At 59.9% G+C, this 57671-nt stretch carries 43 protein-coding genes and 1 tRNA gene (1 of these 44 running past the window's edge); 18 read left to right on the top strand and 26 right to left on the bottom strand.

The genetic code is table 11. The annotated features are described in order from the left end of the window. Window positions 1-888 carry the 3' portion of an asparagine synthase B gene (gene asnB / locus AACW87_RS21195; protein ID WP_241326084.1) on the top strand. 777 nt of this gene lie to the left of the window's left edge, so the window shows 888 of its 1665 coding nt (coding positions 778-1665); its start codon lies off the left edge, out of view; the stop codon is at window positions 886-888. 123 nt (window positions 889-1011) lie between these two features. Here asnB and AACW87_RS21190 read toward each other — a convergent pair whose 3' ends face one another. Beyond that, complete coding sequence (locus AACW87_RS21190) at window positions 1012-2508, bottom strand: C69 family dipeptidase (RefSeq protein ID WP_241326083.1); 1497 nt, start codon at window positions 2506-2508, stop codon at window positions 1012-1014. 835 nt (window positions 2509-3343) lie between these two features. Between AACW87_RS21190 and AACW87_RS21185 the strand changes: the two genes are divergently transcribed. Together AACW87_RS21185 and AACW87_RS21180 are read left to right on the top strand one after the other, a co-directional pair. Continuing rightward, window positions 3344-3844, top strand: a complete 501-nt coding sequence (locus tag AACW87_RS21185) for a thioredoxin family protein (RefSeq protein WP_241326082.1) — start codon at window positions 3344-3346, stop codon at window positions 3842-3844. Between the two features lie 61 nt (window positions 3845-3905). Next, window positions 3906-4529 carry a glutathione S-transferase family protein gene (locus AACW87_RS21180; protein WP_241326081.1) on the top strand — a complete coding sequence of 208 codons (624 nt, stop codon included), beginning with the start codon at window positions 3906-3908 and terminating at the stop codon, window positions 4527-4529. A gap of 83 nt (window positions 4530-4612) precedes the next feature. On the opposite strand, the gene maiA is transcribed toward AACW87_RS21180, so the two are convergent. From maiA to AACW87_RS21150, 6 genes are all read right to left on the bottom strand, one after another. Further along, on the bottom strand, window positions 4613-5251 hold the full coding sequence (gene maiA, locus AACW87_RS21175; protein WP_052159089.1) for a maleylacetoacetate isomerase: 639 nt from the start codon (window positions 5249-5251) through the stop codon (window positions 4613-4615). A 73-nt stretch (window positions 5252-5324) separates the two neighbouring features. Next, entirely contained in the window at window positions 5325-6323 is a 999-nt protein-coding gene (locus AACW87_RS21170; protein WP_241326080.1) for a fumarylacetoacetate hydrolase family protein, read from the bottom strand. Between the two features lie 8 nt (window positions 6324-6331). Then, on the bottom strand, window positions 6332-7489 hold the full coding sequence (locus tag AACW87_RS21165; RefSeq protein ID WP_241326079.1) for a homogentisate 1,2-dioxygenase: 1158 nt from the start codon (window positions 7487-7489) through the stop codon (window positions 6332-6334). 50 nt (window positions 7490-7539) lie between these two features. Continuing rightward, entirely contained in the window at window positions 7540-8649 is a 1110-nt protein-coding gene (gene hppD / locus AACW87_RS21160) for a 4-hydroxyphenylpyruvate dioxygenase (protein ID WP_241326078.1), read from the bottom strand. 260 nt (window positions 8650-8909) lie between these two features. Beyond that, window positions 8910-9578, bottom strand: a complete 669-nt coding sequence (locus tag AACW87_RS21155; protein ID WP_241326077.1) for an HAD family hydrolase — start codon at window positions 9576-9578, stop codon at window positions 8910-8912. Beyond that, window positions 9575-10234 carry a TIGR01621 family pseudouridine synthase gene (locus AACW87_RS21150; protein ID WP_241326076.1) on the bottom strand — a complete coding sequence of 220 codons (660 nt, stop codon included), beginning with the start codon at window positions 10232-10234 and terminating at the stop codon, window positions 9575-9577. The genes AACW87_RS21155 and AACW87_RS21150 overlap by 4 nt, the downstream gene beginning before the upstream one ends. 89 nt (window positions 10235-10323) lie before the next feature. Between AACW87_RS21150 and AACW87_RS21145 the strand changes: the two genes are divergently transcribed. Beyond that, on the top strand, window positions 10324-11928 hold the full coding sequence (locus tag AACW87_RS21145; RefSeq protein ID WP_241326075.1) for a GGDEF domain-containing protein: 1605 nt from the start codon (window positions 10324-10326) through the stop codon (window positions 11926-11928). 44 nt (window positions 11929-11972) lie between these two features. On the opposite strand, the gene AACW87_RS21140 is transcribed toward AACW87_RS21145, so the two are convergent. From AACW87_RS21140 to AACW87_RS21125, 4 genes are all read right to left on the bottom strand, one after another. Then, window positions 11973-13526, bottom strand: a complete 1554-nt coding sequence (locus AACW87_RS21140; protein ID WP_241326074.1) for a methyl-accepting chemotaxis protein — start codon at window positions 13524-13526, stop codon at window positions 11973-11975. Window positions 13527-13682: 156 nt separating this feature from the next. Then, window positions 13683-14369 carry a virulence factor gene (locus AACW87_RS21135; RefSeq protein WP_241326073.1) on the bottom strand — a complete coding sequence of 229 codons (687 nt, stop codon included), beginning with the start codon at window positions 14367-14369 and terminating at the stop codon, window positions 13683-13685. A gap of 9 nt (window positions 14370-14378) precedes the next feature. Beyond that, complete coding sequence (mprF, locus tag AACW87_RS21130) at window positions 14379-16928, bottom strand: bifunctional lysylphosphatidylglycerol flippase/synthetase MprF (RefSeq protein WP_241326072.1); 2550 nt, start codon at window positions 16926-16928, stop codon at window positions 14379-14381. Between the two features lie 447 nt (window positions 16929-17375). Beyond that, on the bottom strand, window positions 17376-19001 hold the full coding sequence (locus tag AACW87_RS21125; RefSeq protein WP_241326071.1) for an MCR-3-related phosphoethanolamine--lipid A transferase: 1626 nt from the start codon (window positions 18999-19001) through the stop codon (window positions 17376-17378). A 403-nt stretch (window positions 19002-19404) separates the two neighbouring features. Between AACW87_RS21125 and AACW87_RS21120 the strand changes: the two genes are divergently transcribed. Next, entirely contained in the window at window positions 19405-20184 is a 780-nt protein-coding gene (locus tag AACW87_RS21120; protein WP_098983732.1) for a COG4705 family protein, read from the top strand. Window positions 20185-20325: 141 nt separating this feature from the next. After that, window positions 20326-21531 carry an MFS transporter gene (locus AACW87_RS21115; RefSeq protein ID WP_241326070.1) on the top strand — a complete coding sequence of 402 codons (1206 nt, stop codon included), beginning with the start codon at window positions 20326-20328 and terminating at the stop codon, window positions 21529-21531. A gap of 63 nt (window positions 21532-21594) precedes the next feature. Here AACW87_RS21115 and AACW87_RS21110 read toward each other — a convergent pair. Further along, a tRNA-Ser gene (locus AACW87_RS21110) sits at window positions 21595-21682 on the bottom strand. Window positions 21683-21866: 184 nt separating this feature from the next. Here AACW87_RS21110 and AACW87_RS21105 point away from each other — a divergent pair. From AACW87_RS21105 to AACW87_RS21095, 3 genes are all read left to right on the top strand, one after another. Further along, on the top strand, window positions 21867-22523 hold the full coding sequence (locus AACW87_RS21105; RefSeq protein WP_042652487.1) for a Bax inhibitor-1/YccA family protein: 657 nt from the start codon (window positions 21867-21869) through the stop codon (window positions 22521-22523). A gap of 334 nt (window positions 22524-22857) precedes the next feature. Next, window positions 22858-25011, top strand: coding sequence for a YccS family putative transporter (gene yccS, locus AACW87_RS21100; protein WP_241326069.1), 2154 nt, complete (start codon window positions 22858-22860; stop codon window positions 25009-25011). 24 nt (window positions 25012-25035) lie between these two features. After that, a complete protein-coding gene (locus tag AACW87_RS21095; protein ID WP_043139376.1) occupies window positions 25036-25380 on the top strand; it encodes a TusE/DsrC/DsvC family sulfur relay protein in 345 nt (114 codons plus the stop codon). Between the two features lie 98 nt (window positions 25381-25478). Here the strand turns inward: AACW87_RS21095 and dedD are convergent, their stop codons facing one another. From dedD to AACW87_RS21060, 7 genes are all read right to left on the bottom strand, one after another. After that, a complete protein-coding gene (dedD, locus tag AACW87_RS21090; RefSeq protein ID WP_241326068.1) occupies window positions 25479-26258 on the bottom strand; it encodes a cell division protein DedD in 780 nt (259 codons plus the stop codon). 99 nt (window positions 26259-26357) lie between these two features. Then, complete coding sequence (gene folC, locus AACW87_RS21085) at window positions 26358-27617, bottom strand: bifunctional tetrahydrofolate synthase/dihydrofolate synthase (protein ID WP_241326067.1); 1260 nt, start codon at window positions 27615-27617, stop codon at window positions 26358-26360. A 2-nt stretch (window positions 27618-27619) separates the two neighbouring features. Then, entirely contained in the window at window positions 27620-28483 is an 864-nt protein-coding gene (gene accD, locus AACW87_RS21080) for an acetyl-CoA carboxylase, carboxyltransferase subunit beta (protein WP_042866098.1), read from the bottom strand. A 119-nt stretch (window positions 28484-28602) separates the two neighbouring features. Continuing rightward, on the bottom strand, window positions 28603-29412 hold the full coding sequence (truA, locus tag AACW87_RS21075; protein ID WP_103470482.1) for a tRNA pseudouridine(38-40) synthase TruA: 810 nt from the start codon (window positions 29410-29412) through the stop codon (window positions 28603-28605). A 167-nt stretch (window positions 29413-29579) separates the two neighbouring features. Next, entirely contained in the window at window positions 29580-31748 is a 2169-nt protein-coding gene (locus AACW87_RS21070) for a FimV/HubP family polar landmark protein (protein ID WP_241326066.1), read from the bottom strand. Between the two features lie 278 nt (window positions 31749-32026). Further along, complete coding sequence (locus AACW87_RS21065) at window positions 32027-33043, bottom strand: aspartate-semialdehyde dehydrogenase (protein ID WP_241326065.1); 1017 nt, start codon at window positions 33041-33043, stop codon at window positions 32027-32029. Window positions 33044-33248: 205 nt separating this feature from the next. Then, window positions 33249-34382 carry a 4-phosphoerythronate dehydrogenase gene (locus tag AACW87_RS21060; RefSeq protein ID WP_241326064.1) on the bottom strand — a complete coding sequence of 378 codons (1134 nt, stop codon included), beginning with the start codon at window positions 34380-34382 and terminating at the stop codon, window positions 33249-33251. Window positions 34383-34752: 370 nt separating this feature from the next. On the opposite strand from AACW87_RS21060, the gene AACW87_RS21055 reads away from it, so the two are divergent. Beyond that, the gene (locus tag AACW87_RS21055) at window positions 34753-35475 is read left to right on the top strand and encodes a phosphatase PAP2 family protein (RefSeq protein ID WP_241326063.1); all 723 of its coding nucleotides are present in this window, start codon (window positions 34753-34755) and stop codon (window positions 35473-35475) included. 84 nt (window positions 35476-35559) lie between these two features. Here the strand turns inward: AACW87_RS21055 and AACW87_RS21050 are convergent, their stop codons facing one another. Continuing rightward, window positions 35560-36390, bottom strand: a complete 831-nt coding sequence (locus AACW87_RS21050) for a MetQ/NlpA family ABC transporter substrate-binding protein (RefSeq protein ID WP_098983691.1) — start codon at window positions 36388-36390, stop codon at window positions 35560-35562. Between the two features lie 454 nt (window positions 36391-36844). On the opposite strand from AACW87_RS21050, the gene AACW87_RS21045 reads away from it, so the two are divergent. The 6 genes from AACW87_RS21045 to AACW87_RS21020 all read left to right on the top strand — a co-directional run bounded on the left by AACW87_RS21045 (window position 36845) and on the right by AACW87_RS21020 (window position 45175). Beyond that, window positions 36845-38392 carry a hypothetical protein gene (locus tag AACW87_RS21045; RefSeq protein WP_241326062.1) on the top strand — a complete coding sequence of 516 codons (1548 nt, stop codon included), beginning with the start codon at window positions 36845-36847 and terminating at the stop codon, window positions 38390-38392. 228 nt (window positions 38393-38620) lie between these two features. Then, complete coding sequence (locus AACW87_RS21040; protein WP_043556494.1) at window positions 38621-38989, top strand: hypothetical protein; 369 nt, start codon at window positions 38621-38623, stop codon at window positions 38987-38989. 19 nt (window positions 38990-39008) lie between these two features. Continuing rightward, entirely contained in the window at window positions 39009-39548 is a 540-nt protein-coding gene (locus tag AACW87_RS21035; RefSeq protein ID WP_241326061.1) for a hydrolase, read from the top strand. Between the two features lie 432 nt (window positions 39549-39980). Beyond that, on the top strand, window positions 39981-41858 hold the full coding sequence (gene asp / locus AACW87_RS21030; protein WP_043139345.1) for a serine protease Asp: 1878 nt from the start codon (window positions 39981-39983) through the stop codon (window positions 41856-41858). Between the two features lie 18 nt (window positions 41859-41876). Continuing rightward, window positions 41877-42338, top strand: coding sequence for a serine protease chaperone (locus AACW87_RS21025; RefSeq protein WP_043139342.1), 462 nt, complete (start codon window positions 41877-41879; stop codon window positions 42336-42338). Window positions 42339-42793: 455 nt separating this feature from the next. Beyond that, a complete protein-coding gene (locus AACW87_RS21020) occupies window positions 42794-45175 on the top strand; it encodes a beta-glucosidase family protein (protein ID WP_241326060.1) in 2382 nt (793 codons plus the stop codon). 102 nt (window positions 45176-45277) lie between these two features. Here AACW87_RS21020 and AACW87_RS21015 read toward each other — a convergent pair whose 3' ends face one another. Beyond that, entirely contained in the window at window positions 45278-46255 is a 978-nt protein-coding gene (locus AACW87_RS21015; protein WP_241326059.1) for a helix-turn-helix transcriptional regulator, read from the bottom strand. Window positions 46256-46609: 354 nt separating this feature from the next. Next, entirely contained in the window at window positions 46610-48988 is a 2379-nt protein-coding gene (gene ppsA, locus AACW87_RS21010; protein WP_241326058.1) for a phosphoenolpyruvate synthase, read from the bottom strand. Between the two features lie 320 nt (window positions 48989-49308). Between ppsA and ppsR the strand changes: the two genes are divergently transcribed. Further along, on the top strand, window positions 49309-50121 hold the full coding sequence (ppsR, locus tag AACW87_RS21005; RefSeq protein WP_080741146.1) for a posphoenolpyruvate synthetase regulatory kinase/phosphorylase PpsR: 813 nt from the start codon (window positions 49309-49311) through the stop codon (window positions 50119-50121). Between the two features lie 112 nt (window positions 50122-50233). Here the strand turns inward: ppsR and AACW87_RS21000 are convergent, their stop codons facing one another. Continuing rightward, window positions 50234-50527 carry a hypothetical protein gene (locus AACW87_RS21000; RefSeq protein WP_043139329.1) on the bottom strand — a complete coding sequence of 98 codons (294 nt, stop codon included), beginning with the start codon at window positions 50525-50527 and terminating at the stop codon, window positions 50234-50236. 361 nt (window positions 50528-50888) lie between these two features. Here AACW87_RS21000 and AACW87_RS20995 point away from each other — a divergent pair, with 361 nt between their 5' ends. Continuing rightward, on the top strand, window positions 50889-52265 hold the full coding sequence (locus AACW87_RS20995; RefSeq protein ID WP_042866081.1) for an amino acid permease: 1377 nt from the start codon (window positions 50889-50891) through the stop codon (window positions 52263-52265). Window positions 52266-52535: 270 nt separating this feature from the next. Here AACW87_RS20995 and AACW87_RS20990 read toward each other — a convergent pair whose 3' ends face one another. The 3 genes from AACW87_RS20990 to AACW87_RS20980 all read right to left on the bottom strand — a co-directional run bounded on the left by AACW87_RS20990 (window position 52536) and on the right by AACW87_RS20980 (window position 57630). Next, entirely contained in the window at window positions 52536-53243 is a 708-nt protein-coding gene (locus AACW87_RS20990) for an SIMPL domain-containing protein (RefSeq protein WP_042866080.1), read from the bottom strand. A 56-nt stretch (window positions 53244-53299) separates the two neighbouring features. Next, a complete protein-coding gene (locus tag AACW87_RS20985; protein WP_241326057.1) occupies window positions 53300-53857 on the bottom strand; it encodes a hypothetical protein in 558 nt (185 codons plus the stop codon). Window positions 53858-53943: 86 nt separating this feature from the next. After that, a complete protein-coding gene (locus AACW87_RS20980; RefSeq protein ID WP_339385750.1) occupies window positions 53944-57630 on the bottom strand; it encodes a T1SS-143 repeat domain-containing protein in 3687 nt (1228 codons plus the stop codon). Between the last annotated feature and the right edge of the window lie 41 nt (window positions 57631-57671).

Here is a 57671-nt window from a genome sequence, read left to right as displayed (position 1 = left end):
AAGAGCGAAGCCTGGTGGCCCCAGCTGCACTCCTTCGCAGTCGGCCTGGAAGGCTCGCCGGATCTCGCCGCCGCCCGCAAAGTGGCCGATCACCTCGGCACCATCCACCACCAGATCCACTTCACAGTGCAAGAGGGGCTGGATGCCCTGCGCGACGTCATCTATCACCTCGAGACCTATGACGTCACCACCATCCGCGCCTCCACCCCCATGTACCTGATGGCGCGCTACATCAAGGCGATGGGCATCAAGATGGTGCTGTCGGGCGAGGGCTCGGACGAGCTGTTCGGCGGTTACCTCTACTTCCACAAGGCGCCGAACGCCAAAGAGTTCCACGAGGAGAACGTGCGCAAGCTCGCCTCCCTGCACCTCTATGACTGCCTGCGGGCCAACAAGTCCATGGCCGCCTGGGGCGTGGAGGGTCGCGTGCCCTTCCTCGACAAGGAGTTCATGGACGTGGCGATGCGCCTCAACCCTGCCGACAAGATGTGCGGCAACGGCAAGATCGAGAAACACATACTGCGCGAAGCCTTCGAGGAGCTGTTGCCCCACGAAGTGGCCTGGCGCCAGAAGGAGCAGTTCTCCGACGGCGTGGGCTACTCCTGGATTGACAGCCTCAAGGCCATGGTCGAGACCGAAGTGACGGATCAGATGTTTGAGGCGGCGGCGTTCCGCTTCCCCGTCAACACCCCACTCACCAAGGAGGCCTACTACTACCGCGCCATCTTCGACGAGCACTTCCCGCTGGAGTCCGCCGCCCGTACCGTGCCCTACGGCAAGTCGGTCGCCTGCTCTACCCCGACCGCCTTGGAGTGGGATGCCAAGTTCAAGGAAATGGCCGACCCGTCCGGTCGCGCCGTGATGGACGTCCACCAGCAGAGTTACTGATCCGCTGACGGATATCCTGGCCAACCAGCCAACAACAAAGCCCCTCGCGAGGGGCTTTTATTTTTTGGTCATGGCGATGGCGCTCGTCAGCTCAGCTGGCCGATGTTGCCGCGTTGAGCGGCATCAATCCTTTTTCGCCTTGTTGGCAAAGAAGATATCGGCCTGAATATCCTGAGTTCGCACCGTGAAGACCTGGTTGGTCAGATCGTCGGTCAGTGCTTCCGCATCCTTCATCACCCGCAGATTGAAGTCGTTGAGCATACGGTTGGCGGCGGCCTTGTCTGTTTTGACCGTTTTCAGATAGCTGGCTTCCATCTCTTTCTGCTCGTTGGCGATCTTCGCCTCCCAGCTCTGGTAAGCCTGCTTCACCATGGGCGCCAACTTGGGGTAATCCGTCATCACCAGGGTCTGCAGTTTGCGATATTTCCAGTAGATGGAGTCGCTGTCCGCCTTGTCGCTGCCCAGGGCATAGTGGGCCGGATAGGCCTCCAGACCGCTGTAATAGGGAACGAAGGCGGTCAAGTCTGCCATGCCGAGGCCCACATAGGTCACCTCCCCCACCTCTCTCGGCATCCAGGGGCGCACTTGCATCACATGGGCCTCGTAGGTGCGAAACACGCTGATGGGGCGCCACGGCTCCTGGCCGTTCAACCCTTTGCCGTAAGGGTCGTGCTCGGTGCCGTCATAGTGATTGCGCAGCACCGCCTTGACCTCATCCAGGGTCATCTTCTTCTCGGGTATCAGGGTGACAGGGAATTGGCGACCGGCCTCCACCGCCTGCTTGAGCGAGGGGTTGAACATCTGCTGTATGGTCCAGACCCGGGGATCGTTATAGGTACGATCCCGCTCGTCGTCGCGGGTATAGGCCTGCGAGAAATTGAACGTCCCATCCTTTTGTGGCTGGTAGAGCCCCTTCTCGGTGGCAAACTCGACCAGATTTTTCGAGCCCATCATGTCGGCACTGGCAGAATCGTAGTGCTGCAGGCGACCCTGATTGCCAGAAGCAAAATACTGGTCCTTGGGCAGACGCTGCGCCATCCAGTGGTGACCTGTGGCTGTCTCCAGATACCAGAGCTCGTTGTCATCCACCACGGCGACGCCAAACCCCTCCCCCGCCCCCAGGGTCTCTATGATGTTGCCCAGCAGGGCGACCGCCTCGCGGGCCGAGGTGGCGCGCGAAAGCAGCACATCGGGAATGTCGTCCTCGGTGATCCCCTTGTCCTCGACATAGGGATCGAAGGCGAGCGCCTCGGGTGAGGCGAAAATGGATTCGGTGCCGCTGACCCCGACGCCTTTCTCGTTGAAGCCTGTGGCGCCGTGCAGCTGGGTCTTCCAGTTCGGCACAGTGGTGTAACGCAGGGAGTTTTTCGGCAAGGGGTAGCTGAAATCATTGGCGCCGTTGTGGGCTTTGGAACTGTGCACGCCGCTCTGGCCCTGTTTCGCCGGATGGATCACGAAATGCTGGGCTTTCAGCGCATCGCTGTCGGCACTGCGGGCCACCATCATGGAGCCATCGGCGCTGGCCTCGCTGCCGACCAGCAAGGTGGTGCAGGCGAACGCCGACGAGAAGAGGGCAAGGTTGATGGAGAGTGCGACGACGCACTTCTTGAAGGAATGCATGATATCTCCTTGTTGCAAAATTAACGTGAAATACCCCTTCCCATCTAGCGATGGATATAGCTGACAGGGTGACACGCTTGATAAACCTGAATGCCATGAGCCATGTCGACGGGTTATCAATGCCGCTAACTGTTTATGCCCATGACAATTTTCAAAGGCAGGTTAATTCTCGATACGCAACCGGTTCGCATCTATTATGGGTGCGACGATGTTAGGTTTTATCGACTATCACAAACGTGATAACAGGCTCAAAACACCAAAAATATATTAAATATCAATTTAAAGTATCGATATGCACAACCAACACAGCGCAAGCATGACGCTTCCCGGCGCTCGCCAAGGAGTGAGCTGAACCACAGCTGTATCACCAACACAGATGAAACCTCAGCAAAACAATATTTTATATATGGGTTCGGTCAAATATACAGAGATATGAAATCCACCTTTATCGCCAGCGTGACGGGTATTATGTTCCATGGCGCTGAATACCAGCGAGCACATGACGGCCGCTTATTATTCGCCATTTTCCCGCATCAATATCCCAAGGGACAGGCTCTGTATTCCACTCTCCTCATTTCATTCCCTGAAGCAGCCGGCAGATGACTCGCCGCCGGCCAACGGGATATAGATCTGCGGCAGACCCAAGTTAAGGCCCTTGGCTGTCTCGCCAATCCATCCGGGCGGCCAACACGGCCACACCGACAAAGGCACCTTTCTGACCCATCATTCCCATTTTTCGCATATGCCCTGCCACTCTTGCCGCTTGGCGAAGGGGTTCGCTCGTGTCACATTGTTGCGGCTTGGAAGCAACGAACAACAACACAAGGAGAAGAGGATGAAGCGACTGCTATTGCCGCTGCTGCTTGGCACGGCCCTGTTCCATGGCGAGGCGTACAGCGCCGGCCATCTCTGGACCAGCACACTGCCCGATTACAGTCAGGGGTATGACGAGCGGCGGGATCCGGCGCAGGATCTGGCCGCCGCAACCACCAAAGCCAGTGCCGAGGGCAAGAAGGTCCTGCTGCTGGTGGGCGGTGAGTGGTGCAGCTGGTGCCAGGAGATGAACCACTTCCTGGACCGGGAGCCAGCCCTTGCCAGCCAGTTCAACCAGACCTTCGTGGTGGTCAAGGTGAACGTCAGCAAGGCGAACAAGAACGAGCCCTTCCTAAAACGCTACCCCGAGTATCTTGGGGTGCCCCACTTCTACGTGCTGGATGCCAAAGGCAAGTTGCTGGAGTCTTTCAACACAGGGCTGCTGGAGAAGGGAAAGAGCTACGACGAGGCGAAATTCGGCAAGTTTATCGCCTTCTTCCAGCCCAAGACGGCCCGCAGCTGACCCGCCAATCGATGAAACCCTGTCATGGATAAGCCCCGACTCACCACACAAGGACGAAGAGATGATACGGATATTGGGCAAGGCCTCGTCAATCAATGTGCGCAAGGTGCTGTGGACCTGCGCCGAGACGGGTCTCCCTTTCGAGCTGGATGAGTGGGGAGCGGGCTTCAAGCCGACGGATACCCCTGAATTCCTGGCAATGAACCCGAACGCCATGGTGCCTGTCATTCAGGACGGCGACTTCACACTGTGGGAATCAAATACCATCATCCGCTACCTGGCGGCGCGCTATGGTGAAGCCACTCTCTATCCAGTCGAGGCACGCGCGAGGGCCATGGTCGATCAATGGATCGATTGGCAAGCATCGGATTTGAACGCCGCCTGGCGCTACACATTCCTGTCGCTGGTCAGGCATTCGCCCTTGCATCAGGACAGCCGGGCACTCAGCGCGGGATGTGCGGATTGGTCCAGATACATGCAGATCCTGGATCGACATCTCCAGGCAACCGGTGCTTATGTGGCTGGGAGCCGCTTCTCGCTCGCGGATATTCCCATCGGCCTGTCGGTCAACCGCTGGCTGGAAACGCCGTTTGACCGGCCACCACTGCTGGCCGTGAATGACTACTACCAGCGATTGAGTGAACGGCCCGGCTTTTGCCTGTATGGATGCAACGGGACGCCATGAGGTGAATCGAGCGGGAGGGGGACAACAGCGTTGAGCAGTGCGGGTTGGGCCTGTGTCATGCAGCCCAACCCGCATGCACAATATCAGACCTGCGCATCCGGCTGCTGCTCTGGCGCGGCCTTGATAAAGGCCTGCAGCTGCTCGCAGTTGGCGACGATGCGGGCGATGGTGGGATACTCATCCAGGGTCATGTCATAGCGGCGGGCGTTGTAGACCTGGGGCACCAGCATGCAGTCGGCCAGAGTCACCTCGTTGCCGACGCAATAGACGCCTGCCGTGGTCATCAACAAGGGTTCGAGTACCCTGAAGGTCTCGTCGATCCAGTGGCGATACCAGGCATCACGCTGTGCCTTGCCCAGTCCCAGCTCCTGCTCCAGATAGTTGAGCACCCGCAGGTTGTCGAGCGGGTGCGTGTCGCAGGCGATCATGTTGACTATCTGGCGCACCCTGGCTCGCGCCTGGGCGGCCGAGGGCATCAGCGGATAGGCGGGATAGGTCTCGTCGAGGTACTCCATGATGGCAACCGACTGACCGAACTGCACATCCCCGTCGATGAGAAAGGGCACCAGCCCCTGGGGGTTGATGCGATGATAGGCCTTCTCGCGCTGCTCGCCCTGCCGCAGGTTGACTGGGTGATGCTCGTAATCGAGCCCCTTGAGCTGCATCACGATCCGCACCCGATAGCTTGCCGATGAACGCCAATATCCAAACAACTGCAACATAATCTGTCCCTGTGTTGGCAGGTGCAAGGGCACCTGCCGTTCACCAGTCGGCTCTGTGCCCGCACTGGCTCCTTCACGTGATCTGGCTGACATCCTGTTGCGTGACTTTTTGCAAAATGGTGCCAAACAGACTCATCCCGTTGCGATCCTGCATCGCGATGGACACTGTATCACCAAAGCGCAGAAAGGGTGTAGTGGCTTGACCTGACTCGATAATTTCCAACATGCGCAGCTCGGCGAGGCAGGAGGATCCGGCACTGCGGTCATAGTTGGAGACTGTCCCTGAGCCTATGATACAGCCCGCCCCGAGCGGTCGGGTTTTGGCGGCGTGGGCGACCAGCTCATGGAAGTTGAAGGTCATGTCCACCCCGGCATTGGGGGCACCGAACAGGGCGCCGTTGAGATAAGTTTCCAACGGCAGATGCACCTTGCCCTCCTGCCAGTCGCTCCCCAGCTCGTCCGGGGTGATGGCCACCGGCGAGAAGGCGCTCGACGGTTTGGACTGGAAGAAGCCAAAGCCCTTGGCAAGCTCGCCCGGGATCAGGTTGCGCAGGCTCACGTCGTTCACCAGCATCAGCAGCTTGACATGGGCGGCCGCCGCCTGCGGGCTCGTCCCCATGGGCACGTCGTCCGTGATGATGGCCACCTCCGACTCGAAATCGATACCCCACTCCTCGGAACCCATGACGATTGGGCCGCGGGGGGCCAGGAAGCAATCCGAGCCGCCCTGGTAGATCAGGGGATCGTGCCAGAAGCTTTCCGGCATCTCGGCGCCGCGGGCCTTGCGCACCAGTTCCACATGGTTGACGTAGGCGCTGCCGTCGGCCCACTGGTAGGCACGGGGCAAGGGCGAGAGACACTCACTCTCATCAAACGGGAAGGCATCGGCACAGGTGCCATCGTTGAGGGTCTGATAGACGGCGGCCAGCTTGGGCTCGGTCTCGGCCCACTCATCGAGGGCCGCCTGCAGGGTGGGGGCGATGGACGCCACCCGCACCGCACGGCTCAAATCCCGACTGACCACTACCAGGGCGCCATCGCGCTTGCCATTGTTCAAGGTTGCAAGTTTCATAAAAATCCTTATTTGCCGGTGGCAGTCATGAGGTCCGGGCGCTGCCAGCTGCTGACGTAGCGCGGGTTCTCCACCCCTTCGCACAAGCCGCCAACATTGAGCGCATCGCGGGTATCCAGCATCACGGCCACCTCGTCGGTGAACTTCTTGGCATAGGCCTGCCCCGCCGCAAACGCCTTGGGATGGGGGCCGTGGGTGAAACCTGCGGGGTGGAAGGTGACCATGCCCCGCTCGATATTGTCCCGGCTGAAGAAGTCCCCGGCGTGGTAGAAGAGCACCTCGTCGTAGTCGTCATTGCTGTGATAGAAGGGCACCTTGAGGGCGCCGGGGTCGCTCTCTATGGGGCGCGGCACGAAGGTGCAGACGACGAACCGGCTCGCCACGAAGGTGGAGTGAGCCGAGGGCGGCAAGTGGTAGCGGTGGCTCATCAGCGGGCGAATGTCGCGCCAGTTGAGGCGCACCACGCACAAGTCCCCGTGCCAGCCCAGCGCATCCAGCGGGTTGAAGGGCCAGGTGATGACGGAGACCTGGTTGTGACGCTTGACCTGCAGCGACCAGGGATTTTCATCCTGCTGGGCCAAAAAGGCCGGGTCTATGGCGGGTACATCCAGCGCCGCCGGATCGAAGATGGCGTGATTGCCCACCAGCCCCTTGTCCGGCAGCTGATAGCTGTCGTTGGTCGCCTCTATCATCAGGATGAACAGGGGCGCCGTGGGTTCGATACGCCACATGGTGCCACGGGGGATCACCACATAGTCGCCGTCCCGCAAGGTCAGGTGGCCGTAGTCGCAGTAGAACTCCCCGCTCCCCTCGTGGATGAACAGCAGCTCGTCGCCGTCGGCGTTGCGCACCAGAAACGGCATCGCCTCCTGCAGGCGCCACATCCGGTAGCGACAGTGGGCATTGTGCAGAATATCCGGCATCACCCAGGGAGAGAGGGAGCTCACCTCCTCCTGCAGACCGTTCAAGTCAAACGCCCTCGGCCGCAGCGGCCCCTCCCAGTTGGTCCAGTCGGTGGGGGCGTGCTTGTGGTGCATGTGAGTGGCGGGGCCGAAGAAACCGGCTCGCCCCAGTTCGCGCTCATAGATGGCCTGCTCGGGCAGATCGGCATGAGCCTGGCGGGAGTGGGTCCCCTCCCGATGGGGAAAGCTTATCCAGTTACGCATCGCCAAATACCTCGCATGAGTGGAGCACGGTTCGATGAAGTCGGATCCCGTTACGCATCGCTGGGCTCTCCGCTCAAGACGCCACGGCGGATCTGATCCAGTTCAATGGATTCGAACAGTGCCTGGAAGTTGCCCTCGCCAAACCCCTCGTTGCCCTTGCGCTGGATGATCTCGAAGAACACCGGGCCTATGACGGTGTCGGTGAAGATCTGCAACAGGATGCCATCTTTCGTCGGCGAGCCGTCGATCAGGATCCGCAGCGCTTTGAGCGCCTCCAGATCCTCCTGATGGCCCTCGACCCGGCTGTTGACCTTCTCGTAATAGGTGTCCGGCGTCGGCATAAAACCGGTACCGCGGCCACGCAGGGTACGTATGGTCTGGTAGATGTCGCTGGAGGCCAGGGCTATGTGCTGGATCCCCTCTCCCTTGTACTGGCGCAGGTACTCCTCGATCTGGGACTTGTCGTCGGAGGATTCGTTGATGGGGATCCGAATTTTGCCACAGGGGGCCGTCATGGCACGGGAATGCAGACCGGTCAGCTTGCCTTCGATGTCGAAGTAGCGAATTTCGCGAAAGTTGCCGATCCGCTCATAGAAGTTCGACCAGACATCCATGTTGCCGCGCTGGACGTTGTGGGTCAGGTGATCTATCTCGTAAAGCCCGGCATCCACCTCGGCCATGCGCGCCTGCCAGTCCGGGTAGAAGACGAAATCCACGTCATAGATGGAGCCCTTGTCGCCGTAGCGGTCGACAAACGACAGCGTGCTCTCGCCTATGCCGTAGATAGCGGGGATGTTGAGCTCCATGGGCCCTATCTTGCCGACGAAGGGCTTGGCGCCCTTGGTGATGGCAAATTGCTGGGCCTTGCCCGCATCCGCCACCCGAAACGCCATGCCGCAGACGCTCGGCCCGTGCAGGCTGGCGAACTGCTCCGCCTGGGAGTGGGGCTCGGCGTTGACCACGAAGTTGATGTCGCCCTGACGGTAGAGCCAGCACTGCTTGTGCTTGTGTTGTGCCACCTCGGCAAAGCCCAGCGAGACAAACAACGCCTTGAGGGCGGCTATGCCTTTGGCATCCGGCGCCGTGTACTCGACGAATTCGAAACCATCGGTGCCGAGGGGATTGATGGTATGGGAACGGGAAGAGGAAGTGGTCGTCATGATGCGCTCCTTGCAATGTGCTGATGACTGAAAGTGGTTAAAGCGGGTTGACGCAGCGGCGCACTGTCAGGCCGGCCACTGCGTCAATCGGTCCATTGTTAACAACTTGTTTCATTAGAAGCAGGTGCGCGGCAGAAGAGAAGAGGCGGGTTTCAGATAGTTTCCCCGCCCCCTCGCCAAAAGATGTAAATAGATTGTGACGTTGAGGCTGCAGCCTTGCGGATCGCCCCACGGCGACCCGGCAGGCTGTCAGCTTTCCCTTACAGCCGCCACTGTTTGGGCACTATGCGGGGCAAGCGCGCCTGCGCTTTTTGCAGGCGACTCGGGGTGGGGTTGATGAGCCAGGCCTGTGCCCCCAGCGCCAGCAACGGCAGATCGTGCAGGCTGTCGCTCAAGCTGAGTACCGCGGCGAGGGCGCGGATCTCGGGCAGGATCTTGTGGCGGCCGTGGCAGTAAAAAAGCGGCATCAGACCGCCGCAGCGGTAGTGCATCCGCGAGCCCAGGGTGCAATGGGGCAACGTGCCGGGCAGTTGTTGATAGAGCTGGGCGCGTACCAGGGCGCGGGGGCTGGCGGAGATCACCCAGCAGCGCTCGTGCACGTCCGCCAGCAAGGCGCGCGCCTCGCGAAACAGGCCGGGCCGGGTGCGGCAGTAAGCCCGCACCAGTTTGCGCCAGCCCAGGGGCGAGAGCCCCAGGGTGATGGCCCACCAGATCAGCGAAATCCCCCGTCTGCGCTGGCTGGGTACAAGGTACACTAGGCCACCCAGCGCGATCACCGGCAGCAGCAACAACGGCCAGAGGCGGCGACGCAATATGTAACGCAGCAGGCCGGCGTGGCTGTCGCCCGGGGCCAGGGTGTCGTCAAAATCCGCCAGGATCCAGCCGCTGGCGGGCACCGGATTCTCCGGCAGCGCCTGAGCGCCGCTCATTCGCTCAATCCCGCGATGGCGGCATCGAGCGAGGGGGCGAGAAACATCTCACCCTCATCGGGGGGACAGATAAAATCGAATGCTTCGTCTGCCAGGGTGAAACTTAGGCGCCAGGCGTGCAGGTAGCCGCGATCGGCCGCCGTGCCGCCGTAGCGCTCATCCCCCAGAATGGGCGCCCCTATGCTTTTGAGGGCGACCCGGATCTGGTGGGTCTTGCCGGTCTGGGGCTTGATGCGGTAGAGGCGCAAGCCCTCGCGCACCGGCACAGAGTCGAACCAGCTGATGGCGGGGTTGTCCAGGCTGCGCGCCAGCATCCAGCTGCCGCCACGCCCTTTTTGCATGTCCCCCTTGACCCAGCCCTGCTTCTTCTTGGGCTTGCGATCGGAGAGGGCCAGATACTGCTTGCGCACCTGCCGGTCCGCAAACGCCATGCTGAGCGCCCGGTTCGCCGTCGTGGTACACGCCAGCAACACCAGCCCGGAGGTCATTTTATCGAGCCGATGGACGGGATAGAGAACGAGCCCTGTGTCGGCCTTGACCCGACTGACCAGGCCCGGATTGACCAGACCGGACTCGTCGGTCTCGTCGTGCATGCCAAGGCCGGGCCCCTTGTTGATCACCATGAAATCTTTGTGCTGCGCTAGTATCCGGTACATCAATAACCCTTTAGAATCTGTTTCATTACAAGAATATGACCCTCTCAAGGGGTCGCACCCCATGAACACTCAGAACAAGACTCGCACGGATGAAGAGATGCTTGCTTTGGTTGCTGCTGATTGGCGCCAGTCACGCCATGCCCCTACGGGCCAGCGAATCCCCGCTTGAAGCGCCGGAACATGTGGTGCTCCAGCTGCGCTGGCTGCACCAGCCCCAGTTCGTTGGCTATCACATGGCCAAGGCCAAGGGCTTCTATGCCATGGCCGGACTGGACGTGGAGATAAGGCCGGGTGGCAAGGGCATAAGCCCGGTGGAGGAGGTGCAAAGCGGTCGCGCCGACTTTGGCGTGGGCAACACAGAGGTGCTGACCGCCTATGCCAAGGGCACGCCCTTGCTGGCGCTCGCCTGCGTCTTTCAGCACTCCCCGTCCATCTTCCTGGCCCGCCGTGACAGCGGCATTCTCACCGTTGATGGCATGCGTGGCAAACGGATCATGATGTTTTCCGCCCATCAGGACGCCGAGTTGCTGGCCACCCTTTACTATCAGGGCCTCAATGAGCACCAGCTCACCCCGATCCAGACCTCGGTCAATATCGAGGATCTCATCGAGGGCCGGGTCGATATCTTCAACGCCTACCTCAGCAACGAGCCCTTCTATCTGGAAGAGCGCGGCATCCCCGTCTCCGTCATCAACCCGCGCAATTACGGCATCGACTTCTACAGCGACATACTGTTCACCACCCAGGCGCAGGAGCAGGCCCACCCGGACCGGGTGGCGCGTTTTCGCGCCGCCAGTCTCGAGGGGTGGCGCTATGCCCTCGCCCACCCCCAGGAGGCCATCGCCCTGCTGCGCAAGGCGTACGGCGTCAACCGCAGTCAGGCCCACATGGAGTACGAGCTGCAGGTGAGCAAGGAGATGATCCAGCCGCTCTATGTGGAGATCGGGTATATGAACCCGGATCGCGTCACCCACATCATGCAGCAGCTGGCCGAGATCGGCCTCATTCCCAAGCCGGTGCCGCTGACCGGCTTTCTCTATCAGGCCCCCTCCGAGCAATGGGTCTTCTGGCGCCCCTGGTTTTTGCTGAGTCTGACGGCTTGCGCGCTGATCCTGCTGCTGGCTGTCTACCTGCTGGTATGCAACAAGCGCCTCAATCGCGAGATCGCCCTGCGCCAGCAGCGGGAAGAGGAGATATTGCAGCTGGCACGGCGAGATCCCCTCACCGGCCTGCCCAACCGCCTGAGCCTGATGGAGCGGCTGGAGGCGCAGATCATGAGCCCCAGCCCAGGTTGTCTGCTGTTTTGCGATCTCAACAACTTCAAGCAGGTCAACGACGGCTTTGGCCACAGCTACGGGGATGCCATCCTCTGCCAGCTGGCGGAGCGGATCACCCGCAGCCTCAACCACCAGCGCTTCTTCGCCAGGCTGGCCGGTGACGAGTTCGTGCTCTTGCTGCCCGATCAGGATCTGGGCGAAGCCGAGACCATAGCCGAGGTGATCCGGATGGCCATGGCCCAGCCTTTTCAGGTCAACGAGCATCTGCTGGCGGTCGGCATCAGCGTCGGCATCAGTCAATACCAGCCTGGGTGGCGCGCCGAGCAGTGGCTGATCCACGCCGATCGCGCCATGTACAACGACAAGGGGATCGAGCTGGCCCCCGCCAATGCCGGCCAGGGGGCGAGCTCAGCCTGACTGATGACGTCAGACCCGCTCCAACACCAAGGGCGCAGGCAGGCTTAGCCGAAGGTCTGCCCCAGAGATTTGAGCTGTCTGGCCTTGGTCAGCAGGATCTCGCTCGACTCGTCCACATCCTGCATCTTGTTGCTGTTGGCGTGGGAGTGCTGGGAGATGAGGTTGACGTTCTGGCTGATGTCCTCGACCACCGCCTGTTGCTGCTCCGCCGCCGCCGAGATCTGGGCCGAGAAGTCCATCACCAGCTCGATTTCGGCCAGCACCTGATGCAGGCTGCCGGAGCCCTGCCGGGTCATCTCCACACAGGCCTGGGTCTGTTGCAGGTTGTTCTGCATCATCCCCTTCCAGCCATTCAGGGTGCGCTGGATCTGGCTGATGCTGCTCTGGATCTGCTCGGTCGCCTTGTGGGTACGGGTCGACAGGGTGCGCACCTCGTCCGCCACCACAGCGAAGCCCCGCCCCTGCTCACCCGCCCTGGCCGCCTCGATGGCGGCATTGAGCGCCAGCAGGTTGGTCTGATCGGCTATGCCCTGGATCTCCCCCATCAGCACCCCGATGCGATCCGATTCGCTGGCCAGCGCCACCGCCGAGGCAAAGGCATGCTCCGCCTCCGTCGCCAGCTCGGTGATCTTGCGTTCCGTGTCGATGAGCTGGCGATCCGTGTGCTGGCAATGGGTCTTGGCCTGGGCTATCTGGCTGTTGGTGTCCTGGATGTTGCGGGCTATCTCCTGCGCCGTGCTCGCCATCTGCGTGATGGCGGCCGCCATCTGCTGGGTCTGGGCATCCTGCTCGGCAATGTCCGAGCTGGCCTCGCTGGAGGCGCTCTTCAGGTGCACCGCCAGATCCTGCAGGGCGTGGGTGGCATCATCCACCCGCCCCAGCACGGTCCGGATGCGGGCCTGCAGCAGCTTGATGTGAAAATCGGCGATGGCACTCGGCTCCTGCCCCGAATAGATGAGCCGGGTCAGGCTGTCATACTCCTCAGCCAGTTGCTGCAAGTAGCGCGGGGTGGTGATGAGCTCGTGGCGATAGAGCAGTCCCAGCAGCACCAGCGGCAGCGCCATATAGAGTGGCGCCCAGGAGCCAAGCTGCACGGCCCCCAGCCAGGCCAGCGCCAGCAGCCCAGCCCCGGCGACCCCGTGGCGCAGCCGTGACAGGGAGAGACGGGGCTGGCGACCCCCTTGTTCGGCGGCGCGCAAGCGGGCATAGGTGCGGGCGGCAATGGCCTTCATCTGCGGATCGGCGCGGCAGCGCACCGACTGGTAACCGTTGACCTTGCCCTGCTCGAAGATGGGGGTGACATAGGCATCCACCCAGTAGTAGCGGCCATCCTGGCAGCGGTTCTTCACCATGCCGCGCCACGGCTGGCCCTGCTTGAGCTTGCCCCACAGATCGGCAAACGCCGCCTTGGGCATGTCGGGGTGGCGCACCATGTTGTGGTGCTGGCCCACCAGTTCGGCGCGGCTGTACCCGGCCACCCGGCAGAAATGATCGTTGGCGTAGGTGATCACACCCTGCAGATCCGTGGTGGAGACCAGCTGTTCATCGGCAGGGAAATCCACTTCCTGATCAACAAGATGGGTCTTTTGTTCACGCATGTCGCACTCCCTTCTGAGCCATTGCTCAACAAAGTGTTGGGAAGTGGTCAGACCCTGTAAAGGGCGGCATGAGCAGAGTGTGACAAGGGATACCGAAACAACATTTAGCAGGAAGAGTGGCCGAACATGAGCTAGCGCACCCGTCAGGTCAGACCATTACTGCCAGGAGAGGTGACTGGTGATGGCCTTGAACAGCACCGGATAATCGTCCTTGAAATGATGTGAACCGGGCAGGGTCACAGTGGTCACGTTGGGCTGCTGCAACCGGGGGCAGAGCCGCACGGAGGAGTCGTCATCCGCCCCCTGCATGCAGAGCATGGGCAGAGAGTGGATGGCATTGACCTCGGGCTGGGTGGGGTAACTGCCTGCCTTGTCGTGGGTCACCATGTCGCTGACATGGATCTCGAAATCGGAGGCAGTCGAGGGGGAGAGCATCACGGCCCCCACCAGGCTCTTGCGATAGGGCTCGGGCAGCCGGTTGATGACGAAGGGCACTATCTCGGCCCCGAAGGAGAAGCCCACCAGCAGCCAGCGCTGGCGCCCCCAGCGGGACTGGTAATCCGCCAGCACGCGCACCAGATCGGCGGTAACCTGCTGCGGATCCTTCTTCTTCCAGTAGTAGGTGAGCGAGCTCCAGCCCACCACCGGCATGCCGTGCTGCTGAAACTGGGCACTCAGCCCCTTGTCGAGCGCCGCCCAGCCACCATCCCCGCTGAGAAACACCACCATGGGTGCCGCCGAGGCTTGCGCCACCGGCAGCTCCACCAGACCCAGATCCTCTTTCACCGACGCGGCAAAGAGCGGAAATGCACAGCACACCAACAGCAATAACAGGGCTCTCATGGCCGACTCCTATTTCTTTATCAGCCCGAACGGGCCTCGGCTTATCAGGGAAATCAAGTTGGTCAGGGTTCTGGGCAGCACCAGCTTGCCGGTGCAGAGCAGATAACGGGGTTCCCAGCGCGGGGAGAACTTCTCCTTGTAGCGTCTGAGCCCCTGGAAATTGTAGAAACGGCTGCCACGGGTAAAGATGGTGTTGCCAAGCCGGGTCCAGTAACCGCTCAAGGGGTGGTCGTTGAAGCCGGACATGGGCGCCATGCCGAGGTTGAAGCTGGCATAGCCCTCGGCCTTGCCCCACAGCAGCAGCTCGACGAACAGAAAGTCCATGATGGGCGCCGTGCCCGTGTCCAGGCTGTAGCGCATCAGATCGATGGAGAGGCTCTCCTTGTTGTCGCTGACCCAGAGGTTGGCGAAACCGACTATCTGCCCGCTGTGCCGCACCAGCGCCGCCGGGCTCAGGCTGAGGTAGTCGGGTTCGAAACTGCCGACCGAGAAGCCCTTCTCCTTGCCCTGCTTGCTCTGCAGCCAGGTATCGGAGACCTCCTTCAACCTGGACAGCAGCGCCGGTAGCTGATCTGCCGCCACCACCTCGAACGACAGCCCCTCCCGCTTGCCCTTGGCATGGCTCTGGCGCAGGTTGCGCAGCCGGCTGCCGGCCAGATCGAAGCCCGGCAGAGCGACGATGGCCTCCTCCCCCAGCTTGAACGGGATCAACCCCAGTTCGAGATAGAACGGCAGGTAGCGGGCCGACACCTGATAGAACACCGGGCTGGCATCGTGCTGATCGCACAACTCCCGAAACTGCCACAGCAGCTCCTCGATAAGCTCGGGCTGTCCGATGGGATCCCCCATCACGATCCAGCCATTCCCCTCGACGCCATACATGAGAAACGCCTCGCCACCGGGGTGAAACAGCAGCGACTTGTCACCAAGCTGGGCCAGGTAGCCATGACAGCCCCCTTCGCGCACCACCAGCGCCTGGGCCTGGGCCAGCTCCTCCGGCTCCGGCTTGCGACCCGAGACCCGCAGCGGCGCCAGCAGTTGCGCCACCCCGACCACGGCCAGCACGGCCACCACGCTGCCCATGGCCCGCAGGCCGCGGGAGGCGGCGCCATGGGGCGAGAAGTGGAACCAGAGGGCGTGGTCATACTCCACCTGTCGGTAGGAGAAGAGCAGCAGCCAGAGCGCCCCCAGCAGCACGGCCCCCACCGAGATGAGCCAGCCCGGGGTGAACTGGGCGTGGAGCAGGGAGCCCTTGCGATAGAACAGGACGCGACAGGGGGTGATGATGAGCAAAAACAGCCCGAGCAGCAGGGCCGATTCCCAGTCAAACCCCTTGAGCAGGGAGAAGATCATCCCCAGCGCCAGCAGCAACTGGGTGATGCGAAACGCGGCATCGTGGCGCCGGTAGAGGCTACGCGCCAGCAGGATCAACAGCGCGCCGCTGACGCTGCCGAGCACGTGGGAGAGCTCCAGCAGGTGCAGCGGCAATACCTGCAAGAGGATCTCGATGCGTCCGCGCATGGTGGGGATCATGCCCGAACAGAGCAGCAGGCTGCCCGCCGCAAAGGCGCCCAGGCTGATCAGCGCCGGCAGGAACTCGCGCACCGCCGCCATTATGCCCTGCAGACGGCTCCAGCGGGCCCGCTGTTGCAACAGCTCCTGGCTGGTAAACAGCAGCAGGGCACAGAGGAAGGGCAGCACGTAATAGATGCAGCGATAGAGCAGCAGGGAGGCCAGCAGCTTGTCCACCGGCAGATACTTGGCGAGCAGCAGGCTCATGCTCGCCTCGAACACCCCGATCCCGCCGGGCACATGGGCCAGCACCCCGAGAAAACTGGCCAGCACGAATGCGCTGAGCAACACCGGATAGGGGACGCTGTCCGTCGGCAGCAGCACATAGAGCACGGCGGCCGCCGCCATCCAGTCCAGCAGCGCCACCAGCAGTTGCAGCAGCCGCGTCCTGAATACAGGCAGCACCAGTTGGTGGCCACGCCAGGTCAGCGCCGGTTTTGGCCAGAACAGGTAGGCCAGCACGGCCAGCAGCGCCATTCCTCCCGCCAGATTGAGCAACCGATCGGCCCACAGCGGCCAGCTCGGCAACAGGGTGGAGGCCTGCCCCACCAGCAGGGCGCTGCCCCCCCAGGCCAGCAGGCCGAGGAAGAAGGTGACTGAGCAGAAGACGATGACCCGGGCCACTTCCCCGGTGCCGAGCCCGAGCGAAGAGTAGATGCGATAGCGCACCGACGAGCCGGTCAGCAGGGCAAACCCCAGGGTATTGGAGAAGGTGTAGGCGATGAAGGAGGTGACCCCCACCTGCTGCCAGGGCAGGCGCTTGCCGAGGGCATGCACCGCCAGCATGTCATAGCAGCAGAGACAGGCATAGCTGAGCAGCGTCAGCAACAGGGCCCCGCCCAGAAGCGGTATCGGCAAGGACCAGATGGCCAGCCGGATATCGTGCCAGTGCCAGAGATGAGTCAGACGATAGAGGACGGCCAGTGCCGCCCCCAACAACAACAAGCTACATAACGGGCCTAACCAGGTGAACAGATGACGCCGCATTGCCAATTCCTACCGACGCGGATCATGGCTGCCCGCATCATGTTGCTGAAAACAGCCACCAGCGACGGGGAATGCCCCGTGCCTTGACCTTTGATTGACCATGTTGCGAGCCCGCGACCGGCATATGGCACATGCAATATGTACCCTGCCCCGTCACCCGAACCCGGCTTGCCATGGCATCCCACTTTATATCGACTTTTTTGGAAAAGACGAGCCTTGGCAGAAGAATAAATTACTCAGTCGCAGGCAGATTAATTCGCCTGCAATAAAGTGGCTTGCTCCCCGTGAATCACACTGCCTTCACTGGCGAATAAATAGCCAGCAGGCTCATCATACACGCGGTCCAACAAACGACCAGCAGGAACACGCATCAACCAGACAACAGCCATGGCCCGGCAACCCCCAAATAAAACGGGGAGCCAGGCTCCCCTTTTTATCATTGGCTCATTATTGAACCGTTCGACACTGGCTGAACATATCCAGCTGCTTGTCATATACCGCCGTATCGACATCCCATATGCCCAGCACGGACGAGAATAAATTGTCATGAGAGTAGCGAGTGCTGGCCGCATGTTGCTGCAGGCAATCGAGATTGACCCCCTTGTCCCGGGAGAAACCGGGCGACATCCACACCTGCATGGGCACCCGGGTCTGATCGTCCGGAGCAAATTTGTAGGGCGTGCCGTGCAGATAGAGACCCAGGGCTCCCAATGATTCCCCATGGTCCGAAATATAGACCAGCACAGTATTGTACTTGTCTTCGTATTTCTTCAGCTTGTCGATCATGCTGGCGACCACGTAATCGGTATAACGTATGGTGTTGTCGTAGGTATTTTCCAGCTCCTGATCGGTGCAATTCTCGATATCGCTGCGCTGGCAGTCCGGCAGGAAATGGCGATGGGAACCCGGATAGCGTTTGTAATAGGTAGGCCCATGGCTGCCAATCAGATGGAAACCCACCAGCTTGTCCCCTTTCATGGCGGCCAGTTCATCGTCCAGCCCCTCCAGCACCACTTCGTCATAGCAGGTGTTCTTGTCACAGAATTTGGGGTGATCCTGCGGCTTCACCACCATGTTCGGCACCCGATCACAGACCCCCTTGCAACCGCCGTCATTCTCCTTCCAGAAGATGGAGATGCCGCTCTTTTGCAGCACATCCAGCAAGCCTTCGCTGTTGCGCGCCACATTGCCATCAAACTCGTTGCGCCCCATGTTGGAGAACATGCAGGGCACAGAGACCGCCGTCGCTGTGCCGCAGGAGCGCACATCCTTGAAGGAGATGATCCCCGCCTGCTTGCTGGTGAAGGGATTGGTCTCCTTGTGATAGCCGTTCATGGAGAAGTTCTTGCCGCGGGCCGTCTCCCCCACCACCAGGAACATCATGGTCGGCTTGTCGGCCTTGCTCACCCGTTTGGCATCATCCCCCATGCGCTTGAAGGGGATGGGTTCGGCCAGATAGCGCTTGTAGAGGTATTTGGTGGTGCTGTACATGTAGTTAGCCGGGACTATCTCCCGATTCAGGGTCTGGTTGTTGCGACCGACCGAGGCGTAATCCTGATAATAAGCCGCGGCTATCAGCCCCAATACCAGCAGGGATGCCAGCATGGAGAGTCCCCGTTGCAGCAGACCCTGATACCACTTCGCCGGATACTCAATCTTGATGAAAAACAGCAGCACGGCGGGCAAGACCCCGGCCAGCAGCACCCAGCTGACGAGAGGCATGCTCAGGTAGGAGTGAGCCTCGCTCTGGTTGGTTTCAAAGATGTTCTGGATCATGTCGCCATCAAACAGCACCCGATATTTCATCATGGTGTAGCTGGCGATGGCCCCCGAGATAAACAGGAAGGCAAAGAAAGGCTTGATGAAATAACGTACGGAAAAGGGCATGAATACAAAGTTCAGGGCCGCAACCAATACGATGGGAATGGAAATGGCAAACCCGAGCTTGACGTGTTCAAGTTGGGTCAATATTTCATAGAAATGCAGCAAAACTGACCAGTTGAGCAGAAAGGCAAAGAGGAATGCCAACAGAAAAACAAATGGAACAATTCTTATTTTGAGAAAAGAAGGCATGTATATCTCCCTATTACACTTCTTTATTACACCGTTAAAATACTTATTCATGTTGGTGTTTAAATATTTGGCGCCGGATGGTAGCAGAGCCATGAAGACACCGGGCAGGATATTTTCAGACGCCCCTGATAATGTGAGTCATGTCAATAAACACCAAGAAAGATGCAGGCTAACCCACAATACTTAAGGAAAAATTAAGCAGCCCATGATAAATAACCGCTCAAAAAAAGAGCGGCTCACCGCCATGGAGATGCCAAAAGGCCCCCGGCCATCAGTGAGGGCTGCGCCGCGCGCAATAAAAATAGTGATGCGCTCCCTGCCTCTTAACACTTGCTTAAGACTTCTCGGCAACGCTGTGCCCTGACGAGTCCTCGTCGAACGGCATCAGCGAGAGAGGGTTAACATGCATAGCAACAGCAACGCAGCAATCAGCAAGGTGCCAGAGATCACCCTGGCATTCTGGGTCATCAAAATTCTGGCAACCACGCTGGGAGAAACCGGTGGCGACGCCGTCTCCATGTCGATGGATCTCGGTTATCTGGTAGGAACGGCGATCTTTGCCGTCATTTTCTTTGTATCGGTCAGCGCCCAAATCGCGGCGACCTCCTATAAACCCCTGCTTTACTGGACCACCATCATAGCCACCACCACGGTCGGCACCACGCTCGCAGACTTTGCCGATCGCTCGCTTGGGCTCGGTTATGCTGGCGGCTCCACCCTGCTGTTCCTGTTGCTGATGGGTTCCTTCTTCACCTGGTACAAGTTTCAGGGCAACATCTCCACCGGCAGCGTCACCACGCCCGGTACCGAGATGTTCTACTGGATCACCATCATGTTCTCCCAAACTCTGGGGACGGCACTGGGTGACTGGACCGCGGATGAAGCCGGCTTTGGCTATGCAGGCAGTGCCGTGCTGTTTGGCGGCATGCTGGTGGCCATAGTGGCAACCTACTACCTGACCCGGGTATCGCGTACCCTGCTGTTCTGGGCCGCGTTCATCCTGACCAGGCCGCTGGGCGCAGTAGTAGGCGACTTCCTGGACAAGCCGCTGAGCAAGGGAGGGCTGGAGCTGAGCCGTTATTCCGCCTCCTTTACCCTGCTGGCCGCCATCGCCGTACTGGTGCTGATCTCGACCATCCAGCACAGACGCCTGGCCAATGCCGAGCTCGATATAGAGCAATAACCCCTGCCACCGGGACAGGCTGCTGCGCCAGCCTGTCCCATTTGCCTGCGCTCCTGATCAGACGGTGCAGCCCTCAACCTTCGGCGGGCAGCGCGGCTGACTATGCTCTGAGAGAGCCGCTTCCGTGCAAGGCAAATCACCATGATCCCGCACTCGTCCCGTCACACACCCCTAACCCAGATCCCGCGCGGTGTCTGGGTATTGGGCTTCGTCAGCATGCTGATGGATATCTCGTCCGAGATGATCCACAGCCTGTTGCCACTCTTCATGGTGACAGTGCTCGGCAGCAACGCCCTCACAGTCGGCCTCATCGAAGGGGCGGCGGAAGCCACGGCGCTGATGGTCAAGGTCTTCTCCGGCACCCTGAGCGACTATCTGGGGCGACGCAAGGGGCTGGCCCTGCTGGGTTACGGGCTGGGGGCCCTCACCAAGCCGCTGTTTGCCATGGCATCCGGCAGCGGACTCGTACTCGCGGCGCGACTGCTGGACCGAGTCGGCAAGGGCATTCGGGGCGCACCCCGCGATGCGCTGGTGGCCGACCTCACCCCGGCGGCGCTGCGCGGCGCCGCCTTCGGCCTGCGCCAATCCCTCGACACGGTCGGCGCCTTGCTCGGCCCCCTGCTGGCGGTGGGATTGATGCTGCTCTGGCACGACGATTTTCGCGCCATCTTCTGGCTGGCCGTCATACCCGGGCTGGCTTCGGTCACCCTGCTCGCCATCGGCCTGCGCGAACCCGCACAGCCCGGGCCAGCCGTACGCAGCAATCCCTTGCGGCGCGACAATGTGCGCCGGCTGGGAGTGGGATACGTGTGGGTCGTCGTCATCGGCGCCCTGTTCACCCTGGCCCGCTTCAGCGAAGCTTTTTTGGTGCTGCGCGCCCAGCAGACCGGCGTACCGCTGGCCCTGGTGCCGCTGGTCATGGTGGCGATGAACCTGGTCTATGCCCTCAGCGCCTACCCGTTCGGCCGCCTCTCGGATCGCCTGCCTCACACCTGGCTGCTGATATGGGGAGTGCTGGTGTTGATCGCAGCCGACCTGACCCTGGCCGCGAGTACCCACTGGGCCGTCATGCTGGCTGGGGTGGCACTGTGGGGTGTGCACATGGGGATGACCCAGGGGCTGCTGGCCGCCATGGTGGCCGCCACGGCGCCCGCTGATCTGCGCGGCACCGCCTATGGTCTCTTCAATCTGGTCAGCGGCCTCGCCATGCTGCTGGCCAGCCTGGTGGCGGGCTGGATGTGGGATAGCCTGGGCCCGGCCTTTACCTTCTACACGGGCGCGGCCTTCTGCCTGCTCACCCTGCTGGTACTGCTCTGGCGAACAGGCTCAACCCCTGACAACGGATGAAAAGCCCAATCACAGGCAGCAAAAAGCCCCAGACAACGAGGTTGTCTGGGGCTTCTCTGAAGCTGGCGGAGGAGGTGGGATTTGAACCCACGGATGGTCGCCCATCGCCGGTTTTCAAGACCGGTGCATTCAGCCGCTCTGCCACCCCTCCGAACGGCGTGCATACTACGTCAAGCCCTTGTTCATATGCAATACATATTTGTTCTGGGATAGTAGGGGGCAACAGGCTGGGGTAGCGCTTGAAATCAGCGCTCGTCATCCCCACATTCAGTGCATACAATGCGATAACGAAGCGGAATCTGCCGCCTCAACCGGAAATCAAGAGGACACCCAAGATGGATACCCGTTCTATCTACACTGGCACCCAGAGTGCCGCGCGCGATACCAACAAGGTGCTGCGCAACACCTATATGCTGCTCTCCCTCACTCTTGGCTTCTCTGCCGTTGTGGCCGGGGTCGCCACCGTGATGAACATGCCGCCCCTGCACTGGGCCGTGTTCCTTATCGGTGTGTATGGTCTGATGTTCCTGACTCAGAAGAACCGCGAAAACGGCATGGGGCTGGTGTTCACCTTCGCCCTGACCGGCCTGCTCGGCTACAGCCTGGGCCCCATCATCAACATGTACATGAACAATGGTGGTGGCGAGATAGTGATGACTGCCCTGGGCGGCACAGCGCTGACCTTCTTCGGTCTGTCGGCCTATGCCCTGACCACCAAGCGTGACCTCTCCTTCATCGGCGGCATGCTGTTCGTCGGTTTCTGGGTGCTGCTGGTGGCCATGGTCGCCAACATCTTCCTGCAGATGAGCGCCCTGAGCCTGGCCCTGTCCGCCATGTTCATGCTGTTCTCCTCCGGTGCCATACTGCTGACCACCCAGCAGATCATCCGGGGCGGCGAGACCAACTACATCTCCGCCACCGTGACCCTGTATGTCTCCATCTACAACATCTTCCTGAGTCTGCTGAGCCTGCTTGGCGGCAACCGCAACTGATGAACAACCCCGCTTCGGCGGGGTTTTTATTGATGCCTGTTTCTGTCAGGATAAGTTGTAAATCAAGGATATGAAGCCAAGTGGCCCTGATCCAAATCAGGGCCGCTTCGCGCTTGGCGGGTTAGTATTCCGTTCTCGTTTCGTTCAAGGGTTGCTCTTGTCTCATGCCGATGGATTTCTCTGGCCTGCTGCGCCGACTGTTGACTGACAGTCACATCGATTTTGCTTCGCTCAAGGGTGGTGCCTAGCATGCCCATGGACTTCTCTGGTTTGTTACGCCGACTGCTGACTGACAGCCATATCAATTTTGCTTCGCTCAAGGGTGGTGCCTAGCATGCCCATGGACTTCTCTGGTTTGTTACGCCGACTGCTGACTGACAGTCATATCTACTTCGCCCTCAAGGTGTTGCTGGCCATGGTGGGGCTGCTGGCCTTCACCCTGGCGACGGGCGACATCCAGCTCACCGTACTGCTCTCCCTCGGGGTGGTGGCCGGCGCCATCGCCGAAACCGACGACAGCCTGTGGGGCCGGGTCAAGAACCTCGGTATGACGCTGCTCTGCTTCCTGTTTGCCTCGCTCTGTGTGCAGTACCTCTTCCCGACGCCCTGGCTGTTTGCCCTGGGGCTGGCGGGATCGACCTTCATCTTCGTGATGGTGGGGGCGCTGGGCCAGCGCTACGCCACCATCAGCTTCGGCTCCCTGCTCATCGCCATCTACACCATGCTGGGGGCCGCCAAGGCGCCGGATCTCTTCTACCAGCCGCTGGCGCTCGGCGCAGGCGCACTCTGGTACGGCCTGGTCTCCCTCATCTGGCTCTGGCTGCTGCCCTACAAGACGTTGCACGAGCAGCTGGCCCAGAGCTACTTTGCCCTGTCTCGCTATCTGCTGGAGAAATCCCGCTTCTTTCCGGCGGATGAACACGGCGCCCAGGCCATTCGCCACAATCTGGCCCAGCTCAATATCAATCTGGTCAATGCGCTGACCCTCACCAAGTCGGCACTCAACGCCCGCCTCAGCACCCGCCATCAGGCGGCGCCCGAGCTTGCCAGCCTGCTGCGCCTCTACCTGCTGGCGCTGGAGATCCACGAGCGGGCCACCTCCAGCCACTACCCCTACAGCAAGCTGGAAGAAGAACTCAAGCAGGGCATAGTCCTCGACGGCTTCCAGGAGGTATTCCTGCAGCTCTCCGAGGCGTGCCAGCGACTCGGTTACGCCATCCTGGTGCACAAGCCTTATGCCCACAACAAGCGCATCCACTGGACCTTGGAGGCCCTCGGCGATCAGCTGGAGTTCACCCACCTCAAGCAGCACTATCCCAAGACGCTGCTGACGCCGATGAAGTTCCTGCGCCGCAACCTGGCCAGCATCAACCAGCTGCTGGGCAGTGCCGAGGAGCTGCAAAACCCGACCCAGGCACAGGCAAGTCTGCCTGCCCTGGCACGCCCGCCCCGCCTGCCGCTGCTGACCCAGCTCAAGCAGCATCTGACCCCGAACTCCATGGTGTTTCGCCACGCACTGCGCCTGTCGCTCGGGTTGGTGGTGGGTTACGGCATACTGCAGGCCTTCAATCTGGACAAGGGTTACTGGATCCTGCTGACGGTGCTGTTCGTCTGCCAGCCGAGCTACAGCGCCACCCGTCGCCGGCTGGTGCAGCGCATGCTCGGCACCTTCGCCGGCCTGCTGGTGGGGATCCCGGTGCTCTGGCTGTTCCCCGAACTGCATGTCCAGCTGGTGGTGATGGGGCTGGCGGCCTTCCTGTTCTTCACTCAGGTGCGCAGCAACTACAGCGCCGCCGTCTGCTTCATCACCCTCTATGTGCTGATGGCATTCAACCTGCTGGACGGCATAGGGTTTGCCATCCTGGGGCCGCGCATGCTAGATACCTTCCTCGGCTGCCTGCTCTCCTACGCCCTGGTGGCCTGGCTGTGGCCGGACTGGCAGTACAAGCGGCTGCCGACCCTGATCGCCAACTCACTGTCAGCCAACGCCCGCTATCTGGCGGCCGTGCTCGCCAGCCTGCAACAGCAAAGAGATGAATCCATCGACTACCGGGTGGCCCGCAAGAGCGCCCATCTGGCCGACAGCGAGCTGGCCATGGCCTGGCAGAGCATGCTGGTGGAGCCGCAGAAGCGTCGCCGCTTCCTCGATCTCTGCTTCACCCTCACCTGGCGCAATCACGCCCTGCTCTCCTACATCTCGGCGCTGGGCGCCCATCGCGACAAGCTGGAAGCCATAGGCGAGCTCGACGAGATCAGCCGCCACCTGAGCCATACCCTGGAGCGGGCCGCCGGTCACCTGGCGGGGGAGATGCCGGCGCAGATCGAGGGCCAGTGCCCTGTGATAACCCCGGACAGCAGCGAGGAGCAGCTGATGCTGACCCAGCAGCTCACCCTCATCAGCCAGCTGGCGGACGAATTGCTTACCCTGGCCAACGAGAGCCGGTTGCTCACAGGGGATCAAGGCGCTACCATGCCCGCCCAATCCTGATAGCCCCTTTGCGAGGAGCCCCTTATGTCTGAAAAACATCAGCTGGCATTCAACGGCCAGACCATCGACACCGATGCCAAGGGCTATCTGCTCAACAGCAGCGACTGGAGCGAGGAGCTGGCACAGGTGCTGGCCGAGCAGGAAGGGATAGTGCTGGAGGAGCCCCACTGGGAAGTGGTGCGTTTCGTGCGCGCCTTCTATCTGGAGTTCAACACCTCCCCCGCCATTCGCGCCCTGGTCAAGGCAATGGAGAAACAGTATGGCCCCGAGAAGGGCAACAGCCGCTATCTCTACAAGCTGTTCCCGGAAGGCCCCGCCAAGCAGGCAACCAAGATAGGCGGCCTGCCCAAGCCGGTGAAATGCATCTAAAAACCGGTCCGGCCTCCCGCTGAGAGACCATGAACAGGTTCTAAAAAAATACCGCGCCTTGGCGCGGTATTTTTTATTCGCTGTTCGTCAAACCCGCATCAGGGGTTGTAAGCCACCACTGAACCGCTGAGCCCCGTCATCTGGCCGATGCGACCCTGCATGCCCTGCAGCTTGGCCTTGGAGACATCCGGCCCGATGAAGACGCGGTTGAGCTGACCCTGCACCGGCGTTCTCGGCGAGGTGTGGGCCGAGTAGCCCGCCGCCCGCAACTTGCCTACCAGGGCATTGACGCTGTCGACGTTCTTGAAGGCGCCGAGCTGCAGGATCCAGCTGCCCTGAGCCGGCGCGGCCGCGGCGGGTGCCGGGGTGGCTACCTGCGGTGTCATCTTGCTGGCAATGAGATCATCCATCGACTTGATCTGACCCGCCTGCGGCTTGGTCTCCACCGGTTTTTTCACTTCCACCGGCTTGGGCGCTACCGGCTTTGGCTTGGGCGGCTCGACCGGCTTCTTGGCGATCACCTCAGGCTTGGGCTTGACGACCGGCTGAGTCACCGGCTTGGTGGCAGGCGGCTGGGTCTGCGTCGCCGGGGTCTTGTTGGCCGCGAGCGTGACCGGATCCGAGACCTCCTCGACCTGCCACTGCTCGGCAGCAGAGGCCTGCTGCTGGCTGGCCAGATGTTCCGCCGGCAAGGCGCTGGCGGCTGAGACCTGCAGCGCCGGTTTGGCGGGTTCCAGCTCGGGGCGCAGCGGGATCTTGGCAAACGCCTCTTCCTTTTGCTCCAGCTTGTGGCCGTCCATCAGATCCGGCAGAAAAATGACAACCAGGGCCACCAGGATGACGGTCCCCACCAATCTGTTCTGAAACTTCGAAGCCAAGTTAATTCCTACCCATGTTGCTTAGCCTATGACACGCAGACGAGGGACTGGCCCGGGAAAACAGACCCGACGCCGTGCCATTCAACCTGCCAGTGCCGATCAGGACGCAGTGCCCGCCAGAATGTCGGCGACAGTGTAAAACGAACCAAACACAATGACCATATCATCAGGACTCGATGCGGCCAACGCGGTCTGATAGGCGACCGTGACGCTATCAAAGCGCTGAGCCAGTCCCTTGTCCTCCCCCAGCGCGGCAGCGAGCTGCTCGGCACTGGCGGCGCGCGGGCCGGTAAGACTGGCAAGATACCACTCACTGATGAGGCCGTTGAGCTCGGCAAGCGACCCCGCCATGTCCTTGTCTTTGAGCATGCCGACCACGGCGCGGCGCACACCTGCGCAGGGAATGTGACGCAGCTGGCTAGCCAGATAGGCCGCAGAATGGGGATTGTGGGCCACATCGACGATGACCAGGGGCTCGCTTTGCAGCCGTTGCATTCGCCCCGCCAGCCTGGCATTGGCCAGCCCGGCACGGATGGCAGACTCCGGCAGCGGCAAGCCGAGTGATTCCAGCGCCGCCAGCACGGTGACCGCATTCATCAGCGGCAGGGCCGGTTTGGGCAGATCCCGCCACTGGTTGAGGCCGTGATAATCCCAGCCGGTGTCGTGCTCATCGCCGTGGAAGTCGCGGCCGACCTGACGCAGGCAGGCACCGAGGCGCTGCGCCTCTGAGGCTATGGTCGCCGGCGGGTTGGGCTCACCGCTGATGGCGGGTTTGCCGGCGCGATACACTCCCGCCTTCTCCACTGCCACCGCTTCGCGGGTATCTCCCAGCCAGTCGCAGTGATCGAGCGCGATGGAGGTGATCATGGCCACATCGGACTCCACCACATTGGTGGCATCGAGCCGGCCGCCCAGCCCCACTTCCAGCAGCAGCACATCGGGTGCGGCGCGGCAGAAGAGCCACAAGCCTGCCAGGGTGGCGAACTCGAAGAAGGTGAGCGCTATCTCGCCGCGGGCCGCTTCCACTTCGGCAAAGGCAGCGCAGTGATCGCCGTCAGCCAGCTCGGCGCCGTCGATGCGCACCCGCTCGGTAAAGCGCAGCAGATGGGGGGAGGAGTAGACACCGACTTGGTAGCCGGCGGCCATCAATATGCTGGCCGCCATGGCACAGCTGGAGCCCTTGCCGTTGGTGCCCGCCACAGTAATCACTTTGAACGGCAGTTGGGTAAGACCCATGCGCCGGGCGACGGCACCGACCCGATCCAGCCCCATGTCGATGTTGACCGGGTGGATCTGCTCCAAATAAGAAAGCCAGTCGACCAGCGACCGGCTTTGGGATTGTTGCATGTTTGAACTCATCTTCACTCTTCGATGACGTGAGTATTCAGCATTTTGGCGAGCAGGCTGGCCAGACGGTTGCGCATCTCGCGGCGATCAATGATGAGATCGATGGCGCCCTTCTCCAGCAGGAACTCGGAGCGCTGGAAGCCTTCCGGCAGTTTCTCGCGCACCGTCTGCTCGATGACGCGCGGGCCGGCAAAGCCGATCAGCGCCTTGGGCTCGCCCACGTTGATGTCACCCAGCATGGCCAGACTGGCGGAGACGCCCCCCATGGTGGGGTCTGTCAGCACAGAGATATAGGGCAGACCCGCCTTGGTAAGCCGGTCCAGCGCCGCACTGGTCTTGGCCATCTGCATCAGGGAGAAGAGCGCTTCCTGCATGCGGGCACCGCCGGAGGCGGAGAAGCAGACCAGACCGCGGCCTTCCTTGATGCTCTCCTCGACGGCACGTACGAAACGGGCGCCCACTACGGAGGACATGGAGCCACCGATGAAGGAGAACTCGAATGAACAGGCGACGACCGGCACCCCCTTGAGGGTCCCCTTCATCACCACCAGCGCATCTTTTTCTCCCGTCTCTTTCTGAGCGGCAGACAAACGATCCTTGTAGCGCTTGGAATCCTTGAATTTCAAGACATCCTGCGGCTCCAGCTCGGCACCGATCTCGGTGCGGCCCTGCTCATCGAGAAAACTCTCGAGACGGGCACGAGCGCTGATGCGCATATGATGATCACACTTGGGGCACACTTCGAGATTGCGCTCCAACTCTGCCCGGTAGAGCACCTGTTCACAAGCACTGCACTTGGTCCACACCCCTTCCGGAATGTTGTGACGACGAGGTGTAGTGATCTTGCTCTTGGGAAGGATCTTCTCAAGCCAGCTCATGGAATTCCTTAATGCTTTTGTGCCTGACAAAACGCATCGAGCCTAGATTGTTCAATGACTTAATAGCTCGATGGCAATAAATGACGGATCATTAAACCACAAATTTTCGGGGCCAGTTACTAAAAACTGGTCGTACCCGGTGCCGAGTCCGGCAGCCAGAGCGGGCCAAGCGGCAACTGCGGCAGGGCGAATTCAGCCGGGTAATCCACGTCCACCAGATAGAGGCCACCGGCCTTGGCGGTGGGCCCGGCCAGGTTGCGATCCTTGGCGGCCAGCACCTCGGCAATCCACTCCACAGGTTTGAGTCCCTGCCCCACCAGCAGCAGGGAGCCGGTGATGTTGCGCACCATGTGGTGCAGGAAGGCGTTGGCCTTGATGTCGAGCACGATGTAGGGGCCGGAGCGGCTGACGCACAGATGCGTCACATTGCGCCAGGGGGTGTTGGACTGGCAGGCAACGGCGCGGAAAGTGCTGAAGTCGTGCTCCCCCAGCAGGCTCTGGCCCGCCCGGTGCATCAGCTCGGCGTCTATGGTCTCGTGGTAGTGGCTGACGCCGCTGCCGAGGATCGCCGGACGGTAGTTGTGGTTGTAGATGACATAACGGTAGCGACGGGCGGTGGCGCTGAAGCGGGCGTGGAAGCTCTCGTCCACCTGCTTGACCCAGCGCACGGCGATGTCCGGCGGCAGGTTGGAATTGAGCCCCAGGGTCCAGGCCCCTTCGGCACGGTTCGCCTCGGTATCGAAGTGGATCACCTGACCTGTGGCATGCACGCCGGCATCGGTGCGTCCGGCGCACTGGATGGAGACAGGGTGGTTGGCAATCCGGCTGAGGGCCTTCTCCAGCTCGGCCTGCACACTGATCACTTCTCGCTGACGCTGCCAGCCGAAATATCGGCTGCCGTCATATTCAATACCTAGGGCAATTCGCATGGATAACACTTGTCTTATGGTGAAAGAAGGGCGGTAAAAGAAACGGGGCGGATTATACGCGCTCAGGCTGAAAAGTCCCAAAAACCGCATCCCGCTCGACAAGGGCCCCAGTAGAGAAGGGCAGCCTGCTGGCTGCCCTTCGTTACCTGATCACATCATGCAAGGGGTTACCCCAGCCGCTTGAGCAACTTCTCGGCCTCGGCGCGCTGGTGATCCGTGCCCTGCTCTGCCGCCTCTTGCAGCAGCTCGCGGGCGCTATCCTTGTCATCGATCTCGAGGTAGGCGCGGGCCAGATCCAGCTTGGCCCCCACGCCGCCATCGTCGGCATCCACATCAAATCCGGTGGATTCCGGCAGCACCTCGGGGAAACCATCCAGCCCCACGTCCAGCGAGAAGCCCTGATAAGGCTCCTGCTCAGTGGTACTGGCATCGGCCTCGGCCAGCAGCTTGTCGATCTCGACGTAGCCGCTCTCCTGCGCCTGTTCCCGTGGCTTCACGTCTCCCTGATGGGATTCCACCTCGGCGAAGGCATCCTCAAAATCGGAGAGCGCCAGTTCGTTGGGATCCCACTCCAGATCCGGCTCTGCCGCCTTGCCCTTGGCCGGTGCCAACCCCAGTTCCGCCAGCATCTCGTCGGCGCTGGTATCGGCGGCGCTCTGCTGCGCACTCTCCTTGCCAGCGGCAGGCTCGGCAAAGGCGCTTTCGAAGTCGCTCAAATCAAAGGAGGCCAGCTCCTCGTCGCTGACCACGGGCTCGGCATCCGGCTGGCCGTCATCGTCGGCATCCAGATCCAGATCGGCGGTGAGGTCGGCGTCCAGCTCGGCAAACAGCGCGGCCTGCAGCTCCTCCTCACTCATGACCTCATGACCGCCCTTGGGCGGGTTGAACTCGCTGGCGAGATCGAGATCCGGCCCGGCATCGAGCTCGATGGACTCGTCATGGGCGAGATCCAGCTCGGGCACCAGATCCGGGTCACGGATGGCAGCCTTGGCGGCCGGGGCAGGTTCCGGCTCGAAACTGGCCAGATCCATCTCGCCATCGTCGCTGAACACCAGATCGGCTGGCGCCTCTGGCTCGGCCACCGCCATATAACCATCAGGCGTGTTGAGATCCGGTCTCGGCCGCATCGGCTCCTCGTCCGCGATGCCGACCGTCATCAGCTCGTCAAATTCGCCGCTCTCCTGATCCATGACCATGGCGGTGGATTCGGACAGGCTCTTCTCCTGCTCCTCCAGCTCGCGACGGGCACGGGCACGCAGCCAGAGCGTGACCAGCGCCAGCACCAGCAACACGGGCAGCAGTATGATCATCGCCAGGTTGAGCGGCGAGGCGAGCAGGTCCATCAGCCAGTTCTGCTTGGGCTCGGGAGCCGCCGCCACCGGTGGTACCGGCTTGGCTTTCAACTCGGCAATCTCTTTTTGCAGCGCAGTCTGATCCAGCAGCTGGGCCTTGAGGGTCTCCACCTCTTCGGTCAGGGATTGCAGGCGCAGCTTGAGCCTGTGGTTCATCTCAGTGACCTGGCCGAGCTGGGCATTGGCATCTTCCAGCGCCAGCGCCATCTCGGTGGAGGGCTTGCCGACCGGTTTGCCCACATCGGCCGGCAGCGGAGCCGGGGCGCTCGCACTGGCGGCGCTGGTTGTTGCTGCCTGGCTTGGCACGGGTTCGGTCGCCTTGGCAACCTCTTTGACCTCGGCGGCCGGTTGCGGCGTGGTCACCTTGGGTACGGGTGCCGGAATGGGGGCGGCCTTGGGCGCAGTCACCTTGGCAGGCACGGCGGCGACCTTGGTCTCCGCCGGCTTGGCCGGCTGGGCATGTTTGTTGGCCAGGTATTTCGGGCTCAGCCCTTTCCAGCTGGCGTTGTCGCTGTTGAAACGCTGACGAGCCTGCGCATCCGTGATGACGCTGGCCTCGGCGGCGCTTGGCAGCTGAATGCGGGATCCCACCAGTATGTGGTTGATGTTGCCATCGGCAAAACTGCGGGGATTCTTCTCGTAGATCGCCACCATGGTCTGGTAGACGCTCACCTTGTTGGAGGGGCGGTACTTGCTCGCCAGACTCCAGAGGGTATCGGTGGGACGGATCGGGCCATAACTGCCGGCATTGCTGGTCGCAACCTGCCGCACTATGGGCTGGGCCCTGGCCTGGCTGGGTTGGGACGTGGCGCGGGGAGCGGCGACGGGTTGCGCCAGCGGCTGGGAATTGACGGCAGGCGGAGCCGGTTCGTCCGGGCCCTTGAGCTCAACAAAAAAAGGCTCCCGCGCCGAGTCTTCAGCCTGAGCGGTGCCCAGCAGACCCAATGCGAGTAGCGTTGCCAATGTTATGCGGGAATGTCCCATATTCGTTCCTTCGTATGACGGCCCTATCGCATTGAAAAATCTGGATAGTTACCCCAAAACAGTCGGTTCAATATAAATCAGGCTCAGGTTGCAAGCCAGCAGTCCGACACATTTAGCACCCAACTTGTTTCTGAGTGTAGGAAAAAACTTAATCAGTTGATATCGCGAAAAATTCTCGGGGCCATAGAGTGCGGCCCCGGTCACATCCACACCGCATGCGGGTGGCAGGTTTCACGCCCGATGGGGCTCCTTCCCCATCGGGCCAGCCGATCCGCGGATCAGAGGTAATCGCGCACCAGCAGCTCGGCAATCTGCACGCTGTTGGTCGCGGCACCCTTACGAACGTTATCGGCCACGATCCACATATTGATACCACTCGGGTGAGAAATATCCTGACGGACCCGACCGACCAGCACCTCATCCTTGCCGGTGGCATCGCGCACCGGAGTCGGATAGTCAGCTTCGTCATCGAACAAGGTGACACCCGGGGCATTGCGCAGCAGCTCCTTGACCTGATCCGCATCCAGCGGCTGGTGCAGCTCGACGTGGACCGCCTCGGCGTGACCGTAGAACACGGGCACCCGCACGCAGGTGGGATTCACGGCTATGCTGGCATCTCCCAGGATCTTCTGGGTTTCCCACACCATCTTCATCTCTTCACGGGTGTAGCCGTTGTCGGTGAAGCTGTCGATCTGCGGAATGAGGTTGAAGGCGATCTGCTGCGGGTAGAGGGTCGGCTCCACCGGACGGCCGTTGAGCAGCTGCGCGGTCTGGCCGGCCAGCTCGCTCACCCCCTCCTTGCCTGAGCCGGAGACGGACTGATAGGTCGCCACGTTGATGCGGGCTATGCCCACCTCGTCGTGCAGCGGCTTGAGCGCCACCAGCATCTGGATGGTGGAGCAGTTCGGGTTGGCGATGATGTTGCGGTTGCGAAAATCGGCCAGCGCGTCCGGGTTCACTTCCGGGATCACCAGCGGGATGTCGGCGTCGTAACGGAAGTAGGAGGTGTTGTCGATGACGATGCAGCCGTGCTCGGCGGCGATGGGTGCCCACTTGGCAGAGACCTCGGCCCCGGCGGAGAAGAGCGCTATCTGCACCTGGCTCCAGTCAAACTCTTCCACGTCCTTGATCTCGAGGTTCTTGCCACCAAAGCGCACCGTATCACCGGCGCTGCGGCTGGAGGCCAGCGGATAGAGGGTGCCGACCGGGAAGGCACGCTCCTCCAGAATTTCGATCATGGCCTGACCCACGGCGCCGCTGGCGCCCAATACCGCTACGTTGAATTGCTGACTCACTGATGTTCTCTCCTGTGGAATTACCCATGGATGGCGCCGGTTAACCGCCGCTATCCATGGTGTCGCTGACGCACGCTGGCATCACAGTTGGCAGGCTGACCTGCCCGATAGGGGATTTGGCATCATGCCAAACCGGACAAGGGCGGGACCTGGTGTGGCACAGGATCCGCCCATTTTCTGGTGTTGAATTCGGGATTGAGTCGGCTCACCCGCCCTGAATGCCAAAGCCGAGCCGGGCCAGAGTATCGCCGGCGAAAGGGCCGCAGACATGCAAGGAGGATAGCTCGCGCCGCTCCGGGTAGTGTTTGCGCTGTTCATCGAAACTGCCGGGCAGCTCAATCCGGTTGCGAAAGCGGGCATCGTCGCGACGCACGTCATAAATAAGGTGCACCAGCTGCTTGATCAACGCCTGATCCGCCGGTTGACCCGGTGTCAGTGCGCATACCTCGGGGGCTGGCAGCAAGGATTGCAGATCCTGGCGCGCCGGGCGGCCCAACTGCTGGCACAGCGCCTGATAGAGCATCCAGGTACCACGCGCCTTGCCCTCCAGGCTGTAGCCTGCGATGTGAGGGGTCGCTATCTCGGTATGGGGCACCAGGGCACGCAGTGGCTCGGGCTCCCCTTCCCACACATCCATCACCAGCCGCAACGGTGCATCGCTCTGCTGGCGGGCGAGCAGCGCCCGATTGTCCCACACCTCGCCACGGGAGGCGTTGACGAGGATCTGCCCGGCTGGTCGCGCGGCGATCACCCGCTCATCCAGCAGGTGGAAAGTGGCATCCGGCCCCTCGCGGGTGATGGGCACGTGGAAGCTGACGATGTCGGCGCCAAGGGCGCTCTGGTAGTCGACAAACGCCCCCGCTTCACCCGCCTGCGCGGCGGCCCGGGCGCGCGGCGGATCGCAGCGCAGCACCCGCATGCCGAGGGCCTCGGCCTTGCCCGCCACGCATTCCCCCGTGTTGCCGGCGCCTATGACGGCGAGACTCATCTCGCTCAAATTGAGCTCATGACGCTCGGCCAGCACCAGCAAGGCACTCAGCACATAGTCACCGACCGAATATTTGTTACAGCCGGGCGCACTGAAGAAGGGAATGCCCCGCTCGGCCAGCAGCGCCTTGTCTACGTGATCCGTGCCTATGGTGGCGGTGCCGACGAACCCGAGCCGCGGGCTGGTGGCGAGGAGCTCGGCATCGACTCGGGTCACGGAGCGCACCAGCAGCACATCGGCATCTTGCAGATCCGCCGCCTGCATCTGTCGTCCTGGCAGGGGGATCACCTCGCCAAATTCGGCAAACAACTCGAGGGCGTGGGGCATATTTTCATCAACGACGATCTTCATCGGGCTCTCTCACTTCGCAACCGGCCACAGGCGCGCCATTCTAGCCCAAACCAACCGAATTTTCAGATGCTTATTCGCCCATCTCCTTTCACCACACTCGATCCGCCCGGCCTGCCCAAAGCGGCCAGATGCCCGGATGCGGGTTCGCCCATGCCCCTTCACCAGAGTCGATTCACCAGGCAGGCCCAAACCGCCAAGATGTTCGGATGCTGACTCCCCATGCCCATATCGTCATGTCGGCCCGAGCCACACTCATTTGTAACCCCATGTTACAGTCCGGCCGGTGCGACTTGACCGACAAGCCGAGGCTGGCACAATGGCGCCTCTTTTTTATCTGCCCCTGTTACACGCACCCGTTACGAGCCCTGTTATGCCGACTCATGCCTCTTCGTTGCCGCGCCGCCAGGTGCTTGGTTTCAGCGCCGCCCTGATACTGCCGCTGCTGCTGCTGACCTGCCTTCCCTGGCAGCCCTTTATGAGCAATGCTCTGCAATCGGGCTGGCTGTGGTGGCCCTACGCCCTCACCCGCATGGTGGATCTGCCCGGCCTCGCCGTCAGCATCGCCGGCCTCTTGCTGCTGACCCGACACAAACTGACGCTGAGCCTGCCCGCCACGCTGGCCCTCGGTGGCGCCCTGTTTGCCGTGCTGGCGGGAGACTGGACCATCAAGAGCCTGGTCAAACACCTGACCCAGGAGCCGCGCCCCTATCTGATCTGGCTGGAGAGCCAGAACCTGATCCCCGCCATCCAGCAGTTCTACGCCAGCAAGGTGGAAGTACGCAGCGAGCAGGTGCATGCGGCCAGCCTCTTGCTGGCCCTGCCCGAGTGGCTCGGCAACCACTGGCAGGCGGAGGTGAACTACGCCTTCCCCTCAGGCCACAGCATCGCCGCCATGAGCCTGGCCCAGTTCTTCGGCCTGATCTGGCTGGCCCGCGCCCCCGCCGGGGTCTGGCTGCTGCCGCTGTGGGCGCTGGGCATAGGCCTGTCACGCATGCTGATCGGCATGCACTGGCCGCTGGACGTGCTGGCGAGCGCCCTGCTTGGCAGCCTGACCGCACTCGTTGCCGCCCGCTGGTGGCTGCGCCGCTACTGACACCTGTGACGACGCCAACAAAAACGGGCACCTTCTGGTGCCCGTTTTTGTTGATGCGATAGCGTCACATGTCCATGGTCATGCTCAGTTGCTGGCGCTCTGCCCCTGCCAGCCCTCTGGATACTTGTAACCCACGAAGCGCTTGGCGGCATAGGCCTTGAATTCGGGAGAGTTGTAGGCCGCCGCCACGTCCTTGGCAAACGGCTGCCCGGCATCGGCGCTTTTCACCACCACCCAGTTGATGAAGTTGTAGCTGCGCTCGAGGAACAGGCCCTCGCTGAACGCAATGCCGCTGGAGGCGGCGAAGTTGCCGTTGATGACGGAGAAGTCCACATCTTCCCGCGAACGCGGCAGTTGCGCAGCTTCCAGCTGGATCAGCTTGATATTGTGCGGATTTTTCGCCACATCGAACTCACTCGCCTTGAGCGGATTGATCCCCTCCTTGAGGGTGAGCCAGCCCAGATCCTGCAGCATCAGCAGAGCCCGCGCCTGATTGGTCGGATCGTTGGGAATGGCGACCGTGCTCCCTTCTTTCAACGCCTTCAGCTCACCCAGCTTGCCGGCGTAGAGCCCCATGGGACCGGTCGGCACCTGGGTGATGGGAGCCAACGACAGGCCCCTGTCTTTTGAGAAACTCTCCAGATAGGGTTTGTGCTGGAAGCAGTTCACGTCGAGCGAGCCATCGGCCAGCGCGATATTGGGGGTCACGTAGTCGGTGAATTCCACCAGTTTGACCTTGTAGCCCTTGGCCTCCAGCTGCGGCTTGATGGAGTCGGTCACCATGTCGGCAAAATCCCCGACTGTCGTGCCAATCACTATCTCTTTCTTGGCCGGATCGGCGGCAAGAACGGAAAACGGCAGGCTGCTGGCCAGCAGTGCCAGTGCGGAGAGGGTAAAGAAGGAACGACGCTGCATAAGAAACTCCCTGTCAACATGATCAAAACGGTGGCCTATGATGGCGCTTGCCACCATGGATATATTCGCCACAACCATCTAGCCATCCAAACGGCCAATTAATACCACCATAACAGAGCCTCTTCCCGCCGCCAAGCAACAAAACAGGGCAAGCTTAACCGCGCGGCAGCTAAGCCCGGCTTTCAACCCGGTTGGGCTATCGTGCAGAAAATCTTTGATAAACCACACAGTTATTGCTTTTGCCCCCTCCCCGAACCGGCCGCAACTGGCTTATTGTGGCCATTCGGTACCATTTTGCGTCAGGGTGCTTTATCAGACTCACCCCGCTGGAGAAGGTGCACACTGAAGCCGTCATTTAAGGACAGTGGCTTTGATTGTTGTAGTTAAATCATTCAATAATGATGCCATACAGCTAATTTATTGATGAGTGCCAAAATATACAGTGAGGTTTTACATGCACAATCGCGAACTTATTTTACCATCTTCATACGAGGATATTGTTAATGAACTAAACTGTAACTCAATTAATGAAGCAATGATGCAGTTTTTTATTCCTGTTGTTGAGGCAGAAGAGGCACTCACTGAATTAAGTGCGAGAGTAAGGAATTCAGGAAAACTATCTCTAATAGTAGGTCGCCCTGGTGTAGGAAAGTCCACGTTCTTTCAGTCTCTAAGTTGGCGAGCTCATGTAAAAATATCTGGTTTAAAATATTTTGATGCACAGGAGTTTATAGGCTCTGAAAAATTAATTAAACTCACTGAGTTTTTAAACAAAATCAGTAAACAAGCAACCGAACGGAAGGATGCAGGTCCTTTATGTGTAATAATAAATTACTTAGAAAACTTAAGTGGTATTGATGTAGATGTAATAAAAGGTTTTTTTAGAGACCTTAATGGAATATTAAGAAAGTCTCCTATACTAGTGTTATGGCCCCTAACTGAGAGTAGTGATGCCGAAAAAATGTTTGACTACTCAAATGCTGTATCAGGAACACTTTTTCAACCTGGTTTTGAAAAAATAGAATTCAACGGCCCATTTAAAGACTACTTCACTGATATTGCGACAAAAACTATTGAGGTTATCAACAAATGTTCAATATCAGACTTCAACTTAAATACAAATGATTTAGAAGGTGTTTATGAAAACTTGAAAAGAAAAGCATACATAGAGCAAACTATCAGAAATTATCTTGATATGGTTAAAATTTTTTGGGATGAAAAATCTAATCACTTCAAAAACATTAAAGATAAAATGCCGAAACCCAATGAGGTTTGGTTTGTTTTTGCCTATAAAGATGCCGAAAATGTTACTAAACAGTTTTCAAGGCAAAGTGAACATTCGGAAAATGCATGGGTTGCTATACATGAAAAGCTATATGAATACATAAGAAGAAATGATCAAAAGAAAAGTATATGGGATTCAACCAGACTACAACTGGCAATAAACGGTGCGTTGAAAACACGCATACTATTTATATCAACGAATGCACTTATTATGGCGGTTAATTCATTTACTGCAAACAAGTCAATTATAAATGCATTGTCTGAACACAATTTAAATAGAAATTGGTCGCTCAAGCATAAAGCGAAGGAAACATTTGAGCGAACTCCGCTGATCCGGCTTCTTTCAGGAACAGAGCATCCGATTGGAAAGAAAAAAGGACGACAGACTCAAGATGCGTTAATAAAAGCAGACTTACCATTTAAAACATTAAATAAAATGATTAGCTCGAAACAGCTATCCGATCAACATTTGAATCATGCGATTAAAGAGTGCATTAATGAATGTATAGACATTGGTGCTGTTTCAGAAATATTTCATCCTTGGATCTCCGGAGTTAAACCAGACATCTTCATTGATGGAAAAGATAAGCAAATATGCATTGAGTTTTGTTATACCGACAAAGAAATACCAAGCGAAGTTGCAGATTACGTATTAAAGAAACTAAATATTTACATGAACCAACTAGAAGGATATTCTGGCCAAGGCGTGTTGTTCTAATTATATTTTTATCAGAATAGCCAGCTAAAATAGTAAAACTGTCACTTAATTTACAATTTGAATTACTTTATTTTTGACCGGCGCTGGCATTGCGGGTAGGTTTATGGGCCTTATCGACAGGGTGCCGTGACTCATATTTTATACGTCACCATGTCAATGGCGAACGGCATGGAAGGCACGCCAGATCACGAGCAGGGAGCAAGACCACCCCCTATTCAAGGAGTATTCATGAGCCCCAAACAACAGCTGATCGCCAAAGGCATCTTTATCGCTTCGACGCTTTTTTCTTTGGCCATGATAGCGTTTGTTGCATGGTCCGTCGTAACGGTCAGCCCGCTGCACCCGGCCGGATCAGCCCCGTCACAGGGGGTCAGCATCGGCCTCGCACTGGCCATTGGGCTGTTTGTCATGGCATTCAACTATGTGGCCTATCGCGGGCTCACCGAGCCGGTGAAGGGCTTCAAAGTTGTCTTCTGGTGCTTTATCGCGCTGCATCTGTTCGCCTTGCCGATCGGTACCGCCATCGCGCTGACCCTCATCTATCTGTGGAACCAGTCGCGTACATCTGTCATGCGTCCACTGGGCGCCACCCACTGATCTGACCCAGGGAGCCATCATGTTGACCGTCTCTACCACAGGCCTGCTGGTCGTCGATATTCAGGGCAAGCTGGCACGGCTCGTCGAGGGAAGCCCGGCCCTGATTGCCAACAGCGCACGGCTGGTACAAGGGGCCCAGGCACTGGGCTTGCCGGTTGTCTGGCTGGAACAAAATCCGGACAAGCTGGGGCCGACTGTGCCCGAGCTGCAGCCGCTGCAAAGCGGCGCCCCCGTGCTGGCCAAGTTCAGCTTCGGCGCGCTGGGGGAGCCGGCAGTGGCCGCCACGCTGGCCCGGACGGGCAGGCGTCACTGGCTGGTGTGCGGCATAGAGGCCCATATCTGCGTTTACCAGACTGTGCTGGGACTGCTCGACAGCGGCGCCGATGTCTCCCTGGTGGTGGATGCGGTGTCGTCCCGCAGCGCCGCCAACCGCGACTTGGCCATCGCTCAGCTGGCAGCCCGTGGCGCACGGCTCACCTCGGTGGAGATGTGCCTCTATGAGCTGCTGGGGGATTGCCGCCATCCGGCGTTTCGCCCGATCCTGGCCTTGATCAAATAACGGCCGGCCACGCTCGGCCAACTCCTCACATAAACACGGCGCCACTGGCGCCGTTTTCATTGCCGCCTGGCGTAAAAACCGCCTCCCGGCATGGCAGGCTTGCCGGCCACATAACACCCGCTTGGGTATGTGTCATATCTGGTCAGGGCCAGCCCAACGCGCCTGCCTCGGCACTGCCGCAGCCAGGGTGAATGGTGAGTTAATAACATCTTGATCTATAAAGACAAAGATCAACAACCGCCAACTGAGAAAAGTTCTCAATACAACATATAAAGGGATTCGCCGGAACCCCCATATGGTTGAAAACCGGTTTGTGATGGGATTTTTTTGAGCCTTATCTCAGATCAGAAATGAGCGCTTTTTGGCTCTGTTTTTCCCGTGTATAGATGCCAGTCGCACCCAGGACGGTGCGATATAAGATGGAGTTTATTAATGAGAAAAACATCGTTGGCGTTGGCAATCTCGGCCCTGCTCTCGGCCCTGCCTATCGCTTCAGTTCAGGCTAATGAGAGTTGCACCCCACTCACCGGCAAAGAGGCCGGACTCGATACCGGTCGCAGCAGCGCAGTCCGTTGTCTGCCCGGCATCAACCCCCTGCAGGACCAGCAGTGGCACCTGCTCAACAGCGGCCAGAATGCCTTCAGCCCCCGCGGCGGCGTGGCGGGCAATGACCTCAACCTCTGGTGGGCACACCGCACCGAGGTATTGGGTCAGGGCATCAACGTGGCCGTGGTGGACGATGGCATGGCCATCGCCCACCCGGATCTGGCCGACAACGTGCGCCCCGGCTCCAAAAACGTGGTGACCGGCAGCAGCGATCCCACCCCGACCGATCCGGACAGTGCCCACGGCACCTCGGTATCCGGCATCATAGCCGCGGTGGACAATACCATAGGCACCCTGGGGGTGGCCCCCCGCGCCCAGTTGCAGGGCTTCAACCTGCTCGATGACAACAGCCAGCAGTTGCAGAAGGATTGGCTCTACGCCCTGGGCGGCAATGCCGTCACCGCAGACAACCGGGTCTTCAACCAGAGCTATGGCATGAGTTTGGTCGATCCAGAAGGGGCCAACGGGCTGGATCAGGTGCAGCTCGATCGCCTGTTCGAGCAACAGACCCAGCAGGCGCAGGGGGCGGCCTATATCAAGGCGGCGGGCAACGGCTTCAACCGGATTGCCTCCGGCAACTATGTGCTCAACCGCACCGGCAACCTGCCCAAGCTGCCGTTCGAGAACAGCAACATAGATCCCTCCAACAGCAACTTCTGGAACCTGGTGGTGAGCGCCATCAACGCGGACGGGGTGCGTTCTTCCTACTCCAGCGTCGGCAGCAACGTCTTCCTGAGCGCCCCCGGCGGGGAATACGGCACGGATGCGCCGGCCATGGTGACCACGGATCTGCCCGGCTGCGACATGGGGTACAACCGGGTGGACGATCCCAGCACCAACCGGCTGCACAACAACCCGCAACTGGATGCCAGCTGCGACTACAACGGCGTGATGAACGGCACCTCCTCGGCCACCCCGAACACCACAGGCGCCATGGCGCTGCTGATGTCCGCCTATCCGGACTTGTCGGTGCGGGATCTGCGCGACCTGCTGGCCCGCAACGCCACCCGGCTCGACGCCAATCAGGGGCCCGTGCAGATAAGTTACACGGCCGCCAACGGTCAGCGCCGCCAGGTGACGGGTCTGGAGGGGTGGGAGCGCAACGCGGCCGGCCTCTGGTACAGCCCGACCTATGGTTTCGGCCTGGTGGATGTGAACAAGACCCTGGCCAGCGCCGCCAGCCATGATCCGCTGCCGCCACTGGTGCAGTTGCCCTGGCAGAAGGTGACGGTCCGGGATCGCGCCGTCGGCGCCATCCCGGACGTGGGCAGCAGCCCGACCCGCTCCAGCACGCAGGTCGATCAGCCATTGACGGTCGAGGCCGTGCAGGTGATGGTGAGCCTGGATCACCAGCGGCTGCCCGACCTGCTGATCGAACTGGTCTCGCCATCCGGCACCCGCAGCGTGCTGCTCAACCCCAACAACAGCCTGGTGGGACAATCCCTCGACCGGCAGCAGCTGGGCTATGTGCGCACCAAGGGGCTGCGTGACATGCGCATGCTCTCCCACAAGTTCTACGGCGAACCGGCCCAGGGCGAGTGGCGCCTGGAGGTGACCGACGTGGCCAATGGCAGCCGCCAGGTCTCGCTGCTCGATCGCAGAACCAACACCCGCAGCACCCTGACCGAGCGCAACAACAGCCAGCCGGGTCAACTGCTCGACTGGTCCCTGCGGGTTCTCGGTCACGACGCAGCCCGTTCCTGATCACAGAGGAGTCATAACATGAAACACAGCTTACTCAGCCTTGCCCTGGCAAGCCTGCTGGCCTCGGTCTGCGTGCACGCAACGGCCGACGAATCGGTGGTGATCGATGGCAAGCAGTACAACACCGTAGAGGTGAATGGCAAGACCTACCTGACGCCGGATAACGGCAGCAAGAAACGGGTCGCCCGCAGCCTGGATGGCAAGGTGCCACAACAGACCCTGCGCAGTGGCGACGTCCTGCTGCAAGGGGTCGCCAGCCCCGAGCTGACCGTCAGCGGCACCCTGCTGGTGGAGGCCGATGACAATCAGGCCAAGGCGCTGGCGGGCCGCCACGGCCTGCAGTTCAAGCAGAGCAGCGGTGGCATCGCCCTGCTGCAGGCCAAGCCAGGCACGGATCTGAACGCCATCGCCACCCAGCTCAAGCAGCAAGGGGTCAGGGTGCAGATAGAACTGGCCGGTGCACTGAAACAGCCAAAGTGAGCAAGCCCTTGCGCTGACAAGCACGAGGTATCTTGCACACGCCGAGGGGGCCGCTGGCCCCCTCTCTTCTGCCCGAGCGTCTGCGCCCCGCACCTCAGGGCAAATCGCACCCCAAGCCGGACCGCCCTGTTGCCGCCATCCTCAATGGTGGGCCATCCAGCCTCCCCTTTCCCCTCCCTGCCGCGCAGCCTGTGATGCGACCCCTGTCACAACTTGGCACCCTTGCTCCCAACTGCACATTTCTCGCTCCGCCAAGGCAAGGCGCAGCCAGTCCGACTTGCTAACCTGCCTGCGGCTCCGGCCATGGTTGCACCCTTGCACATGCACCCTGGCCCATCCTGAGCCGTCATCGATATCCATGGGAACCCGCCATCAGAGCGGCCGCCCGGCCCGAACACTTGTCGGTGTCGATATCGCACTTGCCTTTTTATTCAGACAGTTACGAGGAAGTCTTCATGCCTATCACGACAAAAATGAAAGCGGTTTCACTCGGTGTCAGCCTGGCGCTGGCCGGGCTGCTGGTTGGCTGCAACCAGAACGACTCGGATCCCCTGGTAAAAGACGACGCCTATTACCGCGGCCAGGCCGAAGCCATGGTGGCCAAGCTCACCCTGGACGAGAAGCTGAGCCTGCTCTCCGGCCCAGGTTATGGCAGCGCCAACGGCGCCATCAACGTCAAGCAGGATGTCGCCGGGGTAGCGGGCTACATCAACGGGGTGGCACGCGGTGCCGACGGCATCGACATTCCGGCCCTGAAACTGGCCGATGGCCCGGCGGGCCTGCGGATCAGCGCCAGCCGCGACGGCGACAGCGCCACCTATTACGCCACCGCCTGGCCCATCGGCTCCCTGCTCGCCTCCAGCTGGGACGTCAACCTGGTCAAGTCCGTCGGGGAAGCCATGGGGGACGAGGTGCGCCAGTACGGGGTCGACATCCTGCTGGCCCCCGGCATGAACATTCAGCGCAACCCGCTCAATGGCCGCAACTTCGAATATTACTCGGAAGACCCGCTGCTCACCGGCAAGATAGGCGCCGCCATGGTCAACGGGGTGGAGAGCAATGGGGTCGGCACCACCATCAAGCACTACTTTGGCAACAACTCAGAGACCAACCGCAACCAGATCAACGACATAGGTGAACCGAGAACCTTCCGTGAAATCTATCTGCGCGGCTTCCAGATCGCAGTGGACGAGGCCCAGCCCTGGGCCGTGATGACCTCCTACAACAAGGTCAACGGCACCTATGTGAATGAACGCAAGGACGCCGTGACCGATGTACTGCGCGGTGAGTGGCAATTCGACGGCCTGGTGATGTCCGACTGGTTTGCCGGCGATGTGGCCAACAACGCCTACAAGCAGGTGCTGGCGGGGCAGGATTTGATCGAACCTGGCAACGTCAAGGAACAGCTGCAGCAATCCATCGAGCAGGGCGATCTCGACGAGGCCAAGGTGACCGAGGCCGCCATCCATATCCTGACCCAGGCGATGAAGAGTCCCTCCTACAACCAGCTGGCCGTCAGCAACAGCCCGGATCTGGCCGCCCACGCCAAACTGGCTCGCCAGGCCGGGGCCGAAAGCATGGTGCTGCTGCGCAACGAAGCCGCCGCCCTGCCCATAGCCGCGACCAGCAAGGTGGCCAGCTTTGGCATCAACCAGATCAACACCTACAAGGGGGGCACCGGCAGCGGGGATGTGAACGCCGCCAGCACCACCACCATAGCCCAGGGGCTGGCCAGCCGTTTCCCGGTCAACGGGGCGCTGCAGGCTTACTACGGCGATTTTTATGAGGCCAACAAGGTCTATCACGAGGGGCAATTCGGCGCCAAGGGCTACTATACCTGCGCCGAGGCGGTCGTCTCTCCCACGCTTGCCAGCCTGATCACCGCCGCCGCCAGCGAACAGGAGGTGGCGGTGATAAGCCTCGGTCGCCAGGCCGGTGAGGGAGCGGATCGCACCGACAGCAAGGGCGACTACCTGCTCGGCGACGATGAAATCGCCCTCATAGATGCGGTGAGCAGCGCCTTCCACGCCCAGGGCAAGAAGGTGGTAGTGGTGCTCAACGTCAACGGCGTCATCGACACAGCCCAGTGGAGCCACAAGGTGGACGCCATACTGCTGGCCTACATGGCGGGTCAGGAAACCGGCCATGCGGTCGCGGACGTGCTGTCGGGGGCGGTCAACCCCAGTGGCAAGCTGGCCCAGAGCTTCCCGCTCAGCTATGCCAGCGTGCCCTCCGCCGGCACCTTCCCGGGTGAGGATACCGACGGGGACGGCGAGCCGGACGATCTCTACTACAACGAGGGGATCTACGTGGGCTACCGCTACTACAGCACCTTCGACAAGGCGGTTTCCTACCCCTTCGGCTTTGGCCTCTCCTACACCAGCTTCGGCTACACCAGCCCCGCCATCGCCAACAATACCCTGGCCAAGGGCGCGGCCGGCAGCCTGGTGCTGACGGCCACCATCACCAACACGGGCGCCGTGGCGGGCAAGGAGGCAGCCCAGGTCTATGTCAGCGCCCCCGAGGTCAAACTGCAAAAACCGACCATAGAGCTCAAGGCCTTTGCCAAGACCAAACAGCTGGCACCGGGCGCCAGCGAGCAGCTGAGCTTCACCATTCCGGCCAGCATACTCGCCAGCTTCGATGAGGCCAGCAACCAGTGGATAGTGGAACCTGGCAGTTACAGCGCCTACATCAGCCCCTCTTCCGATGTCTCCGCCACCACGCCGGTCACCTTCACCGTGAGCAAGGAGATAGTGGTGAGCAGCACGACCCCGGGCGCCCTGGCCCTGCCCAGCGGCGTGGATGCCGCCACCGTCACCACAGTGACAAAATAAGCGAGCCCAGGTAATAAATGAAGGTGATGGGGGGCGCACCAGGGTGCGCCCCCCTTGTTGCCTTCAGCCTTGACGGGATCAGGCGCAGGCTTGGTCCCGTTATTATTGGCGGGTATTGCGATAGGCCAGCGGAGTCATATTGGTATTGGCCTTGAAGAAACGATTGAAGGCACTCTGGGAGGAAAAACCCACCAGATCGCTGATATTTTGCAGCGGTTGCTCTCCCTCGCCCAATAAACGGCAGGCCTCCATCATCTTGACCCGTTTCAAGATGGCAGAGAAGCTGCTGCCCTCCCCCTGCAATTTTCGGTTCAGGGTCCAGCGGCTGATATTCATGGCCGAACAGACATCCTTGAGTAAATGGTCATCGCTCTCCATGACACCGCCGCGGATTTTATGGCGGATCATGTCCGCCACCAGATTGGCAAAGGGCACCCGCTCATCGATATCGCTGCAAATATGCGCGAGCTGACTTGTCTGCAGGCGGCAAAGCGGCCCGTTGTAGCTATCGGCGCGGCTATCCAGCAGGGCATTGTCTATGGTCAGGGTGTTGCCGGGCTGCTCCCAGCGGCAGTGGGTTCCAAAGAAGTGATCCAGCTGGCGGTGATGGGCCGGCGGCTTGCCGACGAACCCCACAAAGACGCCAAGGCCGGGTGCATAGACCCGCAGGATCCGGTAGAGAATGACGAAATTGGGGATGGCCTGACTCGCGCCCAGAGCGGCAGGCCCTTGATTGATATACTCATATTGGCTAAACAGCGCCCCTCTTCGCACCACAAAATCATCGCAGTTGCCGATGACGGTGCGATAGGCCAGCAGGGCTTCGATGGCGGCGCGAGGGGACGGCTGGTTCAGGCAGAGGCTGATGAGCGCCGGATAGTGCTGGTAGAGCTCGGCGATATCGTAAGACAGTATGCCCTCGTGAAAGTCGCTCAGATGCCGCTGCATCAGGCTCAGCATGCGGTAATGGCTATGGGCCAGGATCCGGCCATGCTCACGGTGAATATCGAATGGCGTCAGACCGGCAGCCATCAGGATGGCATCCGGATCTCCCCCCTGCTGCTGACAGGCCGTCAGCATTCTTCTGATCACTTGATTTGATACGCTCTGTGACATCTGCCTACCCTGGCCATATTAATAACAAACAACGTATTTATTGATAAATAGAACGCGAGCGGAACCTGTTTATCCCGCCTTGCTCGACATGACGTGAATATAGTGATCCGCCCACTTCGTCATGACATGGCAGGCTTATTATGGGGTGGCGTTGAAGTGAACAGATGTAACGGAGTGTAAAACCAAGATCTGGCGCGCCTATTTTGAGCAGGAATAAAAATATCCCGGACAAATAACGCCATCAGGTTTATTGCGCGATAAAAATGGCGCCCTCAGGGGGCGCCATTTTTATTATTCGCAGGCAGGAACCGACGAGGATCAGCCAGCCTTGTGCTGCTCGGCCAGATAGAGCCAGGTATCGACTACGGTATCCGGGTTGAGGGACACAGAGTCTATGCCCTGCTCGACCAGCCAGGCGGCGAAGTCCGGGTGATCGGATGGCCCCTGGCCACAGATGCCGACATACTTGCCCGCCTTGCGCGCGGCCTGGATAGCCATCGACAGCAGCGCCTTGACCGCCTCGTTGCGCTCGTCGAACAGGTGGGCTATGAGGCCCGAGTCCCGGTCCAGTCCGAGCGCGAGCTGGGTCATGTCGTTGGAACCGATGGAGAAGCCATCCACGTGCTGCAGGAACTGATCCGCCAGCAGGGCGTTGGAGGGGATCTCGCACATCATGATCACCTTGAGCCCCCGCTCGCCACGGCGCAGCCCGTTCTCGGCCAGGATGTCGATCACCTGCTCCACTTCGCCCACGGTGCGCACGAAGGGGATCATCACCTCGACGTTGGTCAAACCCATGACGTCACGCACCCGCTTGATGGCCTCGCATTCGAGGGCAAAGCAGGGACGGAAGCTGTCGGCTATGTAGCGGGATGCACCACGGAACCCGATCATAGGGTTCTCTTCGTGAGGCTCGTAGCAACGGCCACCGACCAGGTTGGCGTACTCGTTGGACTTGAAGTCCGACATCCGCACTATGACCCGCTCCGGCCAGAAGGCGGCGCCCAGGGTGGCGATCCCTTCGGTCAGCTTGGCCACGTAGAACTCACGGGGACTGTCGTAACCCGCGATCATCTTGCGGATGGTGGCCTGCAGTTCAGGACTCTGCTGGTCAAACTCCAGCAGGGCCTTGGGGTGCACGCCAATCATGCGGTTGATGATGAATTCGAGCCGCGCCAGGCCCACACCGGCATTGGGCAACTGGGCGAAGTCGAACGCCCGGTCCGGATTGCCGACGTTCATCATGATCTTGATGGGCAGGCGCGGCATGTTGCCCACCTCGGTGACCGCCACGTCGAAATCGAGTTCGCCGTCATAGATGAAGCCGGTATCCCCTTCCGCGCAGGAGACGGTAATGAGCTGACCCGGGGCAATATGATCGGTGGCGTTGCCGCAACCCACCACGGCCGGAATACCCAGCTCGCGGGCTATGATGGCGGCGTGACAGGTGCGCCCGCCACGGTTGGTGACGATGGCGGAGGCCCGCTTCATGATGGGCTCCCAGTCCGGATCCGTCATGTCGGTGACCAGCACATCGCCGGGCTGTACTTCGTCCATCTGGCTGATGGAGGAGATGACCCGCGCCGGGCCCGCGCCAATCTTGTGGCCGATGGCACGCCCCTCGATCAGCACCTTGCCCGCCTGTTTGAGGGCAAAACGTTCGAGCGTGTTGGCCTCCTGGCGGCTGCGCACCGTCTCGGGACGGGCCTGCACTATGTAGAGCTGACCATCCTGTCCATCCTTGGCCCACTCGATATCCATGGGGCGACCGTAGTGCTGCTCTATGATGAGCGCCTGTTTCGCCAGCGCCATCACCTCCTCATCCGTGATGCAGAAGCGACTGCGCTCGGTCTCGGTCGTGTCGACTATCTTCACCTGACGGCCGTGACCGGCATCGTCCGAGTAGGTCATCTTGATCAGTTTGGAGCCGAGCGTCTTGCGCACCACGGCAGGACGCCCGCCCCTGAGGGTGGGCTTGTGCACATAAAACTCGTCCGGGTTGACGGCCCCCTGCACCACCATCTCGCCCAGCCCCTGGGCACCCGTGATGAAGACAACGTCGTTGAAACCCGACTCGGTATCCAGGGTGAACATGACACCGGAGGCGGCCAGATCCGAGCGCACCATGCGCTGCACCCCGGCCGAGAGCGCCACGCCCTTGTGGTCATACCCCTGATGCACCCGGTAGGAGATGGCGCGATCGTTGAACAGTGAAGCAAACACATGCTTGACGGCAATCATGACAGAGTCTATGCCGCGTACGTTGAGGAAGGTCTCCTGCTGACCGGCAAAGGAAGCGTCCGGCATATCCTCGGCGGTGGCGGAGGAGCGCACCGCGAAAGAGGCATCCAGACCCGCACTCAGCTTGTCGTAGGCGGCGCAGATCGCCTGCTCCAGTGCAGGCTGGAACGGGGCGTCGATCACCCAGTCACGGATCTGCTGACCGGCCCGGTTGAGGGCGGCTATGTCGTCCACATCCAGGGTATCGAGCAGATCATGGATCTTGCCGTTGAGGCCGCTTAACTCCAGAAACTCGTTAAACGCAAAGGCCGTGGTCGCAAAGCCACCCGGCACGGATACACCGGCACCAGAGAGGTTGCTGATCATCTCGCCAAGGGATGCGTTCTTGCCGCCAACTCGTTCTACATCTTGCATTCCGAGTTGTTCGTACCAGAGTACGTACTGTTGCACTTGCATGTCTCCAGGTTGGTGGGCTCGGGTGCCGTGGCACCTTCTGCGCCAAATTAGGTGCGTGAGTTATATGCGTTATTGTCCGTTTCTACTGTTGCCAACGACCATGAAAACGTTTTCTACTTGTTGTCAAAAAAATCCCCGAGCAAGATTTGGGGATGGCCGAATGACACAGACATTCTACAATGCCAACACAAAAAGGTAACGACTCAGGTTTGCAAGCCACTTCACAACTTGGGCACAGCAGATCGGTTGACAAAATCGGTATGGTTTCGAGAGATACTGACTGCTCGCAACCTAGCCAACCCGTACCACAGGAGCGCATCGTGCACACCGTATTCTATGTATCCGACGGCACCGCCATCACGGCCGAGGTGTTCGGCCACGCCGTCTTGAGCCAGTTTCCCCTGGTGTTTGAGCAAGTCACCATCCCCTTCGTGGAGACCCAGGAAAAAGCCAGGCAGGTGCGGGCGCGCATCGACGAGCAATTCCGTCAGACCGGGATACGCCCCATACTGTTTCACACCATAGTCGACCCCCTGGTACGGGAAGAGGTGCTCAAGGCCCAGGCCAGCAGTCACGACTTTCTCAACACCTTCGTCAGCCCGCTGGAACAGGAACTGGGGGTCAAGGCCGAACCCAGACTGCATCGCACTCACGGCATGGAGAATCGCAAACTCTATGACGATCGCATAGAGGCGGTGAACTTCGCGCTGGCCAACGATGACGGCATCACCACCAAGGAGTATGAGGAGGCGGACATCATCCTCATCGGGGTCTCCCGCTGCGGCAAGACTCCGACCAGCCTCTATCTGGCGCTGCAATTTGGCATCCGGGCCGCCAACTACCCCTTCATCGAACAGGACATGGGCACGCTGGACTTGCCGAGCGCTCTCAAGGCCAACCGCCACAAGCTGTTCGGCCTCACCATAGCGCCGCAGCGGTTGCACGAGATCCGCAACCAGCGCCGCGCCAACAGCCGCTATTCATCGCTGGAGCAGTGCGAGCAGGAGCTGGCGAGCGTGGAGCGGCTGTTTCGCCAGGAGGCGATCCGCTTCCTCGATACCAGCTCTCATTCGGTGGAAGAGATAAGCGCAAAAATTCTGGAGGCAACCGGCATGCGCCGTCAGCTCTATTGAACCGGGCTGAGGTTCAGAGCTGAGCCCGGCATGGTCCCATGGGTAACAGGCAGCAAGAGTGACAGGCAGACATGAAAACCGAGCCAGATGCGGCCGCATCTGGCTCGGTTTTTTATGATTGGCGGGAACGGGGGGTTGTGCTGTTCAACTCCTTGTTGTTCATCAGCATGGCATAGAAGTTGAGCACGCCATGACGCCGGCGTACCCGTTCGGTCAACCAGAGCGATGGCAGCAGACCGACGGCGCCAGCGATCAGCAGCACGGTTCGAAAGTGCATCACCAGATAGTCATCACCCTGCACTGCCCAGACCAGCATGCATCCCGCCGCCATGGTCAGCAACAAGGGAGAGAGCCAGACAGTCAACCAGAGCACGACGGCCAGCAGGCTGCCAATAATACGTTGCATGAATCACATCCTTTTTACGGAGGAGGCTTCATAAAACAGGAATCCACTAAAGAGTCAACCCGACAGCGTTCGACTGCGCACATTGCGAGCAACCACTCCCCTTCAGCGCGTTCGAATCATAAAAAACCTGTCTTGTGCCGAAAAAACCGGCGAATGATGAGGAAAACAGGTGCGTGGACGACCGATTATCACTATTCTGCTTCCGTTGGTAGCCGCCATAAAAAACAACAAGCGGCCTGCCGTAACGAAATAAATACGGATTTCGTCACGTTTCAAGCACGCTTTGCCGTGCAAGGTCACATGGAGTGACTCGACGGGCGAAATGACAGACGAGTGACATCAGAGACGTAAGGAAGGAAGAATGGATCTTCAACAAGACGGCGAGGAGCTGAAGCGCGGCCTGAAAAACCGCCATATCCAGCTCATCGCATTGGGCGGTGCCATCGGTACCGGCCTGTTTCTCGGTATTGCCCAGACCATCAAGATGGCGGGCCCCTCAGTGCTGCTCGGCTATGCCATCGGCGGCTTTATCGCCTTCCTCATCATGCGCCAGCTGGGCGAGATGGTGGTGGAAGAGCCGGTAGCAGGTTCCTTCAGCCATTTTGCCTACAAATACTGGGGTGATTTCGCCGGTTTCGCCTCCGGCTGGAACTACTGGGTACTCTACGTGCTGGTGAGCATGGCCGAGCTGACGGCGGTCGGCATCTATGTCCAGTACTGGTGGCCTGAGATCCCGACCTGGATGTCGGCGGCCGTCTTCTTCGTGCTGATCAACGCCATCAACCTCTCCAACGTCAAGGCGTTCGGCGAGATGGAGTTCTGGTTTGCCATCATCAAGGTGGTCGCCATCGTCGGCATGATTGGTTTTGGCGGCTATCTGCTCGCCAGCGGCAACGGCGGACCGGATGCCAGCATCACCAACCTGTGGGACCAGGGTGGCTTCTTCCCCAACGGCATCAGCGGTCTGGTGATGGCGATGGCGGTGATCATGTTCTCGTTCGGCGGTCTTGAGCTGGTGGGGATCACGGCCGCAGAGGCGGATGACCCCGAGAAGAGCATTCCCAAGGCCACCAATCAGGTTATCTACCGCATCCTCATTTTCTACATTGGCGCCCTGGCCGTGCTGATGTCTCTCTACCCCTGGGGCAAGGTGGTGGAAGGCGGCAGTCCCTTCGTGATGATCTTCCACGCGCTGGACAGCAACCTGGTGGCGACCGTGCTCAACATGGTGGTGCTGACCGCCGCCTTGTCGGTCTACAACAGCTGCGTCTACTGCAACAGCCGCATGCTGTTCGGTCTGGCCAAGCAGGGCAACGGCCCGCGCAGCCTGCTCAAGACCAACAAGAGCGGTGTGCCCGTGGTGGCCATCTCAGTCTCCGCCGCAGCAACCCTCTTGTGCGTGCTGATCAACTACCTGATGCCGGGCAAGGCGTTCGAGCTGCTGATGGCGCTGGTGGTCTCGGCCCTGGTCATCAACTGGGCCATGATAAGCCTCGCGCACCTGAAGTTTCGCAAGAGCAAGCAGGCCGAGGGGGTTGAGCCCAAGTTCAAGGCATTCTGGTACCCGTTCGGTAACTACCTCTGCCTCGCCTTCATGGCCGGCATCCTGGTCATCATGTACCTGACTCCGGGCATCCAGATCTCGGTGCTGCTCATCCCTGTCTGGATCGTCGTGCTGGCCATCGGCTATCAGCTCAAACAGAAGCGTCGTGCACGGGTTGCCGCCAACCTGGGTTGATCCGCGTCACCTCGTTACGCCATCAGATGCCGGTCACCGACCGGCATCTTTCTATCCGTCATCTGCAACTCGCGAGCACCAAAGCGTCGGGCTAAGCATCCGTGCCGCCCGTCCTTGCATCATATAGATCGAAATCCGGCCAGCCACATCATCATCCGGTTACCGCGCTCTCGCCTGCACACTCAGTCCCGCTTGCCAGGCAGAAACGACAAGCCCGAGGGGATGAGCCTCGGGCTTGAGATAGATCGACAAGGCCGGATGGCCAACGCCTTATTCCAGCAGGAAGACGGCTTCCACGTTGTCCGTGATGCTGATCTGCTGCTGTTGATAGCTGTTTTCCATCATGTCGGCGGCAGGTGCAGCCATGGCGGCCGCCTTGAGTGCACGACTATAGATGGGCATGGGGGTGTTGTTGCGGTACTCGACGCTGTAAACCTTGCCAAGCTTCATGCCGAACGCCTTGGCCAGGGATTCCGCCTTGGTCTTGGCATCTTCCACCGCACCGACACGCGCCTGCTCCTTGATGGTCTGCGGCGACTTGAGGCCGTACTCAATCTGGGACACAGACTCCAGACCCGCCTTGAGGGCGGTATCCATCAGCTCGCTCAGCTTGTCGAGCTGGTAGAGTTTGACCGCGAGTTGACGCTGGGCACGGTAGCCCACCAGTTCCGGCTTCTTGTTCTGCGGATACTGATATTCGGGGGAGATCACCAGGTTGCCAGCCTCCACGTCACTGCGCTTGATGCCCAAGCCTTCCAGTTGACCAAAGAAGGCCGCGACCTTGCCATCCACCTGCTGCTTGGCCTTGATGCCCTGCTTTTCCAGCGCGGTCACAGACACATTGAGGGTCAACATATCGGGTTCGGCCTTCTGCTCGGCATAACCACTCACCACCAGATGCGGGGCTTGTGGTACTTCAAGCGCGAATAACGGGGCACTGACGACCAGAGCGGAAAGGGTAAGAAGGGGACGCCACATAGAAAAAAACCTCAGTCAATTAGAGTGAGGTCATTATGCCCGTGGCCGAATGGGATTCATATATCGTGCAATGGCGGTATCTGATCCAGCACCTGATTGGTCATGTCGATGTTGATGCTGATCTCGTTGCCCATCAGCTCTTGATGGCTGGGCGCCATCGGTGTGACGCTGCGGGAACCGAGCACTACGTCATCATCGAAATGGAAGGAATCCCACGACAGAACGTGTCCTTGCAACGGGATCACCGGGTCTGCCGGCGTGGACGTTATGAGTGGAACACAGTCGATGCTGTCGGAGTACATGAGCAGATCCTGCAGACAGGTATCGCTCAGACTCTGCAGCGAATACTCCTGCTCCCCTTGATCATGCCCGACCAGCACCACCATATGAGGTGGCTCTGCATCTACTGCCGGCGTGAAGGCAATGGTGGCGGCCGCGAAGTCCACATTGAGGGAACCCGCCACTTCGCCATCTTGGCTTTCAAGATCCAGTGCATCGATCCGATCACCTGCCATCGTGGCCTGATAGCCAAACTGGCCGGTGCAGGTAATGCTGCCCTGCCCATCCCAGCTATAGCGAATGCCATCGATATCGACCCAATTGAATGACTGCATGGTGACCCTCTCCTGTACTGCCGCTATCTTAGCCGCCCCCTCAGTCAAAAAACAGGGGCCAGGCATAGCCCGGCCCCATTACTCGATTACGGATCCACCTTGAGGTTGCCATCATCCAGCAGCTGCTTGATGATGTCGTGGTTCGTCGTCAAACCGCCACTGTGATCCAGATCGAGACTACCCTGGAACTGCACCGTCAGCTGGGAACCCCCACTCGGAAGTCCATTGGTATCTATGGTCAGCTTGTTGGCCGCAGTATCAAACTGCAGGTAATTGTCCAGCACTGTGGCCAAATCCTCGTTGCTGCCACCACTGGGAACGCCGACCAGCAGATCCGACAGATCCAGCACGTCGCCACCGCTGGCAGGGCTGCCCAGCGTAAAGTCGGTAATGTTGTCGGTACTGCCATCCGCATTACCAGCAATCCACTTGAAGGTATCACTGCCCGCACCACCCGTCATGGTATCGCTACCCAGACCACCGATCAGAATGTCATCTCCCAGTCCACCTATCAGCGTATCGTCACCGGCCAAACCAGAGAGAGTGTCGTTCCCTTCACCGCCCTGAATCACATCCGCCAACGCCGATCCGATGAAGGTGGTGCCAGCCTCAATGGTCACATGCAGATTGGTGTTGGAAGTAGCATCGTTATCGGCATCCTTAACCCCGACCTGGAAGTCCAACTCGGCATCCAGTGTGGTATTTTCCGAAGTGATCAAACCGATGTCGGAGACCTTCACAACATCGCTGTCGGTCTGGTTACTGAAGTCTGTGGTCGTATATGAACCACCAGAATCACCGAAGGCCGCATTGAAGTTCAGCGCTGTGGTGGTGGTAATGCCCTCCACGCTGGTCAAGATCTGCGCGCCGTAGATCTGCCAATTCTCACCTACACCGTTGTAGTCATTGTGTTCGATGACAATGGCCCCATCGTTGTTGTCCAGGGTAATGCCATAAGCCAGCAGGGCTGCCAGGGTCGCAGCGCTACTGCCAGATTTAACGATATCACTGTTGCTGATCACCAGAGCCCGTGTAGTGGTTATGCCACCCGTGCCGATCAGTTTGAGCACCACCACCAGGTCTTCACTATTGATACCGTCGAACTTCAGGAAGATCCCCTCCGCCCGGCCATCAGGGTTGGCGACTACAGTACCGGTCGGGTTGGTAGTGTGGAATGTCAAGTCCAGCACCTCCCCCTTGCCGATGGTATCGCCGCCCACGCCGTTCGCCGAGTTCGAGACGCTGACCCAAGACGATGCCTGAGTAAACAACTCGCCATTGGCGAATACGCTGGTGTTGGCACCACCGGTCTGCAGATTGTTGGTCCCGGTACCCCCACCGGGCTCTGCAGCGCCCCTGAACTGGACATAAAAATCATTGTCCAGCTTGGCCACAGACACATCCGGCTGCGAGTTATCCGGCACACTGCCACCAGATGCGTAGCCCGTGATACTTAACGAGGCACTGGTTTTGAGAACACTGAAGCCCTCGATCGGTTCATCCAGCGATACCGTGTAAGTACCGTTGATCTTGTCGAAGGTCAGGGTACCGGTTGCCTCCTGCGTGATTCCTGGACTGGCCGGATTCGGCGCGTAATTGAACTCAATATCAAAGGTGGCCGTACTAGCGTTCTCCGACACCCAGGTGACCAATTGCGACGTAATGGCCGAGCCACCAACTGTCCCCGTCAGGCCGATGGCATTGAAATCCGAGTCGGACGACGAGAACGGCCCAGTGCCGCGATTATCCGCACCAGTGCTGTAATCGAACACACCAGTGCCACCACCCGGGTTGCTGCTGTTGGAGTACACCAAGTTGGTGCTGGCCTGGATAGTCGGTACATCATCTTCTACCTGAATGAGCAGATCACCAGCCAGCGGCAGCGGGTTGACGCCATCAGAGGCTCGAATGGCCCCGGTCAGATTCAGCGTCAGAAGCTCGTTGTCATCACCATTGGCATTCTGGTGATCCAACGGCCCAAGCAGGGTGAAGGTGTAGGAACCATTGCTCTGCACCACCAGGGTGAAGACTGTTGCCGCACCAGCCATCGCCGTCAGGGTATTCCCAGAGAAGCCGTAGGTCACCGTCACTCCGTCCGAGGTCAGGGACGGCATGACATTGGGGGTGGTATCCAGACTGAACTGGCCGCTGTTCGTACCAACCAATAGTTCAACCAGGCTTCCTGAGACGGTAGTCGTCTGGGCATCTCCATCGGTGATGCCGCCAGTCAGTTCGTCCTCGTCCACCTTACCGATCACCGGTGCAGCATCCTCGATGTTGATCGTCAGAGTAGCGCTCGCTTGATCGCCATCCTTGTCGACGATCACATAGTCGAAGCTTTCGCTGGTGTCCGCTGCAACGCTTTGCGGCGAAGTGTAACCCCATGTGCCCGTGGCGAAATTAAAGGTCAGCTTGCCACCCAGAGCCGTCGTGATGTTGGTCAGCTGCTGATCGCCATCCAAGACACCATCCCAGGAGTAGGTCGTGCCATTGATCTTGATGGACATGATCCGCCCCGGACCATCGGCACCGTATGAATCGTCGTCGCCGCCACCTACCGCGTTGTTGTTGCCAAGCAGAACGTTGCCGCTGACGAAGTTGCCCGAGATCTGACCAAGCAATGTATTGATCAAGCCATTAAAGTCGGTCACCAGGATAGGAGCACCACTACCATCGAGATCGACATCCTGCAAGCGGGTGGTGTTAATACCGTCTCCCACACCAATAGCGGTGACGTTGATGGCATTACTATCGACAAAGGTGTTCCACGCCGTTGCCGTTGCGTTGCTCAGCGAGTTGCCGCCTGTACCTGTTTGCTCATTAGGGTTGCCATCACTGATAAAGAAAACCTGGTTGCTCCAGCCCTCAATCGGGGCATAAGACACCATGGTTTGCTGGATAGCATCGGTAAAGTCGGTGTCGCCGTTAAACGGTCTATTGGCAATGATGTCATCAACCAGAGCATTGAACGCAGCGATCGATGTCACCGGAGCATATGCCAGTGAGTCCGAAGAGAACGCCACTATGGTGATTTTCACATCGCCATCGGTACCGTTGAACAGCGCCTGCCCCGCCGCCTTCACGGCGTTCATCATGGTAGTGAACTCGCTGTTGCTGATACTGCCGCTGGAGTCCAGCACAAAGGCAACATTGAAGTCCTTGTCACTGGACTCAGCAACAATGGCCGTGTCGTTCTTCGCCACCGGCGTATCGTCATCGACATTGATAGCCAGCGTGCCGCTCGCGGTATCGCCATCGCCATCGATCACTTGATAGTTCAGGGTAAACGCCTGGTTGTTCTCCTGATCAGCGTTCGCATGTTGAATAGGCGCATTCTGCGTCACGCTATACGCCCCAGTAGCCGAGTTCAGGGTTACTGTCAGCACTGTGGTCGCCCCCTGTTTGACCAACAGGGCGCCTGCGGGATTCGTTTCATAAGTAAAGCCAGCCGGCGCCCCCGTAGTCAGCCATTGCACACTGCCTGCACCATCAGCCCCGAAGTTATGAGCGAGGATACCGTCAGTGTTTACCGCATTGTCATCGTCATTCGGACCATCCGGAATGCCGTTGGCCAAGGCGTCGTCATCGAGTTGCACGGTGAGATTATTGCTGACGCTCGGTACATCGTCCTCAAAGCTGATGTTGCCACCGAGGTCCGCACTCACCGTGCCGGTCGCGGTGTCGTTATCGCCATCCACCACCGTCACGGTTGCACTCAGCAGCACCTTGCCATTGGCCAGGCTGATGAGGCTGTTGTCGTTGCTGTTGTCCACGTCCTCCGGCTGATGATCCAGCTCCGCCGACTGGGTCAGCG

Origin of the sequence: Aeromonas sp. MR7 (assembly GCF_963899385.1) — a bacterium.
Lineage (GTDB): Bacteria > Pseudomonadota > Gammaproteobacteria > Enterobacterales > Aeromonadaceae > Aeromonas > Aeromonas bestiarum.
Note: the sequence above shows the minus strand (reverse complement) of the source record. Positions and strands in the feature narration are given on the sequence as shown.

Bases quoted from the DNA above. Each gene is read 5' to 3' on its own strand.
- AACW87_RS21190 (WP_241326083.1), bottom strand. From the start codon at position 2,508: ATGCATTCCTTCAAGAAGTGCGTCGTCGCACTCTCCATCAACCTTGCC.
- AACW87_RS21185 (WP_241326082.1), top strand. From the start codon at position 3,344: ATGAAGCGACTGCTATTGCCGCTGCTGCTTGGCACGGCCCTGTTCCAT.
- AACW87_RS21180 (WP_241326081.1), top strand. From the start codon at position 3,906: ATGATACGGATATTGGGCAAGGCCTCGTCAATCAATGTGCGCAAGGTG.
- maiA (WP_052159089.1), bottom strand. From the start codon at position 5,251: ATGTTGCAGTTGTTTGGATATTGGCGTTCATCGGCAAGCTATCGGGTG.
- AACW87_RS21170 (WP_241326080.1), bottom strand. From the start codon at position 6,323: ATGAAACTTGCAACCTTGAACAATGGCAAGCGCGATGGCGCCCTGGTA.
- AACW87_RS21165 (WP_241326079.1), bottom strand. From the start codon at position 7,489: ATGCGTAACTGGATAAGCTTTCCCCATCGGGAGGGGACCCACTCCCGC.
- hppD (WP_241326078.1), bottom strand. From the start codon at position 8,649: ATGACGACCACTTCCTCTTCCCGTTCCCATACCATCAATCCCCTCGGC.
- AACW87_RS21155 (WP_241326077.1), bottom strand. From the start codon at position 9,578: ATGAGCGGCGCTCAGGCGCTGCCGGAGAATCCGGTGCCCGCCAGCGGC.
- AACW87_RS21150 (WP_241326076.1), bottom strand. From the start codon at position 10,234: ATGTACCGGATACTAGCGCAGCACAAAGATTTCATGGTGATCAACAAG.
- AACW87_RS21145 (WP_241326075.1), top strand. From the start codon at position 10,324: ATGAAGAGATGCTTGCTTTGGTTGCTGCTGATTGGCGCCAGTCACGCC.
- AACW87_RS21140 (WP_241326074.1), bottom strand. From the start codon at position 13,526: ATGCGTGAACAAAAGACCCATCTTGTTGATCAGGAAGTGGATTTCCCT.
- AACW87_RS21135 (WP_241326073.1), bottom strand. From the start codon at position 14,369: ATGAGAGCCCTGTTATTGCTGTTGGTGTGCTGTGCATTTCCGCTCTTT.
- mprF (WP_241326072.1), bottom strand. From the start codon at position 16,928: ATGCGGCGTCATCTGTTCACCTGGTTAGGCCCGTTATGTAGCTTGTTG.
- AACW87_RS21125 (WP_241326071.1), bottom strand. From the start codon at position 19,001: ATGCCTTCTTTTCTCAAAATAAGAATTGTTCCATTTGTTTTTCTGTTG.
- AACW87_RS21120 (WP_098983732.1), top strand. From the start codon at position 19,405: ATGCATAGCAACAGCAACGCAGCAATCAGCAAGGTGCCAGAGATCACC.
- AACW87_RS21115 (WP_241326070.1), top strand. From the start codon at position 20,326: ATGATCCCGCACTCGTCCCGTCACACACCCCTAACCCAGATCCCGCGC.
- AACW87_RS21105 (WP_042652487.1), top strand. From the start codon at position 21,867: ATGGATACCCGTTCTATCTACACTGGCACCCAGAGTGCCGCGCGCGAT.
- yccS (WP_241326069.1), top strand. From the start codon at position 22,858: ATGCCCATGGACTTCTCTGGTTTGTTACGCCGACTGCTGACTGACAGT.
- AACW87_RS21095 (WP_043139376.1), top strand. From the start codon at position 25,036: ATGTCTGAAAAACATCAGCTGGCATTCAACGGCCAGACCATCGACACC.
- folC (WP_241326067.1), bottom strand. From the start codon at position 27,617: ATGAGTTCAAACATGCAACAATCCCAAAGCCGGTCGCTGGTCGACTGG.
- accD (WP_042866098.1), bottom strand. From the start codon at position 28,483: ATGAGCTGGCTTGAGAAGATCCTTCCCAAGAGCAAGATCACTACACCT.
- truA (WP_103470482.1), bottom strand. From the start codon at position 29,412: ATGCGAATTGCCCTAGGTATTGAATATGACGGCAGCCGATATTTCGGC.
- AACW87_RS21070 (WP_241326066.1), bottom strand. From the start codon at position 31,748: ATGGGACATTCCCGCATAACATTGGCAACGCTACTCGCATTGGGTCTG.
- AACW87_RS21060 (WP_241326064.1), bottom strand. From the start codon at position 34,382: ATGAAGATCGTCGTTGATGAAAATATGCCCCACGCCCTCGAGTTGTTT.
- AACW87_RS21055 (WP_241326063.1), top strand. From the start codon at position 34,753: ATGCCGACTCATGCCTCTTCGTTGCCGCGCCGCCAGGTGCTTGGTTTC.
- AACW87_RS21050 (WP_098983691.1), bottom strand. From the start codon at position 36,390: ATGCAGCGTCGTTCCTTCTTTACCCTCTCCGCACTGGCACTGCTGGCC.
- AACW87_RS21045 (WP_241326062.1), top strand. From the start codon at position 36,845: ATGCACAATCGCGAACTTATTTTACCATCTTCATACGAGGATATTGTT.
- AACW87_RS21040 (WP_043556494.1), top strand. From the start codon at position 38,621: ATGAGCCCCAAACAACAGCTGATCGCCAAAGGCATCTTTATCGCTTCG.
- AACW87_RS21035 (WP_241326061.1), top strand. From the start codon at position 39,009: ATGTTGACCGTCTCTACCACAGGCCTGCTGGTCGTCGATATTCAGGGC.
- asp (WP_043139345.1), top strand. From the start codon at position 39,981: ATGAGAAAAACATCGTTGGCGTTGGCAATCTCGGCCCTGCTCTCGGCC.
- AACW87_RS21025 (WP_043139342.1), top strand. From the start codon at position 41,877: ATGAAACACAGCTTACTCAGCCTTGCCCTGGCAAGCCTGCTGGCCTCG.
- AACW87_RS21020 (WP_241326060.1), top strand. From the start codon at position 42,794: ATGCCTATCACGACAAAAATGAAAGCGGTTTCACTCGGTGTCAGCCTG.
- AACW87_RS21015 (WP_241326059.1), bottom strand. From the start codon at position 46,255: ATGCTGACGGCCTGTCAGCAGCAGGGGGGAGATCCGGATGCCATCCTG.
- ppsA (WP_241326058.1), bottom strand. From the start codon at position 48,988: ATGCAAGTGCAACAGTACGTACTCTGGTACGAACAACTCGGAATGCAA.
- AACW87_RS21000 (WP_043139329.1), bottom strand. From the start codon at position 50,527: ATGCAACGTATTATTGGCAGCCTGCTGGCCGTCGTGCTCTGGTTGACT.
- AACW87_RS20995 (WP_042866081.1), top strand. From the start codon at position 50,889: ATGGATCTTCAACAAGACGGCGAGGAGCTGAAGCGCGGCCTGAAAAAC.
- AACW87_RS20990 (WP_042866080.1), bottom strand. From the start codon at position 53,243: ATGTGGCGTCCCCTTCTTACCCTTTCCGCTCTGGTCGTCAGTGCCCCG.
- AACW87_RS20985 (WP_241326057.1), bottom strand. From the start codon at position 53,857: ATGCAGTCATTCAATTGGGTCGATATCGATGGCATTCGCTATAGCTGG.